Raw genomic sequence first — 55,910 nt, 5'->3', positions numbered from 1 at the left:
CGCCCTGGCCCCCGACCTGGCGGGCGCGGTGGTGGTCGAGGGGGCGCACGCCCTGCACCCGGTGCTGGCGGCCGCGGCGCTGGCCGGGCGGGCCGCCCGGGCGGGCGCCGAGATCCGCACGCACACCCCGGTCCGGGGTCTGACGACGGACGGCGACCGGGTCACCGGCGTGGTCACGGACGACGGGCCGCTGGCGGCGGGAGCAGTGGTGCTCGCGGCGGGGCCGTGGTCACGGAGCCTGGCCCAGCAGGCCGGGAGCGATGTGCCGGTCTTCGGGGCGCGCGGCTGGCTGGTGCGCACGGCACCGGTCACGGGTGCGGTGTTCCGCCACACGCTGATGCAGTCCACTTGGCACGGCCAGGCCGGTCTGAAGCGCAACGGGCCACCCTTGCTGGCTGAACTCGCCGCGCCCGCGCCGGCGACGGGCACCCAGGTCGTCTTCTCGCTGCAGCCGTTGCCGAGCGGGGAGGTCGTGCTCGGCTCCAGCAGCGGCCCGGCGCTGCAACTCGACGACGTACGGGACGGCGAGGAGGCGGTGACGCTGATCTCGGCGGCGGCTGCCCGGCACGCCCCGGTGCTGGCCGGGACACCGGTGCGGGCGGCGTGGTCGGGGGTACGCCCGATGTCCCCCGACGGCCTGCCCATCGTGGGGCCGGCGCCCGGTGCTCAAGGGCTGTGGCTGCTCACCGGGTTCGGCATCGACGGTATGCCGTTGGCACCCGGCACGGCCCGGCTGCTGGCGGAACACCTGTTGTCCGGCCGTCGCCCGGCGGACGCCGAGCCGTTCGCGCCGCAGCGGTTCGGCGGATGAAAGGCCCGTGGGAGCCGGCCGCGCGAGAGGCGGTGGGGGCCGGCGCTGCCGGTCCCCACCGCCTCTCCGTTGCGCACCCGCGAGCGGTCGGCCGACTCCGCTCGGCGGGACGGCGGGCCCGTGTCACGAGGACAGTTCCTCGATCTTCGGGTTCACCAGTTCGACGAGCCGCGCGGCCTCGATGCGCACGGTGCGGTCGGCGCGTCCGCTGCCGCAGTACACGGTGCCCATACGGGTCACCGACGCGTCGAAGACGATCACGACGTCCGGCAGGTCGCACACGGGGCTCGCGCCGCCCGGCTCCATGCCCAGCAGGCTCAGCTCACCGGGTTCGGCCTGCCGGAGCTTGGCGCGGGACACACCCGCCGCCCGGGCCAGCCGGCCGTAGTTGACGCGACCGGTGACGGGCAGGGCGGCGAGCACGAAACCGCCGTCGGCCGTCCTGAAGACCATGGTCTTCAGTAACTGCTCCGTGGCGAGGCCGAGTTTGGTCTCGGCGTCCTGTTGTCCCACGATCGGCACGTGGTCGAGGACGGTGAACGGGACCCCGGACTTGCGGAGCACCTCCTCGGGAGACAGGACACCGGTGGGCTCCACGGGCTGCGACATCTCACTCCTCGTCGGCTGGGGCCGGCCGGGAGCGGCCGGCGTCCGCCACGCTACCGTCCGACGGCCACGCGGCGTACCGGCGCAACCCGTACAGCAGCGGGGTCTGTCCGGGTCCGGTGGTGACGCTGACCCGGAGCACCCGGCCGAAGACCACGGTGTGGTCCCCGACCCGCCGCACGCCGTCGACCCGGCAGTCGCCCACGGCGTGCGCGGCGTCCCGCAGGTGGGGGCCGGCCGCCGCGGCGTCGGGCAGATGCCAGGCCGTCCGCCGGAACCGGTCCGGTGCGCCGGAGGCGAACAGCTCCGCCACGTCCCGGGCGGAGTGGTGCAGCAGGTTGACGCTGAACGCCCCGGTGTCCTCCAGCGCGTCCAGTGTGGGGCTGCCGCTGCGCACGCACACCAGGAGCGTGGGCGGGCTGAGGGAGACGCTGCACAGGGACGAGCAGGTCATGCCCCAGGGACGGCCGGTGTGGTCCATGGCCCCGAGCACCGCGACGCCGGTGGGGAACAGGGCCATCAGGGACCTGAAGTCGTCCTGGCCCGCGGTGGTCTCCTGAACGGCCGCGGCGGCCGCGTCAGGCCTCGTCATGGGACAGCTCCTCGGACGCGGGGCGGGCTGGGATGCCGGCGGCGGCGCCGGCGCCTGTGCCGGGCCCGGGGCGGGTGGCGGGGCCGGCTGGGGGATGCCGGCGGTCCACGGCCGACAGCAGCGGACCGGTGGCGGCCGTCGTCACCACCGCCATCAGCGCCAGGGCGAGGAAGAGCCCGGAGGAGAGGATCCCGGCCGACAGCCCGGCCTGCAGCACGGCGATCTCCGTCAGGCCACGGGTGTTCATCAGCACCCCGAAGCGCAGCGCCGTCCCGGTGGGCAGCCGCGCGGCGCGTGCGCCGGCGTAGCCGCCGCCCAGTTTGGCGGCCGTGGCGAGCAGCAGCACCAGGGCGAGGGTCGCCCAGGAGAAGCCGTCCGGTCCGTCCGTGGCCATCTGGAGGCCGGCCGTCACGAAGAACACCGGGACGAACAGCAGCCCGCACCGCTGCACGGTCCGTACGGTCCTGGTCCGCGGCCCCCGTTCGCCGTCCTGAGGGACGGCGAGCCCGACCAGTACCGCGCCGAAGATCGCGGTGAGCCCCGCCCGCTCCGTCGCCACGGCGGCCGCGACGGCGATCGCGCACAGCGCGACCGCTGCGGCGGCCGGCCACCGGGCGCACAGCCTGCCGACGGCCGCCCTGCCGAGCAGCCGCCGTAGCGCCAGGGCCGCCACCGCTCCGGCGGCGATCACCGCGACCGCGCGGACGAGCCGTCCGCCGCCAGTCGCGGCGACGGCCAGCGCGGCGGTCAGCACCAGCCAGGTCAGGGCGTCGATGGAGACGGCGACGAGGAGGGACAGCCGGCCCTCGGTGGTGTCCACGATGTCCCGGTCGGTGAGGATCCGCGCCAGCACCGGTACGGCCGTGACGGCGAACGCGGCGGCGAGCAGCAGCACCAGCGCCGCGGTGGGCGCCGCACCGCGCTCCCCCGGCACGTCCCGCCACACCACCCAGCCGGACACCAGCATTCCGGCGAGCAGCCCGGGCAGCAGGGAACCGGCCAGCAGCCAGCCGTACGAGCGTGGCGAGATCTCGCTGCGGCGCGGCCGCGCGCTGTGCCCGACGCCGGTCAGGTACAGCGCGAGACCTGCCAGACCGACGGTGTGCAGGTGGTCGGTGACCCCGGCGGGCAGGAGCGTGTCGGCGAGGCCGGGGCCGGCCGCCGTGGTCAGGACGGGGACGACGATCAGGCCGAGGGCGATCTCTCCGACGACGGGCGGCTGGCGTACCAGCGCCGCCGCCCGGCGGGCCGGCCGGGCCACGACGAGCACCACGGCCAGCACCGCCAGGGCGTGCAGGGCGATCGCCATCAGCGCAGCCTCGACAGGTACTCCACCTGGCTGGGCAGGGCGTCGACCAGTTTCCGCGCCTGTTCCCGGACCCGGCTCAGCTCCTGCCGGGCCGCGCGGCTGTCGATCAGGTCCAGTGCGGGCGGGTGGCGCAGCGGGATGCCGCCGAGGCCGAGGGCCATGCAGACGTAGCTGTAGGGCTCGAAGGCGTGGTAGTAGGGGTAGGTGGTGTTGTTGTCGGGGAGTTTGCTCTGCCACTGCTTCAGGCGCATCGCCATGTCGTCGGGGACCGCGCGCTTCTTCGCGTCGCGCCAGTAGTCGTTGTCCACGCGGGCGGCACCCCGGTAGTGCAGGATCAGGAACTCCCGGACACCCTCGATGGCCCGGGCCGTGCTGAGGTTGTACGTGTCGCGCAGCACCGGGTCCCGGTCCGTGCCGGGGAAGTACCTGACCAGTTGTTCGATCGCGTGCTGGATGAGGAAGATCCCGGTCGACTGCAGTGGTTCGACGAAGCCGGCGGACAGTCCGATGCCCACGCAGTTGTTGACCCAGGCCCGGTCGGAGCGGCCGATCCTCATCCGGATGTGGTTGGCCTCCTGGTCCGCGGCGGCGGGCCCGACGAAGTCGCGCAGGACCCGCTCGGCCTCCTCGGGCTCGCAGTAGTCGCTCGCGTAGACGTATCCGGTGCCGATCCTGTCGTACAGCGGGATCGTCCAGATCCATCCGGCGTCCTGGGCGGTGGCGGTGGTGCACGGCCTGATGCCCCGTACGGCGGTGTCGACGGGTACCCGCAGGGCGACCGCGCGGTCGTTGGGGAGGGCGTCCTGGAAGGAGATGAACGGCTCCTTCAGGGCGTCGCCGAGCAGTCGGCTGCGGAAGCCGGAGCAGTCGACGTAGAGGTCGGCGGTCAGGTCGCCGTGCTCGCGGGTGCGCAGGCCGTCGATCCAGCCGCGCTCGTCGACGCGCACGTCCACGACGTCGTCGATGATCCGGCGGGCGCCGCGTTCGACGGCATACCGGCACAGGAAGTCGGCGAGCAGGGAGGCGTCGAAGTGGTAGGCGTAGGGGAACTGGGTGCTCTGCTCGGCGAGCGTGGTCCGGTACAGCGGACGGTCGGGGTCCTCGTCGAAGTCCTGCTCGAAGAGCCGGTGGTCCAGGTACCTGGGGGACGCCTTCGCGTCGCAGAGCCAGGGTATGAGGAAGCAGTCCCGGTCGAAGCGGTCCGTCTCACCGGCCTTCTGCCACCAGTCGGTGAGCGGCACGCCGTCCACGACCCGCATCCGTTCGAACGGGTGGTAGAAGTACGTGCCGGGCGCCCGCCAGTTCTCCAGCCGCACCGCCAGTTTGTACGTGCCGTTGCACTCGGGCATCCAGTCGGCCTCGCTGAGGCCGAGATAGTCGAAGAAGTGGCGGACCGTGCTGAAGGTGGCCTCCCCCACCCCGATGGTGCCGATCCGCCGGGACTCCACCACGGTGACGTCGACGCTGTCCGCGAAGGCCGCCCGCAGGTAGGAGGCGGTCATCCACCCAGCCGTTCCACCGCCCAGGATCACCACGCGCTGTGTCATGCCTGGTGACCCTAGGCGTGGTCGCCGTGCGGCGTCTTCGGCAGTTCGGACGGACCGCGGCGGACCGCCGCGTCGAACGGACTAGGCCGAAGTGACCAGTTCCTCCTTATGCACTTGCCAATGAAATGTGGCGAAAAAACACGCACTCCGGCTCATAGCCGTGAGACATGATGAGGTGCTGTTCGATTCTGTCCATTGCTGCGACTCGCGGCGCAGGGGGGCTCGTGGGCAAGGCTCGATCCGGCCAGAATCCGGCATCGGAAGACCTGGTCGAAGCCGAGAAGCCGGGACTGTTGCGCGTTTTCCTCATCGACGACTCCAGTCTGGTGCATGCCGGGCTCGTCGATGTTCTGCGGGGCTACCCCGACCTCACCCTCGTCGGCAGCGCCCGCGACGGCCCGACGGCGCTCGAGGCCACTCTCGACTCCACGGTGGACGTGCTCGTGATCAACACCGCCTGCCGGTCCATCGACGTCGTGCACCTGATGCACCAGGCCGTCCACTACTCCGGTGCCGGAGTCTCGCGCATGCTGCTGCTGACCAACGACGCGAACGATCCCGTCCACGCGGAGGCGGACAAGCTGGGTGCCGGGGGCGTGGTGCTGGCCTGGGAGGAGCCGGAGTTCCTGGTGTCCGCCATCAGGCTGGTCTCCGGGGGGTACCGGATCAACGTACCCGACCGGGGGGAGCCCGACCGGGCTCCGCCCCGGAGGCAGTCCGTCCGCCATTCGGCGCTGGACCTGCTCACGCTCCGCGAGCGGCAGGTTCTCAAACTGCTGGCGCGCGGCATGAAGAACTCCGAGATCGCCGGGGAACTGGTGGTCAGCGAGAGCACCGTCAAGACGCACGTACAGAACCTGCTGGTCAAGCTCGGTTTGCGGAACCGGGCCAGCGCGGTCGCGGTGGCGTACGAGTTGGGCATCACCCGGGCCGAGCGGGCGGGTTGAGCGCAGTGGGCGGGTCGACCCGGCCGACGGGCCGGCTGGGGCGGCCGGCCGCACCGACCACGGCCGTCGCTTCGACCGTGCCGCCACCGGCCAGCGACCACCGACCACCGACCACCGACCACCGACCACCGACCACCGACATGATCCGAGACTCCGAGGAACGCATGCGCATCCTGATTCTGACCTTCTACCACGGCCTCGGTCATGTGGTGCGATGCGCCCGGGTGGGCGCCGAACTCGCGGCCGCCGGGGCCGAGGTGCTGGTCGGTACGGCCGAGCCCGCCCGGCACATCGTCGCCGCGCGCGGGCTCGACTCGTTCGCGGTGAGCGAGTTGCCTCCCTTTCCGCCCCGGCGGGCGGACGAGGAACCGCCGCCCCCGCCCCCCGACGGCCGGATCCGGCTCGCGGACCCCGGCTACCTGGCGACGGCCCTGGCCGAGGAGCGGGCCGCCATCCGGGAGTTCGGGCCTGATCTGGTGGTCGTCGACTTCCGTGTCACGGGCGCGGTGTCGGCGGCGCTGGAGGGCGTGCCGGCCGCCTGGATGGTCAACACCGGCTTCTTCTCGTTCCCCTTTCCGCACGTTGTCCGGGATGTCGTACCGGAGCTGGAGAGACTCGGTGTGCCGCCGGAGACCGCGCGGCGGATCCTCGGCGACGTCCTGTACATCCCCGACTGGTCGCGGTTCGATCCGCTGTCGGGCATCGATCCCGGCGAATCCGGCGCGGCCCTGCGGACGCTGAGCGAGATCCGGCACGTCGGTCCGGTCCTGAAGGAGTCGCCCGCCCGCATGCCCTCCCGGGCCGAGGCCCGCAAGCGGCTGGGTGTGGAGGGGGACGGCCCCCTGGTGTACGTCAGCCTGGGCGGTACGGCCCAGGGGTTCGCCACGCTCTGCGAGGTCGCCCCCCGGCTGGGCCGGCTGCCCGCCCGCACGGTGCTGGTCACCGGCCCCAACATTCCCCTGGACCGGCTGCCGGACCAGACCGCCGACCTGGCCGTCGGCTACACGGAGGACAGCATGCTCTGGACCAGGGCGGCCGACCTCGTCGTCACCCACGCCGGGCACACCTCCACGATGGAGGCACTCTGCCTGGGCACTCCGCTGCTGGCGGTCCCGGGCCACGCGGAACAGGAGTGGAACGCCTCGCGGGCGGTCGCGCTCGGCACCGGCGAGATCCTCCCGGCACACGCCGTGGCCGATGATTTCCTGCCCACCGCGGAACGCCTGCTGTCCGACCGGTCCCTCGCCGGCCGGGCGCGAGACGTCGCCACCGTACTCGGCGCCCGTGACGGCGCCACCGCCATGGCCGCCCACGCCCTGGACTTCGCCGCCCTGGCCGCGCTGGAGCGGGGGGCGAGGTGACGGGACCCTCACCCGCGAAGCCGTCCACGCCGCCGGAGAACCCGGCGGTGCCACGGAGTTCCACGGTGCCGGAGCTGTCCGTCGTCGTCATCGTCAGGGACGGCACCGCCGCCGTGCGCCGGCTCGTCGCGTCCCTCGGCAGGAGCCGGCAGGACACCGGTGCGCCGTACGAGGTCGTCGTCGTGGACGACGGATCCGCTGTCCCCGTGGCGTCCGGCGTCGACGACCTGTCCGACGACGTGCCGCTGCTCGTCGTGCGCCGGGACGGCACCGGCAACCGGGCGGCGGCCAGGTCGGCGGGGGCTGCGCGGGCCCGGGGCCGGTTCCTGGCCTTCCTCGACGCGGACCAGGAGGTGCCCGCCCATTGGGTCGCCGAGCACCTGCGCTGGCAGCACGCGTTCCCGGCCGCCGTGGTCGTCGGCCACCGGCGGCACCGCGCGGGACCGGACTCACCGCTGTGGACACCCGAGGTGCGCACGCGTGTCACGGCCGAGTTCTCCGAGAACTACAGCCGCGTCGCCGCCGCCTGGTACCTGCCCTTCAGCTGCAACCTGTCCGTCCCGGCGGCCGTGTACGACGAACTCGGCGGCTACAGCGACGAGTTCACCGGCTGGGGTTTCGAGGACCACGACTTCGGCTACCGGGCCTGGGCCGCGGGTGTGCCCGTCGTCCACCATCCTCACGCGTGGAGCTGGGACTTCCACCACGTCGTTCGCACCGACGCCGCCCGCGTCGCCGAATGGGAGGCCAACCGCCGCACGTTCCTGGCCAGGCATCCCGGACCACACGCCCAGGCCGTCGGCCTGATCGACAACTACCCCTCCGGCACCCGTTCCTCCCCCGGCCAGGAGTGGCTGGACTCCTTCCGCCGCTTCGACGGCGAACTCCGCCGGATCGACTCCCTGCCCGCCCCCGTGCCGCCCGCACGCACCCTGACCGTGCTCTCACCCGCCGACGCCGACCACGTACGGCGGCTGCTGCCGGGCGGGGAACCGCTGCGGATCGTCGACGGTCTGCGTGACTCCGGCCTCGCCCTGGAGATCCAGCGCGAGGCACTCACCCACATCGATTACCACACCGTGACCGCCTGACAGGACCGCTTCCGCTGGGCCGGAGGTCCGCCATGAGTCGTCTGCTGCGCTCGCCGTACGGCCTGTGCCTGCTGTTCGTGTCCGCCATGACCGGCCTGATCAGCGTCGGTTACCCGGTCGCCCTGGAGGCGGCCGGGTTCGCCAAGGGCGACATCGCCGTCTTCTTCGTCGTCGATTCCGTGACCGCGTTCGCGCTGGCGCTCGCGGCCTCCCGTCCCGCTCCCCTGCGGCACGCACGCCCGCTGCTGGTCGCGGCGCTCCTCGTCGGCGCGGGCGGGGTCGCCCTGGTCGGCGGCCGGCCGCTGCCCCTGGTGTGCCTGGGAGGAGCGCTGTCGATGGCGGCCGCGGTGACGATGCCGTTGGTCCTCCGCCAGATCCGGACCGCGTCGAGGACCGCCGCGCTCTCCGACCCCGTGCTCGCGGCGGGCACCCGCTGGATCGCGGTCGCCGGGTATCTGACGGGGGTCGCCGGTTTCGGCGTCTCCACTTCCCTGCCCCCGCTGTGGCCGGGCTGGACCCCGGTCCATGCGGCGGTCCCCCTGCTGCTCGCGGCCGCCGTGGCGGCCGCGGTGGGCTCCCGCTCGGACACCGTCGCCCGGACGGTCCCCGCCGGGGGCGGGCCGGAGGTGCCGGTGCCGCCGGCGCCCGGTCTTCTCCTGGCTCTCGGGGTGGCCTCGATCGTCCTGCTCAAGGCCGCCGACAGCGTACGGCTGGTCTACCTGCCGCTGTTCGTGGTCGCCTCCGGCCGGGACGAACGGCTGATCAGCGTGCTCTTCCTGGCCACCGCGGCGGTCGAGCTCCTCGTCCTGCCCCTGCTCGGCCGGCTCGGCGAGCGCCGGCCCGCGCCCCTGCTGCTCGGTGCGGCGGCCGTGGCCGGTGTCCTTTCCTTCACCGTCAGCGCGGCCTTCTCCTCGTTCGGTTCGCTGCTGACGTCACAGCTGCTGTACGCCCCGTTCACGGCCGCCCTGCAGACGCTCGGCCCGCTGCTCCTCGGCCGTCTCCTGGCGGGCGGCCTGCCGGCCGGTGCCGGGCTCTTCGCCGCGCTGATGCAACTCGGCTCCCTGACCGGCATTCTCGCCCCGCTCGCCGTTCCCGGTTACAGCCCCGGTCTGTTCTGGGTCGCGGCCGTCTTCTGCACGGTGGCGGCGGCCCTCCTGCTCCACGTGCGCTCCACGCCCTCCCCCTTCCCTCGCCCCGCAGGAGAAACAGATGACGCCAGTGCGCCGGCTCCCCTCTGACGCCCGCCGCCGTATCTCCGACGACCCTCTCCACCACGTCACCCCCGGCCGCCTGGTGCAGCCCGTGGACGTCGATCTGGCCCTCCCCGAGAACGCGCGGGCAGCGGTCGACGCGTTACCCGGCTGGTACGCCTACGGCCGCGCGGCCGCCGTCGAACGGGTGCGGGAGGGGCGCCGCCTCGGTATCGAGGAGTTCGTGGTGCGGATCAGCGACTCCCGGCCCGGCCCGTGGCAAGGCCGGCTCGACGCGCACACCGCCGCCACGGCCCTGCTCGTCCGGGAGACACCGCCCGGCACCCGGTGCACGGTCGACCCGTTCGCCCTCGCCCTGAATTCCGACGGATCGTGGGGGGTCCGCGCCGACGGCGGGGGCATCGACGTCCCGGCCACTTACTCGCTCATCCGGGACACCGCCGCGGCGGTCGCCACGGTCGGCGCTCACGGCATCGTCACCCTCGGCCGGCTGCCCCGCGAGGTCGAGCACACCCGCTCGGGCATCGCGTCGGTCGACGGCTCGACCCGTATCTACTCGTTCTCCCAGAACAGCGAGACGAGCACGGCGTACGTCTACCTGTCTCCCGAGCACCGCGACACCGGGCAGAAGATCCTCCCCGGCAACCTGCCCGAGATGACCCTCTGGGCGCTCCTCGACGTCTTCCAGGGCACCCAGGTCTCGGTGACCAAGCCGCTGGAGAACTTCCACGTCACCCTCGACCTCGTCCGCCACATCCAGCACCGGGAACTCCTCGACCGGCTCTTCCGGACCTCGCTCGGCCGTCTCGCCGGACCGGCCCGCCCGGCAGGCCCTCACCGACCGCCCGAAGACGTCCTGCAGTTGCTCGACGCTTTGCTGGCCGCCCCGGACACACTGGTGAAGCGGCTCGACCGGCTGGACCTGTACGGCTACACGGTCTCAGGCTCGACCCGCGCCCTCGCCCACCTGGCCGGTGCGGACGGTGCGGCCCTCGCCCGTGCCCGGCTGCTGGAGTCCTGGACGAACTGGCTCGCCGCCGCCGACGACCCCGGCAGCCGGATCATCGACCGCAACGTCATCCACTACCTGGCCGGCGGAATTCTGGGCGCCTGACACCGTGCCGGCGTCCCGTGTCCACGCCGGTGTGCGTCTTGGTCCGGCTCAGTCCCGTCCGCTGGCCGCCAGCCGGACGCCCAGGCCGATCATCACGACGCCCGACGCTCCGCCGAACCACGACAGCCGACGCGGCGACCTGGCGAGCCAGTTGCGGGCCGTTCCGGCGAGGAGGCCCCACGTCGCGTCGGACACCAACGCGATCAGGACACAGATCATGCCCAGCAGCAACAGCTGCATCTGGGCGTTTCCCGCCGAAGGGTCGACGAACTGCGGCAGCACCGCCCCGAAGATCAGCAGGCCCTTGGGGTTGCTCACCCCGACGATGAAGCCCTCCCGGAAGACCCGGCCCGGACGGCTCACCTCCGACGTGGTCTGCTCCTCCACCATCAGCAGCTTGCGATGCCGCCAGGCCTGAACGCCGAGGTAGACGAGGTAGAGAGCGCCGGCGAACTTCAGGATCGAGAACACCAGGAAGGACCGGGCGAGTACCTCCCCCAGCCCGAACGCCACGAGTGCCACCTGGACGAGCAGCCCGGCCTCGTTTCCCACCGCCGTCGACACGGCGGCCCGCCGGCCCAGCGCCACCCCCCGGCTCACCACGAACAGGACGCTCGGCCCCGGCACGGCGATCAGCACGGTCACCACGGTCAGGAAGACGGTCAGGCGCTCTAATCCGATCACCAGCACAGAATACGCACCCCGATTCCCGCGCCCCGCCATTTCGCCGAACTCGGTGAACCGTGCCGGAACCGCTCAGCCCTTGCCGGTCCGTTCGGGTCCGTTCCGGTCCGTCGCGCTCGGCACCACGCCCTTCGGCAACGCGTCCGCGAACCCGTCGGGCTGTTCCGCGCGGCCTCCCGCCGGCGAGGGGATCGACGTCTTGGTCCGTTTCGCGGCGCGAACCTCGTTCCGGCAGTCCGGCTGAGCGGCAGGCTATCCGGCGACTTCACCTGCACGCTCAAGCGCTGCACCCTCCCCGGGGCCTCGGGCCGGTCCGGTGTGATCCGCCGGACAGGCCCGGGACGGCCGCGGCGGCCACGGAGGTGCGCACAGCGTCGAGATCCACGTCGGCGACGCTGTCGGCACAACGACTGGTTGTGCCTTCCCGGCGGACCGGTTGTTTGATCTCCTCGTCCGCCGCTCGCTTTGATGCCGGGGGTCAGCGTGTGGTTGTCCGGACCGGCGAGGGGTGCATGGGGCATGGCGGGTAGGCGCGCACTGGGGCGGCGGTTCGGGTGGCTGTGGGCGGCGTTCGCGGTCAGCTCGTACGGCACAGGGCTCGGGTTCGGCGCGTTCCCCCTGATCGCGGTCCTGGTGCTGGACGCCGGGGCGGCCCAGGTGGCGGCGCTGGCCGCCGCGGGGCGAGCGGTGGGGGCCGTGCTGGCGGTGCCGCTCGGCCCGTGGGTGGAGTTCCGCCGTAAACGGCCGGTCATGGTGGCGATGGACCTGACCCGGTTCACGGCGCTGATGAGCGTGCCCGCCGCGTTCGCGCTCGGCCGGCTCGGCTTCGCCCAGCTCCTCGTCGTCTCCGTCGTCGTCGCCGCGGCCGACATCGCCTTCAGGGCGGCCGGCGGCGCGTACCTGAAGACCCTCCTGCGGCCGGCGGACCTGCTCGTCGCCAACAGCCGGTTCGAGGCCACGACATGGACCGCGACCATGGTCGGACCACCCCTCGGCGGCGCCGCGATCGGGCTGTTCGGCCCGGTGTCGACCGTGGCGGCCAACGCGGTCAGCCACCTGCTCTCCGCACTGGGCATCCGCGCCATCGGCGGAAGCGAGCCCTCCCCCGCGCGGGCCGGTGCGCCGCGGCTGCGCGCAGGCGATCTGCTCGCAGGCTGGCGTCACATCCTCACCCATCCCGCGCTGCGTCCGCTGTTCCTCAACACGATCGTGGTCAACGGTCTGATCATGGCCTCCGAGCCGCTGCTCGCCGTCCTCCTGCTGGACCGTCTCGGGTTCGCTCCCTGGCAGTACGGTCTCGTGTTCGCGGCCCCTTGCGTCGGTGGTCTCGTCGGCTCACGCCTCGCGCGCCGGCTCGTGGCGCGGTTCGGGCAGCACAGGGTGATCCTCACCGCCGGGACGCTGCGTGCGTGCTGGCCTCTCGGACTGGCGTTCGCCCAGCCCGGCGTCCCCGGGATCGTCCTCGTCGTCACCGTCCAACTCGGTCTGGTGACCTGCTGCGGCGTGTTCAATCCGGTGCTGGCCACCCACCGGCTCGACCACGTCGGCTCCGACCGGGTCGCCCGTACCCTGGCCGCCTGGTCGATCAGCGGCAACGTCGCCATCGCGGCCCTGACCGCCGTGTGGGGTCTGCTGGCCGCCGTCACCGGCCCCCGCACCGCGATCGCGGTCGCCGGCGTCCTCCTCCTGGCCACCCCGCTACTGCTGCCGCGCCGCGGGCACAAGGTCGCGGCGGTGTTGGCGCGAGGACAGTGAAGATCTTCACCAGGGGCGGGCGGTGGGCGGGTGCGGGGCACGGATCCGGATACGGTGAGGACGGCTTACGGACCGCGGGCCTCGGCGAGGCGGGCGGGCGCCGCCGGGAAGGCGCGGCGGGGCCGGGAACGGTGCCGTTGCCCGAACGGCCGATGCCGGAGCGTGTGATCGGTTCGCTTGGGGACAAAGGGGTGGAGTGTCGATCAGTCCTGCGGAACTCGTCTCCCAGGTGCGGCGCGTTTTGAGACTGGCCGGTTTTCATCTGGTGGGTGAAGCGAGCGACGGGACGCCGGGCATGCGGGTGAACGAGATCCCTTCGGGCGCTCTGGTGAGCTGGACGCCGTTGGGCGGCCTCGGGGCACTGGCCGGCGCTCGTCCAGGTCCGGGTGGACCCGCGGGGTCGGTCGTGCGGGCTGCCGTGCAGGCCGTGCTCCTGCAGCACGGTTACGTGATCCTGACGGGCTCGGCGGGTGATGACCTCGTGGTCCTGCCCCCGGCTCGGGTCCGCTCGTCACCGGGCCCGGGTGAGCCGCCGAGCGGGTGGGAGGCCGCGGACGCCGACGAGGCGGACGGCACCGCCGAGGACGCGCAGCGGGGCACGGCCGGAGTCGCGGGTGTCGTCGAAGGCGGGCACCGGCTCGATGCCGGGACCGAAGCCGTGACGGATGAGGTCCGGGACGTGACGGATGAAGTCCGGGACGTGACGGATGAAGTCCGGGACGGTGCGGACGATGCCGGCCTCTAGGCCTGTCGTCGAACTCCCGTCGTCCGCCCGGAGGGCGGGCCCCGCGGCGTCGGATGCGTGCTCCCGGCGTGCCGGGCGCCGGCCCTCGTACGGGATGTATCCGGGTCCGCGCCCGGTGCGGCGAGAGGGCGTGCAGGGCGTCGCGGGGCAGGCGGGAGTTCGACGGCAGACCTAGGCGTGCTGCCCCGCCGGCCTCGGACGTGAGGTGCCCGCACGCCGGCCGGCGTCCCTCCCCCCGGCCGCCGCCCCGGTCGCCTCGCATGCCGGTCGGATCAGTCGATGAGCCGCCGATGGGGCCGCGCGTGTGATATCCGGCCGTATTCGCAACCAGCACGAACCCGGTGCGGCTCTCATGGGGCAGATCCGCAAGCCGCCGGTGAGGAGACCGAAGTGACCGCCACTGCCTTCGAGTACAGCTCGTCCCCCGCCTTCGTCGACCCCTACGCCGTCGACGGGGGCAACGGCGAGTGGCCGGCTGCGGCCGGGCACCAGGAGGACACGGACCACCTCCTGCCACCGCCCGATCCCGCGCAGCGCATCAGCTACCGTCTCGATCCCCGCGACCGGCAACGCCTCGCGCTGCACGCGGCCCTCACCGCGGCCGGCATCCCGCCCCTGCCCGAGGACCGCGACGCCATCGACCAGCTCAGTGCCCTGCCCGCGGACATCAACAACGCCCTTTGCCGCTGGCTGCGCCACACCACATGAGTCCCGGCCCCGTCCGCCCGCACCACGGCCACCGGCCGCAGGCAGGCCCGCCGGCGCCGGCACGCCACCGCCCAGCCCCCACCGCCCGGACCGTCCCGGTCGGCGGGGGCCGCTGCTGTGCCGCCCTCGGGTGTTCAAGCTCCGGTACCGGGCGGGGGAGGTCGCGCCCGCGACAGGAGGACGTGCCGTGCGCGGCGTCGGCCGGGGGCACCGCGCCGCGCCCCGGGCCCCGGGCACCGCCTCCTCGCCGGCTTGCGTCTATGCCCCGGCGCGCTGTGCGGGGTCCCGTCCGGCGGTGTCGCCGCCCGGGTCGTCCGGCAACAGGATGCGGGCGGTGATGCGTTTGCCGGCCGGCTCCCGCTGGACGGAGAGGTCCTCGGTCACGGCCTTGACGATCTCCAGGCCGTGCTGGCCGATGCGTCCCGGGTCGGCGGCCCGGGCGGTGGGGAGGGTGGGGTCGCTGTCCCACACGACCACGTCCACGCTGTCGGTGGTGATGCGCAGTTCCATCAGGACCGGGCCGGGGGCGTACTTGCGGGCGTTGGTGACCAGCTCGCTGACCACCAGCTGGGTCAGGTCCACGGCGCGCGCCGACACCGGCAGGCCGTAATCGCCGCGGGCCCGCTCGAGGAAGGAGGCGGCGTGATGGCGGGCCTCGGCGATGCAGCCCTCGCCCCCGCCCACCGCGTAACCGGCACGCATCAGGTGTCCGCCGGGCCGCGTACAGCCGTCGTCGGCGTGGGATCCCATCGGCATCACCCTCATTCGCCCTTCACACGAGCGCGGGTATCCCGCCGTGCCGCCACATATGCCGTGGGCGTGTTGTCCGGCACAGCCGATCGGGTGCATCCGGCCACGCCGGTGGGACGGAATCCTTGCTCGCACACCCCGGCCCGGGGCAGGTTCGAGCGCAGTCGAGGAGACCGTGACCGACATCCCGAAAGCAGACCGGACGGACCGGTTCTCCATCGAGCACCGCGTGGTCGGCGGCATCCGTGTCGTGACCGTGCGGGGCGAGATCGACGACGACGTCGAGGAGGCCCTCGGCCAGGCGCTGCTCGCCCGGGACGGCGGCGCGACGCCGCCGCGGACCGTGGTGGACCTCAGCGGCGTTACCTTCCTGGACTCCAGCGGCATCAACGTCTTCATAGCCGCCCACCGCGCCGTCGGCGACGCCCGGGGGTGGCTGCGTATCGCCGGCGCACGGGAACCCGTCCTGCGCGTCCTGCGGATCGTCGGCATCGACGGCTTGGTTCCCTGCCACCCCACCGTCGAGCAGGCCCTGACCGCCTGACCGGCCCGGCCCGTACGGGCGGGGCACCGCCGGCGCGGTTTCAGGTGGCGTGCGGCCAGGTCCGCAGGAGGGCGGCGATGCCCGCGGCAGTGCAGGCGGGATCACGCAGCAGGTCGCGCAGGGCGACGGCATCCTGGCGGGTGGGTTTGACCGGGATGCCGGAAGCCTCCAGGTACATCACGCCCGTCGCCGCGGCCACGGCCATGTTGGAACGCTCCAGCCAGCGGCAGCGGCCGAGGACGTGCACCAGGGCGGCGGCCCGGGCGTAGGGGCCGTCGTAGACGGGCTGGTCCAGGATTTCGGCCCGGTGGCGGGCGACCGCCGCCACCGGCACCCCGTAGTCGTCGGGCGCGGGGTCACTCGCGCCGGCGAGCTCGGCGACCTGCAGGATCCAGGGGACGTCGATGTAGAGCTCCATCAGGCGGCGTGCGCCCCCGGCGAACGCGGCGGTGCGGGTTCGGCCTCGTCGAAGAGGGCCTGGTGCTCGTCGAGGAAGCGCCGCGCGGCGTCCAGACCGCGCCGGCGCATGCCGTCGGCGTCGTCCCGCACGAGAGAGGCGATGTAGTCGCCCAGACTCAGACCGCGGTCCTTGGCGCGGGCCCTGGCCAGTTCCGCGATCTCGTCATCGACGCGCGCACCCAGCTGTGTCTTTCCCATCCCTCGATGGTAACAGGCGTTACCACCCCGGGTGGCCCTGTCCGGACGTCTCCGGCGCGCCGGTGCCGGACGAGGGCTTCGCCGGCGCCGCCTGCGGGGCCTACTCGTGCGGGCGGCCGCGAGGATGCGGGGCGGACAGGTACGAGTCCCAGTCGGCGCGGCCGCCGGCGCCCAGGACTCCGACGTCGGCCGCGAGTTCCGCCCTGGACCGGGTCCGCAGTTCACGCCGGGCGACCCGGGCGACCAGGGCCGGGAAGAGCGGCCTCAAGGGCTGGCACCAGCGAAGCCACGGCGGTGCGTAGACCTGGTGGGCGCGGTGCGTGATGCCGGCGGTGAGCCAGTCGGCCACCTGTGCGGGGGTGTGGACCCGGCGTGCGAACCAGGGCTGGTTCTCGCGCAGGGCCCGCAGCACGGGGTGGTCGTCGATGCCGCTGACCATGTCGGTGCCGGTCCAGTGGAGGTAGGCGATGCCGACGGTGACGCCGTCGGGTTCGACCTCGCCGCGCAGTGCTCGGGCGAAGGATTCCGCGCCCGCCTTGGAGGCGCAGTACGCGCTCATCATGGGCGCGGAGCCGAAGGCGGCGGTCGAGGCGATCTGGAGGAAGTAGCCGCGGGTGCGGGTGAGCTGCGGCAGGAAGGCCCTGGCGGTGTTGGCGGCTCCGACCAGGTTGACGTCGATGACCCGTTGCCACAGGTCGGCCGCGGTCCGGCCGAAGGGTCCGCCGACGGCGATGCCCGCGTTGGCCACGACCACGTCGGCGGGGCCGAGCCGTTCGCCCACCTGCCGTGCGGCACGGTCGAGCGCGGCGCGGTCGGTGACGTCCGCCTCGATGCAGACGTTCGGGGAGGGCAGGGAGGCCGCCGCCCGGCACAGGGTCTTCTCCTCGCGGCCGAGCAGCGCGACCCGCATTCCGGCGTCGGACAGGCGTCTGGCGAGGGCTTCCCCTACTCCGCGGGCGGCTCCGGTCACGACAGCGACACGTCCCCGTAGCGGGGTGTCGCGATCGGGGGTGTGCACGTCGGTGCCGGTGATGCCGCGCATTCGGTCCTCGTCTCCCTCGGCCATCGGCGATGGCACCCTTTACCGGAATACCCCAATTCGGGGGTTTTGACCGGCTCGGATCGGTGTCCACAGCCGGCCGTAGGTCCGCGGAAGCCTCCGGGGGCCCGGCCCCGGACGCGCGTACCGGGCGTCGCGTCCTTTCGAAGGGAACCCCCGCGCGGTGCCGCCGCGCCGGGGTACGTCCCCCGGCCGGACGGGCCGGCCCGGGCTCCCGGTTCTCCGTGCCGGCGGTGACGGCGCCGGGGCGGTGAGTCCCGCACCGCCGGCGGGCGTTCAGTCCCCGAACGGAGGTGACCGGCGGCGACCGCCCGGGCGGGTGGCCGGGATACGACCCGCCGCACTCGCCCCACCAGCGCTTTTCCCCGGCCTACCCGGCAATGTGTGTCCGAGGGCTTGCCCACCGATTGCCTCACCACTTAAATCAAAGCGTGAACTAAGCGGCTGTGTCGCCGTACTGCTCCCCCGGCATGCCCTCACGCAGAGCGGACCGCGTCGCCGCAGCACCATCGCGCGCGGGCCGCTCGCCCTGCGCGCGGCGGGCTCACCCGCACCCCACATCGCACCCGCAGAAAGCTGACGCATGAGACACATGACTCATCTGAGACGCCTGAGACGCCGATCGCTGGGTGTCGCGCTGATCGCCACCGCAGCGCTCGTCACCCTTCCCGGCCAACTGCCCGCCACGGCGGCCGAAACTCCCCTGTCCCAGGGCAGGACGGTCACCTCGTCGTCGGACGAGAACGCCGGAACGCCCGCGAGGAACGCCGTGGACGGCGACCGGGGCACCAGGTGGTCCTCGGCCGCGAGCGACGCCCAGTGGCTGCAGGTGGACCTGGGCGTCACGGCCTCCGTCACCCGTGTCGTCCTCGACTGGGAAGCCGCCTACGGCAAGGACTACAAGATCCAGCTCTCGCAGGACGGCACCGGCTGGCGCGACGCCGGGACCGTGACGGGCGGCGACGGAGGCGTCGACACCGTGGACGTCTCGGGCCAGGCCCGCTACGTGCGGATGCAGGGACTCCACCGGGCCACGTCGTGGGGCTACTCCCTGTGGGAGTTCCAGGTCTTCGGGACCGCCGGCGACACCCCGCCCGCTTCCTGCGACACCGCCGACGCCGCCCGCGGCAGGCCGGCCTCCGCCTCCTCCGTCGAGAACGCGGGCACTCCGGCCTCGGCCGCGTTCGACGGGAACACCGGCACCCGCTGGTCGAGCCAGGCCTCCGACCCGCAGTGGATCCAGGTCGACCTGGGATCGGTGCGCGACCTGTGCAAGGTGGACCTGAACTGGGAGGCCGCCCACGCCAAGGACTTCAAGATCCAGGCGTCCGGCAACGGGCAGGACTGGAACACCCTGAGGGAGGTCACCGGCGCGACCGGCGGCCAGGCCTCCTACACGGTGAGCGGCTCGGGCCGCTACCTGCGCATCCTCGGCACGGCCCGCGCGACCGGCTACGGCTATTCCCTGTGGGAGGTGGCCGTGCACACCGCGTCCGGCGGCACGGGACCGATCCAGGGCGGCGGTGACCTCGGCCCGAACGTCATCGTCGTCGACCCGTCCACGCCGAACCTGCAGCAGAAGTTCGACCAGGTCTTCGAGCAGCAGGAGGAGAGCCAGTTCGGCGGCGGCCGCTACCAGTTCCTGCTGAAGCCGGGGACCTACAACGGCATCAACGCCCAACTGGGCTTCTACACCTCGGTCTCCGGGCTCGGCCTCAACCCCGACGACGTCCAGCTCAACGGCGACATCACCGTGGACGCGGGCTGGTTCAACGGCAACGCCACCCAGAACTTCTGGCGTTCGGCCGAGAACCTGGCCATCAACCCGGTCAACGGCACCAACCGGTGGGCGGTCGCCCAGGCCGCGCCGTTCCGGCGGATCCACGTCAAGGGCGGCCTCAACCTCGCCCCGAACGGCTACGGCTGGGCCTCCGGCGGCTACATCGCCGACTCGAAGATCGACGGCACCGTCGGCCCCTACTCGCAGCAGCAGTGGTACACGCGCGACAGTTCGGTCGGCGGCTGGACCAACGGCGTGTGGAACATGACGTTCACCGGCGTCGAGGGCGCACCCGCGACCAACTTCGCCACCGGTCCGTACACCACGTTCGACACCACCCCGATCTCCCGGGAGAAGCCGTTCCTCTACCTGGACGGCAGCGCGTACAAGGTCTTCGTGCCGGCCAAGCGCACCAACGCGCGCGGCGTGTCCTGGCCGGCGAACGCGGGAGGCACGTCCCTGCCGCTGGACCGGTTCTACGTGGTCAAGCCCGGCGCGACGGCCGCGACCATCAACGCCGCGCTCGACCAGGGCCTCAACCTGCTGTTCACACCGGGCGTTTACCACATCGACCAGACCATCAAGGTGAACCGCGCCGACACCGTGGTCCTCGGTCTCGGGCTGGCCACGATCGTCCCCGACGGGGGCATCGACGCCCTGCACGTGGCGGACGTGGACGGCGTCCGGCTCGCCGGCTTCCTGATCGACGCCGGCCCGGTCAACTCGGACACGCTGCTGCGGATCGGCCCGCCCGGCGCGTCCGCCGACCACTCCGCCAACCCCACCACCGTGCAGGACGTGTTCGTCCGCATCGGCGGCGCGGGGCCGGGTCTCGCGACCAACTCCGTCGTGGTCAACAGCGACGACGTGCTCATCGACCACACCTGGATCTGGCGCGCCGACCACGGTGAGGGCGTCGGCTGGGAGACCAACCGCGCCGACTACGGGCTGCGCGTCAACGGCGACGACGTGCTCACCACCGGCCTGTTCGTGGAGCACTTCAACAAGTACGACGTGCTCTGGAGCGGAGAGCGCGGACGCACGATCTTCTTCCAGAACGAGAAGGCGTACGACGCTCCGAACGAGGCCGCCATCACCCACGACGGCATCGTCGGCTACGCGGCCTACAAGGTCGCCGACACGGTGAACGAGCACGAGGCCTGGGCGCTCGGCAGCTACTGCAACTACACCAGCGACGACACCATCGTCCAGCACCACGGCTTCCAGGTGCCGGTCAAGCCGGGCATCAGGATGCGTCACCTGATGGTCATCTCGCTGGGCGGCAAGGGCCAGTACCGCCACGTGATCAACGACACGGGAGCCGGCACGTCGGGAACGGACACCATCCCCTCCAAGATCGTGCAGTTCCCCTGACCCGTCCTGACCGGCCCACGGCCTGAAGGCCACCGGGGGCGCATCCACCCGCCCCCGGTGGCCTTCCCGTCACGACTTGCCCGGGGGCGGCCGTCAGGGGCGGCGCCCACACCACCGGCTCGTCCCCGCGCCGCCGGCTCGCCCTCGCGCCGCCGGTGATCGCGGTAGCGCGGGGGCGTGCTGTGCGGTGCCGGTCAGCCGCCCGCCGTCGACCGGCGGACGACGACCGACGTCGGCAGCACGGCGAACGGACCGGGAAGCGCCTGGCCCGCCAGGAGGGCGAGGAGCATGCGCGCCGCCGTCTCCCCCATCTCCCGCATCGGCTGCCGGACCGTCGTGAGCGGAGGCTGGGTCAGGCGCGCCATCGGGATGTCGTCGAAGCCGATGACGGCGACGTCCTCCGGCACCCGCAGCCCCGCCGCACGCAGGGCGGCCATCGCGCCCACGGCCGCGAGGTCGTTGTGGGCGAAGACCGCGTCGAAGCCTCCTCCCCCGGCGAGCAGCCGGCGCACCGCCTCGCGCCCGTCCGCCTCGGTGAAGTCGCTCTCGACGACCAGCGCGGGATCGAGCGGGTGGCCGCTCTCGGCGTAGACGGTGCGGAAGCCGTCGAGGCGGTCGCGTACGCAGCCGAAGCGCAGGGGCCCGGCGAGCACCAGCGGCCTGCGCCGTCCCACGGCCAGCAGATGGCGTGCCGCCGAGGCGCCCCCCTCGCGGTTCGCGGCGGTCACGTACGGGAACTCGGGATGGCGGCCGCGGTCGTCGACCAGTACGACCGGGAGCCCTCTGCGGTGCAGCGCCGTCAGCATGGCCAGGGTGTTCTCCGGCTCCACGACGAGCAGTCCGTCGAAGGCGCCCGCGGAGACCTGGCTGGTGAACCGCTCGACCGAATCGGCGCCCCGGTTGCAGGTGAACAGCAGCAGCCCGAACTCGGCCGCCTCCACCGTGTCGACGACTCCCTGGACGACCTCACCCATCCACGGCCAGGTCAGTGACGGCACCAGCATGCCGACGGTGCGGCTCCGCCCCCGGGCCAGCCCCACCGCGCCCGAACTGGGCACGTATCCCAGCCGGTCGATGACCTCCCGGACCCGGGCGGCGGTCGAACGGTCCACCTCGTCACGGGTGTTGAGCACCCGGGAGACGGTCGTCTTGCTCACGCCGGCCATTCGGGCCACGTCCGCGATGGTGACACGCATCGCACCCCTCCGCTGTACGGGACCGCGAGACCGGCCGCCGCGACCGGTACCGGGAACCCTCCCGGCGCGACGCCCGAGTGAAACAGCGGCATCCCGACGACGTCAACACCCTCCGGTGCGGCCCCGGTGCCGTAGGGCCTGTCGTCGAACTCCCGCCCGCCCCGCGACGCCCTGCACGCACTCTCGCCGCACCGGGCGCAGACCCGAGTACATCCCGTACGAGGGCCCGCGCCCGGCACGCCGAGAGCACGCACCCGACGCCGCGGGGCCCGCCCTCCGGGCGGACGACGGGAGTTCGACGACAGGCCCTAGCCGGCGGCCACCGCGGGCGGCCTGCCCGTCCGGCGTCCGCGGCACGCCGGGCGCCGGGCGCCGGGACCGCGAACCGTCGAAGGCGCCGGGACCCCGGAACGTACCGATCACCACGCAAAGTATTGACGGCTACATGACACGTAGCTTTCATTCACGCCAAGGCCGGAACCGGTTCCGGAACCGGTTCCGGGAAGAGCAGCCCCCACCACTTCCCTAGGAGGAGTGCTGTGTTGAGCAGTTCCCCCCGCCCGCCCACAGGCCATCCCCGCAGGCGACGTCCCTGGTCGACCGCGCTGGCAGCGCTGGGCCTGTTGCTCGCCACCCTGTACACCGGCTCGGCCTCCGCGGGCTCCGAACCGAAGACCACTGACATCGACGCCTCTCCCCAGGGCGCCCAGGTGGTCCGTGTCGCGGAGTTCCTCGCCGAGTGCCCGTACAGCCACCGGCTCCCGGACGACCCGATCGTGTTCCCCGGCCTGCCCGGCGCGTCCCACATGCACAGCTTCTTCGGCAGCCGTGTGACGAACGCGCACACCGACGTCACCGACCTGCTGGGGTCGTCCTCCACCTGCAGCCCGGCCGTCGACACGTCGTCGTACTGGGTCCCGACGATGTACAGCAACGACCGGCCCGTCGAGCCCACCGGCACCACCTTCTACTACCTCGGCGAGGGCGTGCGGGACGACGTCATCCAGCGCATCCGCCCGTTCCCGCAGGGGCTGCGGATCGTGGCCGGCAACGCCAAGGCCACGGGCGTCAACGATCCCACCTCGGTGGCCCGCTGGTCCTGTCTGCACCACGGCGAAGTCAATCCCTCGAAGGACTTCGTCACCTGCCCGGCCGGTTCGATGCTGGAGTCCTACCTGGACTTCCCGCAGTGCTGGAACGGCAGGGACCTGGACTCCGCCGACCACAAGAGCCACATGTCCTACCCGGTGAACGGCACGTGCCCGGCCAGCCACCCCGTGCCCGTGCCGAAGCTCCGCCAGGTCCTGCGCTATCCCGTCTCGGGCAGCACCCAGGGCCTGCGGCTGGCGTCGGGACCCGGCTACACCATGCACGGCGACTTCTTCAACGCCTGGCCGGAGAACGAGCTCGCCCGCAGGGTCACCAACTGCATCAACGTCATCGTCAAGTGCGGAGCGGACGGCAACCCGTCCTGATCACCGGCCCGCCGCACGCGGGACACCCCGGCACGGCGACGAAGCGAAGGAGCGGAAATGGCGGACACCGCGGCCTGCAGGCCGAAGAAGGCCCTCCTTGCCGCCGCTCTGCTGTGCGCGCTGGCCGTGCCGGGGTGCGCCGGTCCGCCGCGACCGGCGGATCCGGCCGCGAGGACGGCGGCCACCTCCGGAGCGCACACCCCCGCCCACGGCGCCGGGGAGAGCCGGAGGAGCACCACCGCCTCGAACGGCCGCCTCAACGCCACCGACATCGGCTGGATCCAGCTGATGATCGCCATGGACGACCAGGCCCGCCACATCCTCCGTCTGGCACCGGGCCGGACCGGTGACACGGGGATCGAGGGCTGGGCGGCCGCCACCGCCGAGGGCCACCGTCGCGAACTCGCCACCCTGCGCTCCCTGCTGGCCGACGCGGGCGTACCCGACGACAACCCCCACGAGGGCCACGACATGCCGGGCATGGCCGGCACCCGGGAACTCCGGGCCCTGGAGACGGCGCGCGGCCCGCGCTTCGACCGCCTCCTGCGCTCCGCGCTGCGTGAACACCTCACCCAGAAGCGGAAGCTGGCGACAGCCGTACGGAAGGCCGACGCCGATCCGCGGGTGAAGAGAGCCGCGCTCGCGGTGGGCACGTCCGCAGCCGGCGCCCAGCGCCGCATGCCGGCCGCCTGACCCGGTTCCCGGCCCCGCCCCTCGGCCGCCCCGCGACGGGGCGCCCGCCGACCGTACGGCCCGGAAGTGGATCCGTCCTCACGGATGCGGCCCGCGCCATCCCCCCCACCTCGCGATGATCGGCGCCCAGGGCGCTGGACGCATCCCCCCGGCCGGGCGGCCTCGGGGCGGCCGGCTTGATAGGCAAGTCACCACTTGCCTATGGTGGTGGTCATGGCGGAGGATGTCTTCAAGGCACTGGCCGACCCCACTCGTCGGCGCATCCTCGACGAGCTGGTGGAACGGGACGGCCAGACCTTGTTCGAGATATGCACACGGCTGATGGTCAAACACGGTCTGGGGCTGTCCCGCCAGGCCGTCAGCCAGCATCTGGCCGTGCTGGAAGCCGCAGGTCTGGTCCTCTCACGGCGCCAGGGCCGCTACAAGTTCCACGACCTGAACACCGAACCCCTCGAGCACATCGTGACCCGATGGCTCAGGCCCGGCCCACCGGAGAGCACCCCATGAGAATCCACCTGTCCAGCGTCTTCGTCGACGACCAGGAAAAGGCCCTGCGCTTCTACACCGACGTGCTGGGCTTTGTGAAGAAGCACGACGTCCCGATGGGTGCGGACCGGTGGCTGACCGTGGTCTCGCCGGAGGACCCCGACGGCACCGAACTGCTGCTGGAGCCCTCCGGGCATCCCGCGGTGCAGCCGTACAGGACGGCACTGGTCCAGGACGGCATCCCGGCCGCCTCCTTCGCCGTGGACGACGTGCACGCGGAGTTCGGTCGGCTGCGTGCGCTCGGGGTGCACTTCACCCAGGAGCCGCTGGAGATGGGCCCGGTCACCACCGCGGTCTTCGACGACACCTGCGGCAACCTGATCCAGATCGCGCACAGCGCGTAAGGACCCGGCCCGAGCGCCCGCGGATCCCCTGTCCGCGGCCAGGTGGCGTCGGGGCCCGCGGGGCGTCCGCCCTGCCGGTGCCGGCGCAAGGCGTCCGGCATCGCGGCGCGGGCCCGGTCGCCGACGCGGGAGGCGGCGTCGTTCCCCGCCGCCTCGCCGTCGTCGACCGCCCCCGTCAGCCGTCAGCCGTCAGCCGTCAGCCGTCAGCCGTCAGATCACGGTCACCGGATGCCGCACCACCGCGTCGAACAGGTAGCCCTGTGCGTTGGGCACGGCGACGTCCGGCTGGGTGCGGCCCCTCGTGTCGGTGGCGCGGGCCAGGAGGGTGGTGGCGCCGGGGGTGCCGGGCTTCCAGGTGACGGACCACCGGGTCCAGGTACCGGCCCGGCTCCGGTCGTGCAGCCGGGCCCGCCGCCAGCTCGTCCCGCCGTCGGTGCTGACGTCGACCCGCGCGATGGCTCCCGCGCCCGACCAGGACCGGCCGTGCAGCACCTGGCCCTCCCCCGCCGGGAACGTGGCGCCGCTCGCCAGCTCGAAGGCGCTCTTGATCGTCTGCCGCGTCAGCGGCGCACTGCCCTCCTCCGGGTACGCGGGGCCGAACAGCCGGTAGAAGGTGGTGTTCCACGGCGAGAACAGCGGCTGCGCGGACACCTCGATGTCGCCGACCCACTTGATCGACGAGATCCCCACCCACGAGGGCACCAGCACCCGCACCGGATACCCGTGGTCGTGGGGCAGCGGCTCGCCGTTCATCTCGTAGGCGAGCAGGACGTCGTCCAGCGCCTTGGCCAGCGGCAGCGGACGGCGTACCCGGCCGAGGTTCTCACCGCCGCTGACGTACTCGGCGTCCAGGCCGCGTGGCTGGACGTCCACGGCGTGGGAGGACAGCCCCGCCCGGCGCAGTACGTCGGCCAGGGGCACCCCACGCCAGCGGGCGACGCCGATCGCGCCCAGCGTCCACGCGGTGCCGGTGACCGCTTCGCCCTGCTGGGTCGTGTAGTGGCTACGGCCGTTTCCGGCGCACTCGACGAACGCGGTCCGGGTGACGGCGGGCAGGGCGCGCAGATCGTCGTACCCGAACTCCACCGGCTTGTCCTCGCCGGGCGCGCCCCGCAGCCCGCTGCCCCACAGCCGCAGCCGCCACTCGTGTGCCTCCAGGACGGGGGTGGCGGTGTGGTTGCGCACGAAGAACAGCTCGTTGGGGGTGTGGTGGCCGGTGCCGCGCAGGGCGTCCCAGCGGGTCTCGGCGTTGGTGCCGCGCCGGATGAACCACTCGGGCGGCAGCGGTTTGACGATCGGGGTGTCGGCGGCGCGGGCCGGGCGCGGCGCGGGGAGCGCGGTCGCGGCGGCCGTCGCGGCGAGCAGGGTGAGCAGACGGCGGCGGGTGACCCCGTCCGCTCTGGCGTCCCCGGCGAGCCACTGGCGCAGTCTGCGACGGTCGTAGGCGGCTTCGTCGAGGCCGCTCGCGGGACGGGGCGGGGGCACGGCGGATGCGGGCATGACGGCTCCTCGTCGTCGGTGTGGAGGCCGGGGGGAGGGGAGGGAGCGGGACATCCGCCGGCCGGGCTGTCGCGGTCAACAGGACCATGGGGGTGCGGCTGTCGGAGGTGGGAGCCGCAGGACGCGGGATCAGCCGGGGAACCGGCACAGCGCGGCGGCCGCACGGACGAGGTGCACGGTGCGGCGGCGCGTCACAGGCTCCGGCGGCGGCATGGCGTGATGCAAGCACGCGGCGCGTGAGGGTGTCAACGAAACGGGCGCGCGGCAGTGCTCCCGCCGGCCGTACGGAAAGGGGGCGCACAGCAGCGCTCCCTCCGCCCCTCCACGTGCTCCACCCCACCCGGAAACGGCGAGGAACCTCACGACGCGGCCCGCTCGCCGCGTACGTCGTCCGGGTGGGCGAGGCCCAGGTGGTCGCGCAGGGTCGGGCCCTCGTACTCCGTGCGGAAGACGCCCCGTTCCTGGAGCAGGGGGACGACCTTGTCGGCGAAGGCGTCGAGGCCGCCGGGGGTGATGTGCGGGACGAGGATGAAGCCGTCGGCGGCGTCGGCCTGGACGAAGTCGTTGATGGTCCTGGCGACGGTGGCCGGGGAGCCGACGAAGTTCTGCCGGTTGCCGGTCTCGATGACGAGGTCGCGGATGGACCAGTTGTTGGCGGCGGCGAGTTCGCGCCACTCGCGGGCGACGGCCGACGGATCGCGGTACATGCGTACCTGGGCACGGCCGCGGGCGACGGTGTGTTCGCCGGGCAGCGGGTCGACGTCCGGGAGCGGTCCGTCCGGGTCGTACGCGGACAGGTCCCGGTTCCAGACCCACTCCAGGTGCTTGATGGCGGTCGCCCCGCTGACCTGCCGGCGGCGCACCTCCTTGGCGATCTCCTCGGCCTCTTCGTCGGTGTCGCCGAGGACGAACGTCGCGGCGGGCAGGATCAGCAGCTCCCCGGGGAGGCGGCCGTACCTGGCCAGGCGGTTCTTGACGTCCGTGTAGAAGGCGCGGCCCGCTTCGAGGGTGGCGTGCCGGCTGAAGATCGCGTCGGCGTCGGACGCGGCGAACTCCCGGCCCTCGTCGGAGTCGCCGGCCTGGAAGACGACCGGCCGCCCCTGCGGCGAACGCGGGACGTTGAACCGCCCGTGGATGTCGAAGTGCCGCCCGGTGTGGACGAAGGACCCGGCCTTCGCGTCGCGCAGGAAGGTGCCGGACGCCTGGTCGGCGAGGATCTCGTCGCCGTGCCAGGAGTCGAAGAGTTCGTTCGCGGTGGCCAGGAACTCCTTGGCGCGCGAGTAGCGCTCCTCCTGCGGGAGGAAGCCGCCGCGGCGGAAGTTCTCGCCGGTGAAGGCGTCCCAGGAGGTGACGACGTTCCAGGCGGAGCGGCCGCCGGAGAGGTGGTCGAGGCTGGCGAACTGCCGGGCGACCTCGTAGGGCTCGTTGAAGGTGGAGTTGATGGTGCCGGTCAGGCCCAGGTGCTCGGTGACGGCGGCGAGCGCGGCGAGGACGGTGAAGGTGTCGGGGCGGCCGACGACGTCCAGGTCGTAGATGCGGCCGCCCTGTTCGCGGAGCCTGAGTCCCTCGGCGAGGAACAGGAAGTCGAACTTGGCGCGTTCGGCGGTCCGTGCGAAGTGGACGAACGAGGCGAACTCGATGTGGCTGCCGGCCTCGGGATCGCTCCACACGGTCGTGTTGTTGACGCCGGGGAAGTGGGCGGCCAGATGGATCTGCTTCAGCGGCTTGCTCATGGTCGTACGGTCCCTCCGGCTCAGGCGGTGGCGGTGGCGTAGCGGTTCGCGGGGCGGGGCAGGCCCAGCAGTCCGCGCAGGGTGCCGGCCTCGTAGGCACGGCGGAAGACGCCCCGGCGCTGGAGTTCGGGGACCAGCCCCCGGGTGATCGCCGGGAGGTCGTGGCCGAGGACGGCGGGACGCAACCGGAAGCCGCTCAGCCCGGCGGACTGCAACTCCTGCAAAAGGTCGGCGAGTTGGGCGGGGGTTCCGGTGAAGACGCGGGCGTCGCCGGTGTACGGCTCGCCCGCGAGGGCATCGAGGCGCTCGCGGCGGGCCGCCGCGGCGGCCGGGTCGTCGTCCAGGAAGACCACCAGGTCGGCGAAGACGTGCAGGGGCAGGCCGGCACGGCCGGCGGCTTCCTGCTCGCCGCGGATCTCCGCGACGATCGCGCGCGCCTGGCCGGCGTCGCGCGGGGTGACGTAGCCGACGTCGGCCGCGCGGGCGACCAGCCGGTAGGGGACGGTCTGGTGGGCGAGGGCGCTGACGACGGGCTGGCCCTGCGGCGGGCGGGGGGTGATCGAGGGGCCCTTGACGCTGAAGTGCCTGCCCTCGAAGTCGATGTAGTGCAGCTTGTCGCGGTCGATGAAACGACCGGTGGCGACGTCCCGGATCTCCGCGTCGTCCTCCCAGCTGTCCCACAGCCGGCGCACGACCTCGACGTAGTCGGCGGCCTCGTCGAAGAGGTCGGTCACCACCTCCCGCGCGGCCGGGCTGTCGTAGGCGTCGATGCGGGGGATGGTGCGACGGCCGAAGTGCGCGGCCTCGTTCGGGCGGGCGGTGATCTGCACCCTGAGGCCCGCTCGGCCGGTGCTGACGTAGTCGAGGGTGGCGATGGCCTTGGAGAGGTGGAAGGGCTCGGTGTGGGTGACCACCACGGTCGGGACCAGACCTATGTGCCGGGTGAGGGGGGCGATGCGGGCGGCGACCAGGACGGCGTCCAGACGGCCGCGGACCTGGTCGGTGCGGTCGTCGGGGTCGGGGAAGTGGGAGGACTGCGGGCCGAGACCGTCCTCGATGGTCACGAAGTCGAGCAGGCCGCGCTCGGCCTCCGCGACCAGATCGGCCCAATATCCGGCGGTGAACAGGTCCCGGGGACGGGCCACCGGCTCGCGCCAGGAGGCGGGATGCCAGCCCGTGCCGTCCAGGGCGACGGCGAGATGCAGCGCGGAAGGGGGTGCTGAGGACACGAGGGATGCCTTCCTGGAGGTCCTACGGGATCGCCGGCCCCCGCGCGGGGGTGGGCGCGGCGGTGCGAGCGCGGCGGGACGGGAATCCCCGGCCGAAGGCCGGGCGAGGTCAGGGGCGACAGAGCGCGCCGGCCGCGCGCTGCGGGCCGGTGTGCGGCCGGCGGCGGAGGCGGTCGGCGCGCGCCGGTTCCACGTACGGCCTGCGGTGCAGCACTGAGGGGGTCACCCCACCATGTCTAGCAGTCGGTCGGGGGAGGGATCGTTGCAGCTGCATGAAATTCCGTCCGGGCCCTAGGCGGCAACCGCCCGCCCAGCAGCACCGCGCAGGCCCCGACGGTCAGCAGCCCGCCGAGCAGGAAGGCTCCCCGCACGCCGGCCAGCGGCAGGACCAGTCCCCCGAGCGCGGCGCCCGCCGCGATACCGGCGTTGTAGGAACCGGAGTTCGCCGCGAGTGCGATGTCCGTGCGGCCCGGGGCGCAGCGCAGCATCTCGTTCTGGGTGACCATGAACACCGGCCCGAGCGCACCGCCCGTCAGCACCAGGAACACCACCGCCGCCACCGGGTCGGTGCCGGCCGCGTACAGGCCGAGCAGGCCCACCGCCTGCGTGGCCACCGCGGTGCCCGGCGCGGAACGCGGGAAGCGGTCCAGTAGAGCCCCGGTGACGCTCACCCCCGCCAGGCACGCGGCGCCGAAGGCCACGAACAGGGCGCCGACCGCGTCCGGGGCGAACCCGCTGACGTCGCCCAGGAACTTCACGACGTAGGTGTATCCCGCGAACGCCCCGGTGGCGGACAGGGTCCCGGCCGCCAGCACGATCCCGAACCGGCGGGTGTCGGGACGGGTCCCGCGGGCGGCGGGCTCCTCCTCCGGACGCGAGGTCGGCAGCAGAACGGCGATCGTCACCAGACAGACGAGTCCCAGCGCCGCCGGCACGGCGACCGGCGGCCGCCAGCCGCTCTGCCGGCCCAGCCAGGTCACGGCGGGAACACCGAGCACGAGGGCGAGCGAACCGGCGACGGACAGCGCCCCGACCACACGCCCGCGGACCTCGGGCGCGAACAGGCCCACCGCGACCGGCCCCGCCACGGCCCAGAAGAGCGCCTGGGCGAGCGCGGTGACCAGCCGTGCCACCAGGAGCAGCGGGTACGAGGTGGCCAGCGCCGCGACCAGGCTGGACACCACCAGCGCGGCCAGCAGCCCCGTGAGCACATGGCGCCGGGGCACGGCTCGCACGACGTGGGTGAGCGGCAGGGACGCGACGGCCACCGTCAGGCCGTAGCCGGTGACCAGGAGACCGACCGCCGGCACCGGCGCCCGCAGGCCGTCGGAGATGAGCTCCAGCAGGCCGATCGGCAGGTTCTCCGCGGTGTTGAAGGTGAAGGCGGCCAGCATCAGGGCCACGAGCACCGCCGGCCTGTGCCAGGGAGCCGGCCGCCTCGTGATCGCACGGCCCCGTCCCGGCCCGGCCCGTCGCGCCCGCTTTGCGGCCTCGTCCATGGAGGTACCTCACCGGGCCCGCCGGTCCCGCCGCAACCGAATTCAGCCGCAGCGCCGGGGGCGCCTGGGCGGGAGCGGCTGCACGCGGCCGGGAAGGGCCGGCGCTTCCCGCCCGCCGCGCCGCGCCCCGCGCCCGCCCGGCGGAGCGGCCCGCCCCGCCGGTGCCTCTTCCCGCGGCCGGTGCACGGGGAAGGGTCCGCCTCCGCCGGTCCGCTGTGCCCGCCGCCTGCCCGCCCCGCGAAGGACACGGCCCGTCCGTCGCCGGCCCGTCCGCCTCACCGGGGCGCGCGAGGGCATCAGGTCGCGCGGCAGGAGAAGCACCCCGAGTCCGGGAACGACACTCGGCGCATGCGCCCTTCGCACCACCTGTGCTCCCGTTCCACACGATGGGTGCGCATAGTAATCATTCGTATCGCCCTGTCCGTCTTGTCCCTCAATAATCGAGCCGCGGCGTTCGGCGCACCGGTCCGGCGTGCCGCACGCGTGAGCGCCCGTCGCTCAGGTCGAGCGAGGAGCAGGAAGGAGGGGCGGATGCATCTGACTCCCCATGAGCAGGAGCGGCTGCTGGTCCATGTGGCGGCAGACGTCGCCCGGCGGCGTCGTGAGCGGGGTCTGCTTCTGAACTACCCGGAAGTCATGGCTCTGTTGACGGTCCATGTGTACGAGGAGGCCCGGGCCGGCGCGACGGTCGACTCGGTCATGGAGTCCGGCCGCCGGGTGCTGACGCGCGACGAGGTCATGGAGGGCGTCCCGGAAATGATCTCCCACGTCCAGGTCGAGGCGACGTTCCCGGACGGGACGAAGCTCGTGACGATCCACGATCCGTTCGACGAGGCGGCCGAGGAGGTGAGCGTCCATCCGGGCAGACAGGAACTCCTGCCGGACGACGAGGAGCACCGGATCGCGTTCAACGAGGGCCAGGAGTACGTGGAACTGTCCGTGAGCAACCCCTCGGACCGGCCGGTCCAGGTCGGCTCCCACTTCCACTTCGCCGAGGTCAACGAAGAACTGGTCTTCGCCCGCGAGTCCGCGCACGGCATGCGGTTGCACATCGCCTCCGGCACGTCCGAGCGGTTCGAGCCCGGCGACGAGCGCGTCGTCCGCCTGGTTCCCCTCGCGGGTGAACGCGTCGTCCGTGGTCTGCAGGCCGGCAAGTCCGAGAAGGAGCAGAACCTCGATGCGCGAAGCTGAACGCCCCTTCGATCCCCTGACCCGGTCGCGGTACGCCGACCTCTACGGCCCCACGACCGGTGACCGGGTACGGCTCGCCGACACCGGTCTCGTCCTGAGGATCGACGCGGACTGGGGCGGAGGCCCCGGCCGCAGCGGGAACGAGATGATCTTCGGTGGCGGCAAGGTGATCCGCGAGTCGATGGGGCAGTCGCACATCCCGCGGGACGATCCGCGCAGGCCGGTGGACACCGTCATCACGGGCGCGCTGATCCTGGACCACTGGGGTGTGGTCAAGGCCGACGTCGGTCTGCGCGGCGGGCGGATCCAGGCGATCGGCAAGGCGTACAACCCCGAGACGATGACGCCCGAGCCCCATGACGACGCACGGGCCTCGCACTTCGTCGTCGGCCCCGAGACCGAGGTGATCTCCGGCAACGGCCGCATCCTGACCGCGGGCGGTGTCGACACGCATGTGCACTTCCTGTGCCCCGGGCAGATCCACGAAGCGCTCGCCTCGGGCGTGACCACGCTCATCGGGGGCGGCACCGGTCCCGCCGAGGGCAGCACGGCCACCACCGTGACGCCCGGCAAGTGGCACATCCAGCGCACGTTCGAGGCGCTCGACTCCTATCCGGTCAACGTCGGCCTGCTGGCCAAGGGCAGCACGGTGTCGCACAAGGCGCTGACGGACCAGGTGGACGCCGGCGCTCTCGGTTTCAAGATCCACGAGGACTGGGGCGCCACGCCGGCGGTGATCGACGCCGCGCTGCGGGTCTGCGACGAGACGGGTGTCCAGGTCGCCCTGCACGCCGACTCGCTGAACGAGTCCGGGTTCGTGCGCCACACGCTCGCCGCGACGAGGAAGAAGGGCAGGACCAAGGACGCCAGGTACCGCAGTCTGCACATCTTCCACGTCGAAGGAGCCGGTGGCGGTCACGCACCCGACATGATCAGCCTGGTCGGGGAGCCCAGCGTCCTGCCCGCCTCCACGAATCCGACCCGGCCCCTGACGGTCAACACCGTCAGGGAACACGTCGACATGATGATCGTCTGCCACCACCTCAACCCCGAGGTCGAGGCGGACATGGCGTTCGCCGACTCTCGCATCCGGCCCTCCACCATGGCGGCCGAGGACCTGCTGCACGACATGGGCGCCATCTCCATGATGTCCTCCGACGCCCAGGCCATGGGACGCATCGGCGAGATGATCATGCGTACCTGGCAGACCGCGCACGTCATGAAGTCCCGATACGGCCACCTCGGCGAGGACGACGCGCACGCGGACAACTTCCGGGCCCGGCGCTACATCGCCAAGTACACGATCAATCCGGCCATCACCCACGGCATCGACCACGAGGTCGGCTCCGTCGAGACGGGCAAACTCGCGGACCTGGTGCTGTGGGAGCCGAAGTTCTTCGGCGTGAAGCCGCACATGGTCATCAAGGGCGGCCAGATCGCGTACGCGCAGATCGGGGACGCCAACGCGTCGATCCCGACCCCGCAGCCGTTCCTGCCCCGCCCGGTGTGGGGCTTCAGCGGCCGGGCCCCGGGCGGCAACTCCTTCAACTTCGTCGCGGAACAGGCGGTCGGCGGCGAGCTGTCGCGCATCGGTCTGCTCAAGCCCCTGCGCGCCATCAGGTCCACCCGCGGGGTGACCAAGGCCGACATGGTGCACAACAACGGCCTGCCGGACATCGTCGTCGACCCCGACACCTTCGACGTCACCATCGGTGGCGCCACGACCTCCGACGTCCGCACCACGGTGAACGGGCAGCAGGTCGCGCGGCACTACGCCACAGAACTTCCCATGGCCCAGCGCTACTTCCTCTTCTGAGGCCCCGCCCGCCCCGCCCGGGCCGGGCGGGCCGTCCCGAGAAAGGCGGACCGCCGTCCTCATGAGCCGTGCTGCCCTGCTCGTCCTCGCCGACGGCCGCTTCCCCGCCGGCGGGCACGCCCACTCCGGCGGCGTGGAGGCCGCGATCGCCTCCAGAGGCGTCCACGACGCCGCAAGCCTGGAGGCGTTCTGCCGGGGGCGCCTGCACACCGCGGGCCTGACCGCGGCAGGCCTCGCCGCCGCCGCGGCCACCGGCCACGACGCCACCGTCCTGGACGAGGCCGCCGACGCCCGCACCCCCGTGCCCGCGCTGCGCCACGTCTCCCGCAGGCTGGGCCGGCAGTTGCTGCGGGCGGCCCGCGCCACGTGGCCCTCACCCGAACTCGACCGCCTCGCCCGTCTGAAGCCGCACGGAGCGCACCAGCCGGTCGTCCTCGGCGTCACGGCCCGCTCCGCCGGTCTGACCTCGTTCGACGCCGCCCAGTGCGCCGCGTACGAGAGCGTCGGAGGGCCGGCGACCGCGGCGGTACGGCTGCTCGGCCTCGACCCGTTCGAGGCGACCGCGCTCCTGGCACGGCTCGCCGATGAACTCGACGGCGCCGCCCGGAGCGCGGCCGACGCGGCGGACCGTGTCGCCGACGAGGGCGTCAGCGTCCTCCCCGCCGCCTCCTCCCCGCTGCTGGACATCACCGGCGAGCAACACGCCGCCTGGAACGTCCGCCTCTTCGCGTCCTGATCCGATCCGCGTCCATGGGAGCCACCGTGCACCTCGACCATTCGCCGACCACACCCCACCGCCACACGCACAGCGCCGACGCGCTGCGGCCCGACGGCGAACGCCGCGCACTGCGGATCGGCCTCGGCGGGCCCGTGGGCTCGGGCAAGACCGCGACCGTCGCCGCCCTGTGCCGCGCCCTGCGGGACCGGTGGTCCATCGCCGTGGTCACCAACGACATCTACACCCGCGAGGACGCCGAGTTCCTGCGCCGCGAGGCCGTGCTGCCGCCCGAGCGGATCACCGCCGTGGAGACCGGCGCCTGCCCGCACACCGCGATCCGCGACGACATCTCCGCCAACCTCGAGGCGGTCGAACAACTGGAGGAGGCCCTGCGTCCACTGGACCTGATCCTCATCGAATCCGGAGGGGACAACCTCACCGCCACCTTCTCACGGGGGCTCGTCGACACCCAGGTGTTCGTGATCGACGTCGCCAGCGGGGACGACATCCCCCGCAAGGGCGGACCCGGCATCACCACCGCCGACCTCCTCGTGATCAACAAGACGGATCTCGCGCCCCACGTCGGAGCGGACCTGAACACCATGGCGTCCGACGCGAAGGCCCAGCGTGGCGCCCTGCCCGTCGCCTTCACCAGCCTCGCCTCCCCCGACGGGATCGTCCCGGTCCGCGACTGGGTCACCGAGCGCCTCACCGCATGGCGTGCCGAGGCGGCCGGGTGACCGGCACCGCGCCACCGGCGGCCGGGCCCGAGCGGCGGGCCGGAGCGGCCGGGGCGGGCACCGGGCGGGCGGAGGCGTCGCCGTCCGCTCCGTCGCGCACGGCCGGCACCCGCCGCGTCCCGCCCGACCGCCCGCTCGAGACCTGTGCCGGTGTGCTGGCCACCGCCCGCATCCGCGCCGCCCACAACGGCCGCACCACGACCCTCCCGCTCCTGCACAGCGACGGCCCCTTCCACCTGCGCCGGCTGCGCAGCCGCCACGGGCCGGCACGGGTCGGCGTGATCGGAGCCATGAGCGCACCGCTGGGCGGAGACCGCCTCGCACTGGACGTCGTGCTCGGGGCACGGGCCGAACTGGAGGTGACGACGGGGGCCGCCACCATCGCCCTGCGCGGGCCCTCCGCCGGCCCCGCCACCTACGACGTCCGCGTCACGGTCGGTGAGCACGCGTCACTCCACTGGCTGCCGCACCCCCTGATCAGCACCCGCGGCAGCACCCTCCACCAGTCCCACCGCGTGGATCTCGCCCCCACCTCCCGGCTGCTGTGGCGGGAGGAGCAACTCCTCGGCCGCACGGCGGAGCCTCCCGGCCACCTCTCGACCCGTCTGACGGTCCGGCGCGACGGCCGCCCGCTCCTCGACCAGCACACGGCCTACGGTGACCCGGCACCGGCGTGGGACGGTCCCGCGGGCCTCGGGCCCCACCGAGCCGTGGGACAACTCCTCGTCGTCGACCCGCTCCTGTCCCCGGAGCACGAACCGCTCCTCGTCGGTGACGATCCGGCAGCCGACTGCGCCGTCCTGGCCCCGCTCGCCGACGGACCGGCGCTGCTGGCCACCGCGGTGGCCGGCACACCCGCCCGTCTGCGCGCTCTCCTCGACCTCTGCCTGGCACGGGCCGGCCGGACGTGACCCGGCGGGGCAGGGTCTGCCACCGGACGGGTACACCTGTCGTGGCCGTACGGCCGTACTCGTCGCGCTGGTCCTCACCGGCATCGCCATGGCGGGTACGGGCCTGCCGGTCACCCAGTACCCGCGGAGCGCCCCGAGTTGGTCGCCGGCCGCCGCGCCGGTGCTGTTCGCCCCATGGGCCCGGGCGTGGCGCTCGGCACCATGGCCGCGCCGGCGCCGGCCCGGCGGACGGAGCGGATGACCGCGACCGCCGTCAGGGGCACGCCCGCCGTCGCGGAGATCCGCGGGCCTCTCACCTTTCCCGTGCCGGGGCCGGCAGGTGGCCGGCGACCGCTTCGCCGGGGGCGCGCGAGGCCGGGTGGCGGGCGCCGTGTCCTCCTTCGGAGTCCCAGACCGCCTCCTGGACCGAGGCCAAGCCGGCCGCTTCCGCCGCCGTGTTCTCCTGCGCCGTGGTCCGGAAGTGTTCGGCCTCGTGGATGAGCCCGCTCGCCGTGAGGGTCCACGACGGGTCGGAGGCCGTGGCCATCAGCCGGGCCGCGGTGGCCGGTTCCGCCTCCGGCGGGATCACCAGCAGGTCCCAGCGGCCGATGGTGTAGGACAGCAGCAACAACTTGTGCGGGTCCTGCTCGGCCTTGAACCAGCCGACGTGCACCTCGTGCCCGGGGACGGGTACCTTCCGCGGGACGACCGGCCAGAACGTGGGGTTCACCGTCACCCGGGTGATCCGCCCCCACAGCGGGTCGAGTGCCTCGACGAGCGCCGGGAGCTCCGCCGTCAGATCGCGGGACCGGGGCCACCAGGCACCGTCGATCAGTGCCGGAGCGGTGTCGGCGGATGCCAGGGCGAGGCGGAGCGGCGAAGAGGAGAGGGCCCGGTCTTCGGCCGTCGGCGTCAACAGATCGGTCGCGGTCATGATGCGGACCCAACTCCGGGCCGGTCGTGGCCGGCCCGGTTGTCGTGAATCGCCGAGAACGACGTCAGCGTGGAAGCTGGTGTACGGAGTGCTCTCGGTAATCATCAGTGTACTCCTCGTCAGGGCCCGGCGGGCCGATGCGGGGCCGCCACGGGCCCGGCCGCACCGCTGACGCCGGATCGGCGTGCTGCCCGGAGACCGCTTCGGAGTATGGGGGTGCCGGAGGTTCGCGAGGTCGTCGCCCGCGGCACTCACGGCGTGCCGTGCCGTGCGGCGACACGGGTCACCGTGACCGCGACGGTGACCGGCTCGGCGGCGCCGTGGGCGGCGAGGTGGGAGACGACGGCGGTCAGCACCCGGTCGTGGACGTTCCGGGCGGTGTCCAGCGCCCTGTGCCCCTCGGCCAGGACGCAGCGCACCTCGATGTGCCATCCCGGACCGTCCGGCGCCCGGTCGGCGCGGATGCCCGCCTCGGACGGGGCGCGGCGCGGCGCGGTGTCCGCCCGGGCGGGTGCGGCGGCGGCCGCGAGGCGGTGGGCGAGACGGGGCTGCAGCCCGGCCACGCCGGGAACCGCGCGGGCCGCCTCGGCCGCGACGCCGGGGAGCGTGGCCGTGCCGGCGGCGGTCATCACGCGCCACCGCCCGTGGGGTGGCCGGAGCCCGCGGGGCCGAGGGGCGGCCACGGCTCCAGGACGTCGACCACGGTGATGTCGACGGCCGCGACGGCGAGTCCCAGGTCCTGCCCGGCCGAGTGGAGGACCGATCGGCGTACCTGCCGGACCCGCTCGGGCAAGGGGCGGTCGAGGGCGGCGGCCAGGGTCATGGTCACCCGCACGTCGGCGCCCTCGCCCGCGGGTGCGAGCCGGCAGGTGGCGGCCCGCGCGCCGGGGACCGTGTCCGCTGCCTGCCGCAGCACCTTCGCCGCGGCGCTCTCGGCGATCCGCAGGTCCCGGTCCGGGTCGGCCAGGGGCAGCAGCCGCCCGAGCCGCACCTCCGCCCCGACGACGGCCATGACGCGGCCGGCGAGCGCGGGCAGGCCGGGAGGGTCCTCGGCGCGCAGCGCCCGGGCGGCCGCGTTCACCGTGAGCAGTCCCTCGACGGCTTCGCGGCAGTGCGGACAGGACACCGTGTGCGGGTCCGCGGCCGGCGCCGCGTCCTGGGCCTGTTCCCAGACCCGGCTGAGCAGGCGGCCGCAGGGCAGCACCTCGTCGCCCGCGGGCGGGGACGTGCCGGCGGCGGCCGGGCCGGTGCGGGGCGCGTCGGCTCCGGGCGGTCCGGAAGGCCGCTCGTGCGGGTCGTCTAGCGCCATGGCCCCATCGCCTCCTGGAGGGATCGGCGTGCCCTGAAGAGTCTGCCGCGCACCGTCTGCTCGCCGGTGTGCGTCACGTGGGCGATCTCCTTGTACGACAGGCCCTGCAGTTCCCGCAGGACCCAGCAGACCCGCTGCCCGGCGTCCAGCTCGGCGAGCGCGCGGGACAGGGCGGCCGTGACCGCCTCCTGCTCGGCGCACCCGGCCGGCTGGCTCCACGCGTCGCCCGCCGCGGGTTCGGCGACGGCGTCCAGGGGGAGGGGTGGCGGCCGGCGCCGTCGCATGGTCAGGCAGCGGTTGACGGTGATCCGGTACATCCAGGTACGGAACTCCGCGCTGTGACGGTACTCCGGCAGTCGCCGCCAGGCACTGACGAAGGCGTCCTGGACGGCGTCCTCGGCGTCCTGGGCGTTGCCGAGCAGGGAGCGGGCCAGAGCCAGGAGGGAGCGGCTGTGCCGCTGGACGAGAACGGCGAAGGAGTCCTCGTCCCCCTCGGCCGCCCGTACTGCCAGCAGCCGGTCCGGCACGTCGCATACCGGCCGTGGGGAAGCAAGGCGTTCGATCATGACGCTCCCGCGCGAGAGGCTCGGAACGAGCTGAGTACCCCACCCTCACCATGTGACGCACGTCACAGTCCGTACGCGTGAGAAGAGGACCGCCAGGTGTGTCCAACCTTTCGACCGGCATCACACAGGTGTCCGACCGACCGATCGAGGCGACCGCCATGACGGAGAACAGCACCAGCATCGGCCTGGGCCACCGGTCCGAGGGGGGCGTGAGCGCTCTGAAAGGCCGTCCCGGGGCCGGGACTCCGGCGGAGACACGGGGGAAGACCACCATCGCGGACGGCGTGGTGGCGAAGATCGCGGGCATGGCCGCCCGCGAGGTGCCCGGCATCCACAACCTCGGAGCGGGAATGGCCCGTGCCTTCGGTGCCATGCGGGAACGCGTCCCCGGTGGGGGCGGAGGCGTCACGCGCGGGGTGAAGGTCGAGGTCGGCGAGCGCCAGGCCGCGGTGGACCTGGACGTCGTCGTCGAGTACGGCGTCTCCATCGTCGAGGTCGCCGCCGGTGCGCGCACCAACGTGATCAGCGCCGTGGAGCGGATGACGGGCCTGGACGTCGTCGAGGTGAACGTCTCCGTCGACGACGTCCACCTCCCCGACGAGGAGGAGGAGTCCGAACCGGAAGAGGGCCGCGTGAGGTGACCCGCCGCGACCACCGCCGTGCCTTCGGGCACGGGCGGACGACCGCACGGACGACCACGCTCGTGAGACGGGTGAGTGCATGATGAACACAGCGACGACGGGCCTCGCGGCCGGGATGGCCCTGGCTTTCGCCGGTTACTTCGGCGGCTTCTGGGCGTTCCTGCTGGTTCTGGTCCTGGGCGCGGCGGGGCTGGTCGTCGGCCTCGCCCTGCAGGGGGACCTCGACTTCGGTGGGCGGAGGCAGCGATGAGCACCCGGCCCGGTTCCCCGCCGCCCGGCGAGGAGCCCGGCCCGCCGGCGCGGACCGCCGGCCTGCCGCCCCCGGCCGAGCGGGGCGCCACCGTCATCCCGGACAGAGTGGTCGCCCGCATCGCCGTCCAGGCCGCACGCACGGCCCGTCACCGGCGCGCCGCCCTGCCGCCCGGCCCGGACGGACCGGCGGCGCCCAGCGCCTCCGCGGCCACCCGTACCGGATCGGTGCGCCTGCACCTGACCATGGACCTGCCCTATCCCACCGACATCCCCCACGTCTGCGAGGGGATACGGCACGACGTCGCCGAGCGGGTGGCGCAGCTGACCGGCTTGGAGGTGGGCGAGATCACCCTCACCGTCGGGCGGCTGGTGACCGCCGCCGGCGCGCACCGGGGACGGGTCCGGTGAATCGCCGCGCGGCCCGGACCGCCGGGCACACCACGCACGAAGGAGGACCGGGATGACCCCCGACCCAGACCCTCCCGCCCGGGACTCCGCGCCGTCCGCGGGCCGTGCCGCCGTGCCGCTGACGAAGGAGCCCGAGGAGCCGGCGGAGTCCGGTCCGCCCGAACGCGACGCGTCCGCGGCGGACGAGCAGGACGGGGGGCGCCGGACCCGCCGCCCGTGGTCCGCGCGACGCCTTCCGGCCGCGCTGGTCGCCTCGGTGATCCTCGTGGCGGCGGGTGTGGCGCTGTTCGACGTCGTCGCCGTACGGGCGGGACGCCCCGCGGCGGCCTGGCGAAGGCGCCTGGCCGACGAACTGGCCACCCGCCCCGTGGACGACGTGTGGATGCTCACGGGGGCCGCCGTGGCCGCCGCCGTCGGCGTCTGGCTCATCGTCCTGGCCCTCACCCCCGGCCTGCGCCACCGGCTTCCCGTGCGCTCCCCCGCCGGCTCGCCCCGGCTGCGGGCCTCCCTGGACCGCGACGGCGCCGCCGATCTGCTGCGCGACGCCGCCCTGCGGGTCCCCGGGGTCGGCGCGGCTCGCGTCCGGGTGCGCCGCCACCGCGTCAAAGCCCGCGCGGACGTCCGCTTCCGCGACCCCCGGCAGGTGAAGGACGACCTCACCGCCGCCCTCGACGAGGAACGCGACCGGCTCGCCCTCTCCCGTCCTCCCCGCATCGTCGTACGGGTGCGGCAACGTACCCGCTGACCGAAGACCCCGGCACCCCGGCCGAAGGCTTTCGCACCCCGACCGAAGACCCCCCAGCACCGGAGCCCGCACCATGACGCCGCGATCCGTACTCAACCGCAGCCTGCTGGCCCTCGCCGGGCTGGTGCTGCTCGGCGGCGGTCTGCTGATCCTCTTCGCCGGGTTCGACGTCTTCCGGCGACGTGATCTGCTCCCGCCCGCCGGCTGGCCCCTGACCACCCCGGACGACGTGCTGCTCGGTTCCGCCGACCGGGCCCGCTGGAGCAGTCCGGGCTGGTGGTGGCCCGTGGCCATCGCCGTCCTCGCCCTCGTCGTCCTGCTCGCCCTGTGGTGGCTGCTCGCCCAGGTGCGCCGACACCACCCCGGGGCGCTGCCCGTGGGCGGCACGCCTCCGCAGGAGGGTGTCGAACTGCGCGACCGTGCACTCGGCGACGCGATCGCCGCCGACGCCGGTGCCCTGCCGGAGGTCGAGCAGGCGGCCGTGCGCATCACCGGCCGGTCCGCCCGCCCCCGCACCCGCGTCAGGCTGACCCTCACCCCTCAGGGGGCACCCGGCGCCGTCCTCCGCTCCCTGTGCGAAGGCCCACTGCGAACCGCCCGTCGGTCCACCGGCTCCCCTCCCATGCCCACCGAGGTCCGCCTGCGGGTCGCCCGCCACAAACCGCACCGCGCGCAGTGAGCGGGAGAGCGGCCGCTCCCCTGCCCTCTTCAGGGCTTTCGCAACTCCCGGTCGCCGGACGAGATCCTGCCGGTGACCGGTCCCGCGCGACCGGCCGGCACCGGTCCCGGCGCCTCGTCCTCCCGGGCGCACCGCGCTCACGTCCGGTTCCCACCCGCCGTCCCGCCGGCCGTTCCGCCGCGCGGCGCGCGCGGCGGAACGGCCGCCTCCACCGGAGGGCGGGTGCCGTGGCCGGCCGACGCCGGCCTCCGGTGTCCGTCCCGCCCTTCCGACACACCCCTGCCACCATGGGACACGGCCTGCCGCAGGGGCGCCGGTGCCGGAAGATGTTCATGGCTGGAGGAGCGGCGTGTGGAGGGTGCGGTGGCCGGCAGGGAGGACGAGGGGCGGGCGTCGGGGGCCGAGCCGGGTCTCTGGCGGCGGGTCGTCGAGCAACTGGGCACGGCCCTGATCGTGCTGGACCCGGCCGGACGGATCCTCGCCGTCAACCCGGCGGCCGAGCGGCTGCTGGGCCGCTCGGCCGCGGCGATGCGCGGCGAGGACGCCCATGACCTGCTGCACCGGGACGCGGACGGCGGCAGGCGGCCACGGGATCAGTGCCCGCTGCTCAGGGCACTGGCAGAGGGGAGCACGGCGCGCGCGGAGGGCGACAGCTGCCTGAGGGGAGACGGCCGCCCGGTCGCGGTCTCCTGGTCCGCCTCCCCCCTGACGGACGACGGTGGCGTCACGGGCCTGGCCGTGCTGCTCACCGACGCCACGAGCGATCACGGCGCGCATCGCAGACGCGCGGCCTACACGCGTGCCCTGGAGGACCTCACCGAGCGGCTGACGCTGGTCGCGGAGATCACCGACGTACTCGGCCAGACCCTGGAGACCGACGAGGCCCTCGCCCGGCTGGGCCGCCTGCTGGTCCCCCGCCTCGCCGACTGGGCGGCGGTGGACCTGCGGACCGCTTCCGGGCAGGTCCACCGGGTGGCGGTGACCGGCCCCGAGGGCCGGGACACCGGACAGGAGGGCGGGCGCGAACGCCTGCCCGAGACCGGGGAGGCGTCCCGCTCGCCACTGGTCCGGGTGCTGAACGGCGGTGATCCCGTCCTTCAGGTCCGGGTGGAGGAGGCTACACCTCCCGGCGCTCCCCTGGCCGCCGTGCACAGCGGCTTCCTGCGGGCGGTGGGCGCGACGTCCGCCCTCACGGTGCCGTTGGGCTCCCGGCAACGGGTCACCGGCGCCCTGACGGTGGTGCGCACCGACCCGGCGCACCCCTTCGACACCGGCGACCTGGAGGTAGTGAGCGACATCGGCCGCCGGGTCGGCCTGGTCATCGACAACGCCCGCCGGTTCGGCCGCCAGCGCGCCGTCGCCGAGGCCATGCAGCGCAACCTGCTCGCCCCGCTCCCCCAGCCCGGCCGCATGCGGCTGGCCGCCCGCTACCAGCCGGCCCCGGCCGGCTCCCAGGTCGGTGGTGACTGGTACGACGCGTTCGAGCTGAAGGACGGCACGATCGCGCTGGTCATCGGCGACGTCGTGGGGCACGACCTGACCGCGGCGGCCGGCATGGCGCAGCTGCACGGCATCCTGCGTTCACTGGCCTGGGACCACACGGGACCGCCCGGCGCCGTCGTCGACCGTCTGGACGACGCCATGCCCGTCATCACCACCGTCCCCATGGCCACCCTCGTCCTCGCCCGGGTCGAGGGCCATCCGCGCACCGGCCCGTGGACGCTGCAGTGGACCAGCGCCGGGCACCCGCCTCCCCTGCTGCTCACCCGGGACGGACAGGGGCAGTACCTCGAAGCCGGGCAGGGGCTCCTCCTCGGTACCGGTCCGGGTACCGCCGGGAGCCGGCCGAACGCCACCCACCCCCTGCCGCCGGGCTCCACCCTGCTGCTCTACACCGACGGACTGATCGAGATCCCCGGCAGCGACCTCGGCACCGGCCTGAGCCGTCTGCGCCGGCACGCCCTCGCGCTCGCCCGGGAACCGCTGGACACGCTGTGCGACCGGCTGCTCGCCGGCATGCCTCCCGGCAGCGCCGACGACGTGGCCCTCCTCGCCCTGCGCCTTCCGGAACTGTGACGGCCGTGGCGCGGGGCGCGGCGCTCAGGTCCCGAGGACCAGCACACGGAACGGGCCGAGCGGGGCCGTGCGAGGGGTGTCGCCTTCGATGTACCGCCACCCCCAGGACCGCAGCGTCTCGACGGTCCTGGGGTCGGAGCGGTTCACCAGGGTGACGCCGAGGGCGGCACCGTGGTCGGCGAGCAGCCGCCCCTGCAGGCGCCGGGCGAGGTTCCAGGCACGGTCCTGGTACTGCCTGCGCACCCGGGGCGGCACGAGGATCCCGGAGACCACGAAGAGGCGTCCGGTGGCGGCCAGGCGGAGCAGCCTCCCAGGGAGGTGCCCGTCGAACCCCTCCCACCAGGGACCGTCGCCGCGCACCGGGAAACCGTGGGCGCATCCGGTCAGCGCGGTGGTCTCCGCGATCAGCAGCTCGAATCCCGGTCGCCGTACGTCGGCCGCCAGCCGTTGCAGGAAGGCGTCGCGGGCCTCGTTCCACGCCCACGGGCCGCCGCCGGAGGTCTCCGCGTACAGGTCGCCCAGTTCCTGCAGGTGGTCCTCGATCTGACGCCGGGTCAGCGGACGGACGCGTTCCCCCTCGCGGGGCGAGGAGCCTCGTTCCGTCCCCGGCGGGCGGGGCTTTCGCGCACCGCGCCGGTCCGGGAGGCCGGCATGCGGGGCCGGGGGGTCTGCGGTCGCCGGACGAACCGGCAGGTTCACGGTCATGAGGCAAGCCCTGCCCGGGCCGGATCCGGCCCGGTGTCGTCGGTCGCCGGGAGCGGCACAGGCGCCGGAGCCGGTGCGCGACGTGCCCTCGGTGTCTCCACCGTACTCCCGGCCGCCCTCCCCGCGGGCCGACGGCGGCCGGGGACGCCGGGGTGGGGACGGCGGCGCCGTCCGCTTCCCACCGGACGGGGTCGTACCTGGAGTACGGTGGACGTACCGAGGGCATGTCGCACACCGGCTCCCGCGCCGGTCTCGTCCTCGGTGGGACACCTCACCGGAAGACCCGCGCAGCCGCGGCGGCTTCAGGGACAGGTCGGCACGACGGCCCCGGTCCCTGGCACGTCTCCCGCTCTTGCACAGCGCCGGACGGCGCCCGTGCCCTCCCGCCCGCGCCCGCTCCGGGAAACCGGCGGCGCCCAAGACCTCCCGGCCGCCGGCGTGCGGCCGGAACCCGACCCGTGCCGGGCCGTACCGCCGCTCCTCACCGCCGGCGCCACGAAACCGTGGGACGGCGGGGCGGCGTCTCCCCGGCAGCCGACCGTCAGGCCGTGACCGCCATGAACACCGCTCTCACCATCGCCGCGTTCCTCCTGCTCGTCGCCGGCGGGGCGTATGTGATCCACCGGCTCAACTCCGCGCACGACGAGAGGATCGCCGCGCACACCTACAGCCGCTTCGCGTCCGGCCGCCGCGCCGACGACGACCGGGCCGACGGCACGGCCGCGCCGCCCCCGTCGCACGCCGTCCCGGCCGCCGCGCGCGACCTTCGCGACGGCGGCCGGGGACGCTTCCGGCCGCACCGCCGCAAGGGCCGGGCCGCTCCCGACGAGCCGACCGCCACGGGGCGTTGAGGCGAGCCGCCCGGCACATGGACACCGGGCGTCCCGCGAGCACCGGCGGACCGGCTCCTGACCGGCGACCGGCCACGTCCGTTCCTCCGGGACCGTTCCCGCACCGGCACCCGCCCGAGGGGCGGGACCCATGCACACCACATGTGTGTATCGCGAAATTTGGGACATTCTGTGGCGGAATAAGAGTTTTGTTCCACCCGGGACGGTGAACCGGGGAGGGGTAAATAGGGCATATCCCGATAGAAGGAATCAAATCAATGATCACTCAAGAGCAGATTCCGACCGTACTGGACCACCCGGTCTACGATGCCGACGGCAACAAGATCGGTGAGGCCAAGCACGTCTTCTTCGACGACGCGACCGGCCGGCCCGAGTGGATCAGCGTCAAGACCGGCCTGTTCGGCACCAGCGAGTCCTTCGTGCCCATCCGGGACGCCTCCGTGGTCGAGGACCACCTGGAGGTGCCGTTCGCCAAGGCCAAGGTCAAGGACGCGCCCAACGTGGACGTCGACGCGGGCGGACACCTCTCCGAGGACGAGGAGCACCGCCTGTACGACTACTACGGCATGGCCTGGGACGACGCCTGGCAGCAGGCCAACGAGCCCGGTGAGGGCGGCTGGGCCCACGGCGGCACCGACGACAGGACCGACACCGCCGGCAGCCGCACCACCACGGGTACCGGCAGGTCCGCGGCGGCCGGCACCGGGACGGGCGACGACGCGATGACGCGCTCCGAGGAGCGCATGCGCGTCGGCACCGAGCGTCGTGAGGCCGGGCGGGCCCGGCTGCGCAAGTACGTCGTGACCGAAGAGGTCCAGCAGACCGTTCCCGTGCGGCGGGAAGAGGTCCGCGTCGAGCGGGAGCCCATCACGGACGCCAACCGGGACGCCGCCATGTCGGGCCCCGACATCAGCGAAGCCGAACACGAGGTCGTCCTGCACGAGGAGCGGCCCGTGGTGGAGACCGAAACGGTACCGGTGGAGCGGGTGCGGCTGTCGGCCGAGGAACGCACCGAGGAAGAGACGGTGCGCGGACAGGTCCGCAAGGAAGAACTCGACACCGAGGGCGTCGACGACGACCGGCGCGACAGGTAGCGCCCGGCTTCGTCTTCTTCGTGCGGCGGCCCGCCGGCCCGGAACCCGTTCGGGCGGGCGGGCCGCCACCGCGACGCCCCCTGACAGCTCCGTACGGGTCGCCCGCCTTGCGCCGGCTCGTCCGGCCCGGCGCTCCGATTCCGCCGCCGCCCGCGCAAACGGCACCGGCCCGGCCGACCGGGCGTCCGGCGCCGCACGGTGCTCCGGGCTCCGGGCTCCGGGCTCCGGGCTCCAGCGGATCGGGGAACGGCCTTCCGGGGCGCGGCACTTGACGCAACGGTGCCACGGGTGCCGCACCGGCCGGCACACCCGGGGCACACCACGTGCCGCGACCGTCCGCAGGCCGCCTGGTCCCGGGCCCTGGCTCCCGGTGTGCGACGAGCCCGACAGTCGGCCGGGCGTGTGAAGACCTGGTGGGGACATCGCCGGACCGGTGCGCATCGGCCGGGGACGGGGCAGGTGTTGCAGCAGTACTTCCCCGCAGCCTTCGCAGGCCGACGCCACTCCAGGGAGCGGCACCGCGTGCTCGCCGCTCCGGCCGGTCCTGCGAAGGCGACAGTCCGCCGCGGCCCCGGGGGAGGAGCGGGAAGGACCCCGCCTTCGCCGGGCGCCTACGGGCAGGACACCGGCGCCGGACCGTCACAGCACCGGCCGCACGCCTCCCGGGGCCGGCCCCTCACGCCGGGTGCGGGCGGTCGCGTCACAGCCGAGGGCGTCGGACAGCGCGATGCGGGCGGTGATGCGTTTGCCGGCCGGCTCCCGCTGGACGGAGAGGTCCTCGGTCACGGCCTTGACGATCTCCAGGCCGTGCTGGCCGATGCGACCCGGGTCGGCGGCCCGGGCGGTGGGGAGGGTGGGGTCGCTGTCCCACACGACCACGTCCACGCTGTCGGTGGTGATGCGCAGTTCCATCAGGACCGGGCCGGGGGCGTACTTGCGGGCGTTGGTGACCAGCTCGCTGACCACCAGCTGGGTCAGGTCCACGGCGCGCGCCGACACCGGCAGGCCGTAATCGCCGCGGGCCCGCTCGAGGAAGGAGGCGGCATGATGGCGGGCCTCGGCGATGCAGCCCTCGCCCCCGCCCACCGCATAACCGGCACGCATCAGGTGCTCCTCCGACGCGGTGCCGTCCTCGCCCAAGGGCACTGATTCCATCCCGGCCGCCTCCGCTACCCCGTTCACGCCTGCGCGCGTACCCACGCCCGCGCGGTACACGCTCCACGCCCCTCCGCCGGTTCCCCTCCCGGCACACGGGCATCACCCGCATCGTGCAGGGCAGCACTCCCGGGCGAAGGCCTTGGTGTGCAAGTATCACCGGCATGCCTGAGGAGCAGGAGCGAACGACGGACACCGGACACGCCGAACAGCCTGGCGGACTGTCGGTCGTGGCCACCACCACCGACGGCATTCGGGTCGTGACCTTGCGCGGCGAGATCGACCACGACGTCAAGGACGCGCTCGGCAGGGCTCTGCTGTCCGCCGGCGGCGCGGCGCCGCCGCGGACCGTGGTGGACCTCAGCGGCGTGACCTTCCTGGACTCCAGCGGCATCAACGTCTTCGTCGCCGCCCACCGCGCCGTCAGCGACGCCCGGGGGTGGCTGCGTATCGCCGGCGCCCGGGAACCGGTGCTGCGGGTCCTCCGGCTCGTCGGCCTGGACGACGTGATCCCCTGCCACCCCACCGTCGAGCAGGCCCTGACCGCCTGACCCGCTTCGCGCCCCCCTTGTGCGGGGCCGCGCGTTCCCCGTTCCGGGCGGGCGAGCCGGCGTCACGCGTGCCGCCGGGCACGAGTCTCCGCGCGCGGGGCGTCATGAAGCGGGCTCCCTGCGAGGGCGGGGCTGCCAGGCTCCTGGCGAGTGCCGCCGTGCCCGCGCCGCCCGCCGCCCGGCCGGCCCGCCCGGTTCACGCCGCGGTCGCGGCCCGGCCGGTCCAGGCCCGCGCGGACCGGACGGCCGACCGGGCGACAAAGGCGCAGACGGGCTGTCCGCCATGCGCCGTCTTCCACCCGTTCGGCGAGACGCGCCGCACCACTTAACGGACATAACGCTATAAAGCGTGTGTTATATGATCATGCACACACCTCAGCGGCGTACCTTGCTCAGTGCCTCGATCGCGGCCGTCGGCGCGGGAGTCCTGGGAGCCTGTTCCGGATCCGGCTCCCCCTCCCCTCCCGGCTCGCCGTCCGCCTCCACCCCGCGTTCGGGTTCCGCGCCGGGCTCCGGAGGTACCGGTCACCACGACGTCTTCGTCCCCGAGGGTCCCAAGGGGTACGTCAACCCCTCGGATCCCGAGGTCCTCGCCACCGAGCGGGAACGCGGATCCGGCCCCCTGCGCAGATTCAGGCTCACCGCCACCGAGACGGTGCTCGACCTGGGCGGGCGGCAGGTCAGGTCATGGGCGTACGGCGACGTGATCCCGGGCAAGGCGGTACGCGTCACCGCGGGCGACGTCCTCCAGCTCACGCTGGCCAACCGCCTGCCCGAGGCGACGACGCTGCACTCGCACGGCGTGCGCCTGCGCTGCGACATGGACGGCGTGCCGGGCCTGACCCAGAACCCCATCATGCCGGGCACGGATTTCACCTACCGGTTCGCCGTGTCCCACCCGGGGACGTATCTGCTGCACTCGCACTCGGGCATGCAGCCCGACCGCGGCTTGTACGTCCCGCTGATCGTGGAGGACCCCAAGGAGCGGCTGTCCTACGACAAGGAGTGGGTCGTCGTACTGGACGACTGGCTGGACGGCGTGGCCGGCTCCACCCCCGACGGCGTGCTCGCTCAGCTGCGGGGCGGCCGGGAAGCGCCGATGAACATGGGCATGGGGCCGGAGGCCGCGGCCGAGGGCGCCGGCCGTCGCGCGCCCGCCCGCCCGCACACCTCGGCCTCCGCTTCCGCCGACGGCCCCTCCCGCATCCTGCGGCACTCCCGCAGCAGCATGCTGCACAGCGAGGGCGGCCACGTCGCCTACCCGCACTACCTGGTCAACGGGCGGCTTCCGCACGCCCCCTCGGTCTTCCGGGCCCGCCCCGGGGACCGGATCCGGCTGCGGATCATCAACGCGGGGGCCGACACGGCCTTCCGGGTGGCGCTGGGCGGCCACAAGATGACGGTGACGCACACGGACGGCTACCCGGTCGAACACCAGACGACGGACGCGCTGCTGATCGGGATGGCCGAGCGCTACGACGTGCTGGTCACCGCCAAGGACGGGGTGTTCCCCCTGGTCGCCCTCGCCGAGGGCAAGGAGGCCCGGGCGCTGGCGGTCCTGCGCACCGGCGGGACAGGAGCCCTTCCCCCGTCCTCCGCGCATCCGGAGGAGCTGGACGGGCGGACCGTGCCGGCCAGACGCCTGGTGCCGGCGGAGTCCGTGGCCCTGCGGGACGAGAAGCCGGACCGTGAGATGCGCATCAAGCTGACCGGGGGCATGAAGAAGTTCGACTGGGGCTTCGACCACCGGCCCTACTCCGTCGAGCAGCGCTACCCGGTCCGTCAGGGCGAACGGGTCCGGCTGAGCCTCATCAACGCCACGGACATGTGGCACCCCGTGCATCTGCACGGCCACACCTTCGCCCTGACCGGCATCGACGCGGCGGGAACCCGCAAGGACACCGCCATCGTCCTGCCCCACCGCAAGCTGGTGATCGACTTCTACGCCGACAATCCGGGCCTGTGGATGCTCCACTGCCACAACCAGTACCACTCCGAATCCGGCATGATGACCATCCTCGGCTACCGGAAGTGACGAAGCGTCGGCAGGAAGTCCCCGGGCGGCCGGCTGCGCCGTCCGGGCCGCGTGCGCCGGCGTCGTCCGAGGGCCCGTACGGCACGCCCGCCGCACGGGCCCGACGCTGTCCTGCCCTTCCGGGACGCCGCCCGGAGCGCCGCCCGGATCGGCGGCGGGATCGGCGGCCGCGATGCGTGGCGTCGCGTGGCCGGTGACGCCACGGGTGCGGGTACGCGCCGGGGGTACGGGCCGAGGCGGCGGGGGACTCCGGAGCGGGTCGAGCCGGCTCCCGGTGCTTCGAGCCCGTCTCCCCGTTCCCGGGGCCCGGTGTCCCGGGGCCGTGCGGGTGACTCATGGCGGCCCGTCGGCAGGTGAGCCGTCAGGCCGAGCCTGACCGGGAAGCCTGCTCGCTTCCCCGTCCCGGCCGCCGCGCTCCGGGTGTCCGCTCCCGCCGCTCAGGCCGGTTCGAGCCCTGCGTCCACGACGGGTGAGGCAGCCCGTGACGTCCGGGGCGGACGGCCGCGCGGCCGTCCGGGCGGGCGGCACCGCCCCGCCCTCGCCGTGTGCCCTCCACACGCCCGGAACCCGGATCGGGACGCCTGGTCACGGGCCTCTGCCGAAACGCTTCAGGGCCAGGTCAGGGCCGGTTCGAGCGGTCTCCTTGTTCAGGGTCTGTTTGTTCGGCCCCTCCGGCCCGACACCGAACAACGATGACCGCTATACCCCTTGGTCAGCGGGCACCGACCGGGCCCGGACCTGAAAAAGGGGGCGAGCCGTTCGTGGCAAGGCGGAGGGTCAGGCGCGGAGTTCTCCTCGTGGTGGCGGCCGGTTGTGCGGCCGCCGGCGTCGCAGGCGTCGCGGGCGTCGCGGCGGAACAACGGCCGCGGGCGGCCGAGCGGGCCGCCGGCCCCGCGGTGCGGGCCCTGACCGCCCGGGAGGAGGACCGGCTGCACCGGGCGGAACAGCTCCTGCTGCGCGCCTGCATGCGCGCCCAGGGCTTCGAGTACCGTCCTGTTCCGCGCAACCCCGTACCGGAGGCCCGGGAGTTCCCCTACGTACTGGACGACGTCGCCTGGGCCCGGGAACACGGCTACGGCACCGACATCCGGCGCGAGGCGGCCGAGGCCCGCGAGAAGGACGTCAACCAGCGGTACTTCCGCTCCCTGCCCCCGGCCCGCCGGGCGCAGGCGCTGCGGGCGGCCAACGGACCCGATCCGAACGGCATCACGGCCCGTACGCCCGACGGCATGGTCCTGCGGCGCAGCACCGAAGGCTGCCACGCGCAGGCCGAGCGCACCCTGTACGGCGACCTGGCGGCCTGGTTCCAGGCCGAGGTGACCCTGGACTCCCTCTCCCCGATGCGGCACACCCGTGTGCCGGCCGACCCGGCCTTCGCCCGGGCCGTCGAACCGTGGGCGCGTTGCATGCGGGCCGCCGGCCACCCCTACGCCAGTCCCGCACACCTGCGGCGGGATGCGCTGCCGGGCCCGGGCGAACCCGCGCTCCCGAGGGGGCAGGAGATCCGCCTCGCCGTCGCCGAGGCCCGTTGTGCCACCACCACCGGTCTGGCCCGCACGGCGCGCGAGCTGGATCGGACCCACGCGCTCCGGCTGCGCCACCAGTACCGCTCCGAGCTGAACGTCGCGCAGCGGCTCCGGCTGGGAGCTCTTCCCCGTGCCGGCGAGGTCATCGGCGGTACGCGCTGACCCGCCGGGACACGGCGGCGGGGAGACACCCCGTCCGCGCAGGAACCGACACCGGCGGCTCGTCGCCGGACACGTCACCACCCACGGAAGGAATCGTCATGCATATGTCACGCACACTCGTCCTCGGAACGGTCCTCGCCGCCCTGGGCACCGGGCTCCTCCCGGCCCTGACCGCCCAGGCGGCCCCGGGAACCGGCCGGACCGCGTCCGCGCCGGCCGCCCCCGCACTGCCCCCGGGCGTCCAGGCCGACGGCAACCTCCACCTGTACCGCGACCCCAACTTCGCCAACTACTGCAGGGGTTACGTCGGCGACTCCGCCGACTGGGGCACCTGCCGCAACCAGGTCTCCTCCCTGTGGAACAACGGCTACCCCGGCAACCTGGACGACGTCTGGGTCTACTGGGGCACGAACTACTCGGGCGCGCGCCGGGGCGTCCACAACGGTGTCTCCATCTCCGACCTCTCGCCCTACACGTTCGACGCCGGAACGGGCACCGGCGCGGGGCAGTCGATCAACAACAACATCGCCTCCCACAGGTGGACGAACCTGTAGCCGAGGGACGCGACGAGTTCCGCGGGCCGCCGCGCGCCACGCGCGGCGGCCCGCGGTGCCTCACCCGCACGGCGGCCGGTAGGGCGTTCCGGGAAGGTGCTGGCGCCACTGGCCACGGGTGACGGGCGGCCGCGCGGTCCGGCACACGCGGGCGGAGACCCGCTCGGGATCGGGATCCCACAGCCGTACCGTGCGGTCGTTGGAGGCGGTGGCCAGAGCGCGCCCGTCGGGGGTGAAGGCGACCGCGTTGACGTCTCCCGTGTGACCGGTCAGCGTCGCGAGCTCCTCGGGGGCCCGCCGCCCCGCCGGCACCCGCCACAGCCGCACCCTGTCGTCGTTGCCGGCGGTCGCCAGGGTGCGGCCGTCGGGACCGAAGCCGACCGCGTGCAGGGGCTCGGCGTGGCCGGTGAGGACGGTGGGCCGGCCCCCGGGCCGGCCGCGGACCAGGGGCCACAGCCGTGCCGTGCGGTCGTCGCCGGCGGAGGCCAGCAGCCGGCCGTCGGGACGGAAGGAGAGGGATTTGACGACCTGCGTGTGGCCCTGGAGCGTGCCCAGGCCGCGCGGGGCAAGGGGCGAGGCGAGCGTCCACAGCCGGATGGTGCCGTCGGCACCCCCGGTGGCCAGGGTGCGGCCGTCCGGCGCGAAGGCCAGCGACTCCGCCGTGCCGGGCAGCAGAGCCGTCCGGCGCGGGCGGTGCGGGTCGGTGATGTCCCACAGCCGGGCGCCCTCGTCGTCGGCCGTGACCGCCGTGCGGCCGTCGGGGCTGACGGCGACCGCGTCGACCGCGCCGTGCGCCGTGAGGGTGCCCAGGGGGCGGGGACGGCGCGGATCGGTCACGGACCACAGGCGGGCGGTGCCGTCCAGGCTGCCCGAGATCAGCGTCTCGCCGTCGGAGGTGAAGGCGAGCGCGTTGACCGCGGCGGTGTGGCCGGCGGGGGAGGCCAGTTCGCGGACGGCGTGCGGCTCCTTCGCCGACCACAGGCGGACGGTGCCGTCATAGCTGGCCGATGCCAGCAGCCGGCCCCGGGGGGCGGCCGCCACCGCGTAGACCGAACTGCTGTGGGCGGTGAGGGTGTCGGTGGCCAGGTCCCACAGCCGCGCGGTGCCGTCCCGGCTGCCGGAGACCAGCGTGGAGCCGTCCGGGGCGAACGCCACGGCGGACACCGCGTCGTTGTGCCCGGTCAGGTGCGCCGCCTGGTAGGGGCGGCCGGCACCGTGCAGCGTCCACAGGCGTACGCCTTCCACACCGCCCGAGGCGAGACTGCGGCCGTCGGGACCGAAGGCGACGTGGTGGACCTTGTCCGTGTGACCGGTCAGGGTGACCGCCCGGGGGACGTTCCCGCGGCCGGTGACGGCCCACAGGCGTACGGTGTGGTCCCAGCCGCCGGTCGCCAGGGTGCGGCCGTCCGGGCTGAACGCCACGGACGCGACGGCGCCGCGGTGCCCCCGCAGGGCCGGCAACGGCCGCGGGCGCCGGGGACGGGAGGTGTCCCACCGGCGGACGGTGCGGTCGGTGCTCCCCGCGACCAGGGTGCGGCCGTCCGGGCCGAAGGCGACGGAGGTCAGACGGCCGGTGCCCGTCGCGGGGCCCGGGGGCAGGCTGGTCAGCGGACGCAGGCCGTGGCGGCGCGAGGGGGACCACAGGCGCAGGGCACCGTCCTGCCCGACGGTCGCCAGGGTGCGGCCGTCCGGGCTGAAGGCCGCCGAGACGGGAAGGGGAGTGCGCCGGACCGGCAGGGGCCGGGGGCGCCGGGGGTCGGTGATGTCCCAGAGGCGCAACGCGCCGGGCCGGTCCTCGTGCTTCCGGTCACCGGGCGGGTCGCCGGTGAGGAGGAGACGGCCGTCCGGGCTGAAGGCCGTGGCCCGGACGGCCTCCGAGGGAGCCGTGTCCCCGGGGGCCGCGGGCAGCGTTGCGACGGCGCGCGGCCGGCGCGGGTCGGTGGCGTCCCACAGCCGCACTCCGGCGGCGCAGCCGGTGGCCAGGAGACGGCCGTCGGGGCTGAACAGCACGGGCAGCTCGCCCCGGTGGCCCGCCAGTTCGGTGGCGTACGGGGTGGTGAAGGCGCTGAGCAGGCTGCCGCGGGCCTCGACCGTGGGAGACAGCCGGTAGGCGGCCAGCGACAGTTGCAGGGACAGGGCGGGGTCGGCCGACCGCAGCACGCGCACGTGCTCGGCGACCCGTTGGGAGGTGGCGATGTCGCGTTGCTGGTCGGCTTTGTGCTGGGCCCGGACGGCGGCGACCGTGGCGATGCTCGCGACGGTGAGCAGAACGCTGAGCAGCGCGATGAGGTGGCGCATGCGCCGCACCCGCCGGCGGGCGGCGGACTGCTCGGCGGCTTCGGCCGCGCGGCTGGCGTCGAGGAACGCGCGTTCCAGAGCGTTCGTGGGCCGCGCCGCCCCGGCGGACCACTCGTTGACCAGGGCCAGGCGCGACCCGCGGAGCAGGGCCTCGGGGTCCCGGCCGGCCGCCGCCCAGGCCTGGGCGGCCTCGGTGAGCAGGCGGTGGACGCGCACGCTGTCGCGGTCCTGGGTGAGCCAGTCGTGCAGGCGGGGCCAGCACCGGATCAGCGCCTCGTGGCTGATCTCGACGCTGTCGTGGTCCAGGGTCAGCAGCCGCGCCGCGGCCAGCCGCTCCAGGACCACGGCGGTGTCCGGGCCGCTTCCGTCCACCTCGTCGCGCGCGATGCGGCGCTTCGTGTCCTCGGTCCCCTCCCCCAGCGCGCACAGGCGCAGGAACACCTCCTTGGCGGCCCGCCGCCCGGACGCGGACAGGCCGGTGTAGACGCTCTCGGCCGTACGGGCCAAGGCGCCCTCGATACCGCCTGCCGCCTGGAACCCCGTCAGCGTCAGCGTGTTGCCCCGCCTGCGCCGCCAGGTCTCCAGCAGGGCGTGGGACAGCAGGGGCAGGACGCCCACCTGGCCGTGCGCGTGGACCACCAGCTCCGCGAGCAGGGCCCCCTCCAGCGTGCACCCGGCGCGGACGGCGGGCCCGGTGATCGCGCGGCGCAGCTCGTCGGTCGTCAGGGGGCCCACGGCGACCTGGGCGCCCCCGCACGCCTCCAGCAGTTCCCGGTGGCGGGTGCAGTGCGGGTAGAAGTCGGCGCGTACGCCCAGCACCACCCGGCAACGGCTGCCCTCCGCCCGCGCGGCCGTGACCAGCGCCTGGATGAAGCGGGCCCGCTCGCCCCCGTCCCGGCACAGGGTGAAGACCTCCTCGAACTGGTCCACGACCAGCAGCAGTTCCGCGTTCTCGCCCTGGCCGGCCAGCGCTTGCCGCACCACCCGGTGCAGGGCCTGGTCGTCGGCGGCGAGCCCGGCGCGCGTCTCCTCCACCGAGCCGGTGGTCAACGGGGCCAGGCGGGCCGCGCCCGCCCGCAACGGGTGCGGACCGGGTACGAACACCACCGTCCGCCGCTCCGCGTGTGCCGCCTGCCAACGCGGCACGACACCC

53 protein-coding genes (2 of these 53 cut by a window edge) are annotated in these 55,910 nt (G+C 73.8%); 32 read left to right on the top strand and 21 right to left on the bottom strand.

Annotation, left to right across the window (positions count from 1 at the left end; genetic code table 11):
* Positions 1-811, top strand: the 3' portion of a protein-coding gene (locus AB0L29_RS22630; RefSeq protein WP_365829523.1) for an FAD-dependent oxidoreductase. Its footprint begins 374 nt before the window's first position; the window shows 811 of its 1,185 coding nt (coding positions 375-1,185); its start codon lies beyond the left edge, outside the window; the stop codon is at positions 809-811.
* Positions 812-934: 123 nt separating this feature from the next.
* Here the strand turns inward: AB0L29_RS22630 and AB0L29_RS22625 are convergent, their stop codons facing one another.
* Genes AB0L29_RS22625 through AB0L29_RS22610 form a run of 4 tightly spaced genes read right to left on the bottom strand, consistent with a single transcriptional unit; the run spans position 935 to position 4,865 of the window.
* Positions 935-1,420, bottom strand: a complete 486-nt coding sequence (locus AB0L29_RS22625) for a YbaK/EbsC family protein (protein ID WP_365829522.1) — start codon at positions 1,418-1,420, stop codon at positions 935-937.
* 1 nt (position 1,421) lies between these two features.
* On the bottom strand, positions 1,422-2,009 hold the full coding sequence (locus AB0L29_RS22620) for a flavin reductase family protein (protein ID WP_365829521.1): 588 nt from the start codon (positions 2,007-2,009) through the stop codon (positions 1,422-1,424).
* A complete protein-coding gene (locus tag AB0L29_RS22615) occupies positions 1,996-3,318 on the bottom strand; it encodes a cation:proton antiporter (protein ID WP_365829520.1) in 1,323 nt (440 codons plus the stop codon). The genes AB0L29_RS22620 and AB0L29_RS22615 overlap by 14 nt, the downstream gene beginning before the upstream one ends.
* Positions 3,318-4,865, bottom strand: coding sequence for a tryptophan halogenase family protein (locus AB0L29_RS22610; protein WP_365829519.1), 1,548 nt, complete (start codon positions 4,863-4,865; stop codon positions 3,318-3,320). Before AB0L29_RS22610 ends, AB0L29_RS22615 begins: the two co-directional genes overlap by 1 nt.
* A gap of 293 nt (positions 4,866-5,158) precedes the next feature.
* Between AB0L29_RS22610 and AB0L29_RS22605 the strand changes: the two genes are divergently transcribed.
* From AB0L29_RS22605 to AB0L29_RS22585, 5 genes are all read left to right on the top strand, one after another.
* Positions 5,159-5,812, top strand: a complete 654-nt coding sequence (locus tag AB0L29_RS22605; RefSeq protein ID WP_365829518.1) for a response regulator transcription factor — start codon at positions 5,159-5,161, stop codon at positions 5,810-5,812.
* 164 nt (positions 5,813-5,976) lie between these two features.
* Positions 5,977-7,173, top strand: a complete 1,197-nt coding sequence (locus tag AB0L29_RS22600) for a glycosyltransferase (RefSeq protein ID WP_365829517.1) — start codon at positions 5,977-5,979, stop codon at positions 7,171-7,173.
* A 65-nt stretch (positions 7,174-7,238) separates the two neighbouring features.
* Positions 7,239-8,264, top strand: a complete 1,026-nt coding sequence (locus AB0L29_RS22595) for a glycosyltransferase (protein ID WP_365829516.1) — start codon at positions 7,239-7,241, stop codon at positions 8,262-8,264.
* A gap of 32 nt (positions 8,265-8,296) precedes the next feature.
* Complete coding sequence (locus AB0L29_RS22590) at positions 8,297-9,502, top strand: hypothetical protein (protein ID WP_365829515.1); 1,206 nt, start codon at positions 8,297-8,299, stop codon at positions 9,500-9,502.
* Positions 9,474-10,589 (top strand): hypothetical protein, encoded by a 1,116-nt coding sequence (locus AB0L29_RS22585; RefSeq protein ID WP_365829514.1) that lies wholly within the window; start codon positions 9,474-9,476, stop codon positions 10,587-10,589. The genes AB0L29_RS22590 and AB0L29_RS22585 overlap by 29 nt, the downstream gene beginning before the upstream one ends.
* A 48-nt stretch (positions 10,590-10,637) precedes the next feature.
* Here AB0L29_RS22585 and AB0L29_RS22580 read toward each other — a convergent pair whose 3' ends face one another.
* A complete protein-coding gene (locus tag AB0L29_RS22580; protein WP_365829551.1) occupies positions 10,638-11,237 on the bottom strand; it encodes a LysE family translocator in 600 nt (199 codons plus the stop codon).
* 555 nt (positions 11,238-11,792) lie between these two features.
* Between AB0L29_RS22580 and AB0L29_RS22575 the strand changes: the two genes are divergently transcribed.
* The 3 genes from AB0L29_RS22575 (at position 11,793) to AB0L29_RS22565 (ending at position 14,481) form a co-directional block, all read left to right on the top strand.
* Positions 11,793-13,028: an MFS transporter gene (locus AB0L29_RS22575; protein WP_365829513.1), complete on the top strand. Its 1,236-nt coding sequence runs from the start codon at positions 11,793-11,795 to the stop codon at positions 13,026-13,028.
* A 241-nt stretch (positions 13,029-13,269) separates the two neighbouring features.
* The gene (locus AB0L29_RS22570) at positions 13,270-13,773 is read left to right on the top strand and encodes a hypothetical protein (RefSeq protein WP_365829512.1); all 504 of its coding nucleotides are present in this window, start codon (positions 13,270-13,272) and stop codon (positions 13,771-13,773) included.
* Positions 13,774-14,163: 390 nt separating this feature from the next.
* On the top strand, positions 14,164-14,481 hold the full coding sequence (locus tag AB0L29_RS22565) for a hypothetical protein (RefSeq protein WP_365829511.1): 318 nt from the start codon (positions 14,164-14,166) through the stop codon (positions 14,479-14,481).
* 258 nt (positions 14,482-14,739) lie between these two features.
* On the opposite strand, the gene AB0L29_RS22560 is transcribed toward AB0L29_RS22565, so the two are convergent.
* Positions 14,740-15,231 (bottom strand): ATP-binding protein, encoded by a 492-nt coding sequence (locus AB0L29_RS22560; protein ID WP_365829510.1) that lies wholly within the window; start codon positions 15,229-15,231, stop codon positions 14,740-14,742.
* A gap of 175 nt (positions 15,232-15,406) precedes the next feature.
* Between AB0L29_RS22560 and AB0L29_RS22555 the strand changes: the two genes are divergently transcribed.
* Positions 15,407-15,775: an STAS domain-containing protein gene (locus AB0L29_RS22555; RefSeq protein WP_365829509.1), complete on the top strand. Its 369-nt coding sequence runs from the start codon at positions 15,407-15,409 to the stop codon at positions 15,773-15,775.
* A gap of 40 nt (positions 15,776-15,815) precedes the next feature.
* Here the strand turns inward: AB0L29_RS22555 and AB0L29_RS22550 are convergent, their stop codons facing one another.
* From AB0L29_RS22550 to AB0L29_RS22540, 3 genes are all read right to left on the bottom strand, one after another.
* Positions 15,816-16,193 (bottom strand): fic family toxin-antitoxin system, toxin component, encoded by a 378-nt coding sequence (locus AB0L29_RS22550; protein ID WP_365829508.1) that lies wholly within the window; start codon positions 16,191-16,193, stop codon positions 15,816-15,818.
* Complete coding sequence (locus tag AB0L29_RS22545) at positions 16,193-16,432, bottom strand: hypothetical protein (protein WP_365829507.1); 240 nt, start codon at positions 16,430-16,432, stop codon at positions 16,193-16,195. The genes AB0L29_RS22550 and AB0L29_RS22545 overlap by 1 nt, the downstream gene beginning before the upstream one ends.
* Positions 16,433-16,532: 100 nt before the next feature.
* On the bottom strand, positions 16,533-17,474 hold the full coding sequence (locus tag AB0L29_RS22540) for an SDR family oxidoreductase (RefSeq protein ID WP_365829550.1): 942 nt from the start codon (positions 17,472-17,474) through the stop codon (positions 16,533-16,535).
* Between the two features lie 628 nt (positions 17,475-18,102).
* Here AB0L29_RS22540 and AB0L29_RS22535 point away from each other — a divergent pair.
* On the top strand, positions 18,103-20,646 hold the full coding sequence (locus AB0L29_RS22535) for a discoidin domain-containing protein (protein WP_365829549.1): 2,544 nt from the start codon (positions 18,103-18,105) through the stop codon (positions 20,644-20,646).
* Positions 20,647-20,840: 194 nt separating this feature from the next.
* Here the strand turns inward: AB0L29_RS22535 and AB0L29_RS22530 are convergent, their stop codons facing one another.
* Positions 20,841-21,842, bottom strand: a complete 1,002-nt coding sequence (locus AB0L29_RS22530) for a LacI family DNA-binding transcriptional regulator (RefSeq protein WP_365829505.1) — start codon at positions 21,840-21,842, stop codon at positions 20,841-20,843.
* Positions 21,843-22,447: 605 nt separating this feature from the next.
* Here AB0L29_RS22530 and AB0L29_RS22525 point away from each other — a divergent pair.
* The 4 genes from AB0L29_RS22525 (at position 22,448) to AB0L29_RS22510 (ending at position 24,900) form a co-directional block, all read left to right on the top strand.
* Positions 22,448-23,317 carry a DUF1996 domain-containing protein gene (locus AB0L29_RS22525; RefSeq protein WP_365829548.1) on the top strand — a complete coding sequence of 290 codons (870 nt, stop codon included), beginning with the start codon at positions 22,448-22,450 and terminating at the stop codon, positions 23,315-23,317.
* A 57-nt stretch (positions 23,318-23,374) separates the two neighbouring features.
* Positions 23,375-24,010, top strand: coding sequence for a DUF305 domain-containing protein (locus AB0L29_RS22520; RefSeq protein ID WP_365829504.1), 636 nt, complete (start codon positions 23,375-23,377; stop codon positions 24,008-24,010).
* Positions 24,011-24,223: 213 nt separating this feature from the next.
* Entirely contained in the window at positions 24,224-24,517 is a 294-nt protein-coding gene (locus tag AB0L29_RS22515) for a metalloregulator ArsR/SmtB family transcription factor (RefSeq protein ID WP_365829503.1), read from the top strand.
* Positions 24,514-24,900, top strand: a complete 387-nt coding sequence (locus AB0L29_RS22510) for a VOC family protein (protein ID WP_365829502.1) — start codon at positions 24,514-24,516, stop codon at positions 24,898-24,900. The genes AB0L29_RS22515 and AB0L29_RS22510 overlap by 4 nt, the downstream gene beginning before the upstream one ends.
* A 210-nt stretch (positions 24,901-25,110) precedes the next feature.
* On the opposite strand, the gene AB0L29_RS22505 is transcribed toward AB0L29_RS22510, so the two are convergent.
* The 4 genes from AB0L29_RS22505 to AB0L29_RS22490 form a co-directional block, all read right to left on the bottom strand.
* On the bottom strand, positions 25,111-26,400 hold the full coding sequence (locus tag AB0L29_RS22505; RefSeq protein ID WP_365829501.1) for a sulfite oxidase: 1,290 nt from the start codon (positions 26,398-26,400) through the stop codon (positions 25,111-25,113).
* A 359-nt stretch (positions 26,401-26,759) separates the two neighbouring features.
* Positions 26,760-28,133: an NtaA/DmoA family FMN-dependent monooxygenase gene (locus AB0L29_RS22500; protein WP_365829500.1), complete on the bottom strand. Its 1,374-nt coding sequence runs from the start codon at positions 28,131-28,133 to the stop codon at positions 26,760-26,762.
* 20 nt (positions 28,134-28,153) lie between these two features.
* A complete protein-coding gene (locus tag AB0L29_RS22495) occupies positions 28,154-29,362 on the bottom strand; it encodes an LLM class flavin-dependent oxidoreductase (RefSeq protein WP_365829499.1) in 1,209 nt (402 codons plus the stop codon).
* 236 nt (positions 29,363-29,598) lie between these two features.
* Positions 29,599-30,756 carry an MFS transporter gene (locus AB0L29_RS22490; RefSeq protein WP_365829547.1) on the bottom strand — a complete coding sequence of 386 codons (1,158 nt, stop codon included), beginning with the start codon at positions 30,754-30,756 and terminating at the stop codon, positions 29,599-29,601.
* 636 nt (positions 30,757-31,392) lie between these two features.
* On the opposite strand from AB0L29_RS22490, the gene AB0L29_RS22485 reads away from it, so the two are divergent.
* From AB0L29_RS22485 to AB0L29_RS22465, 5 genes are all read left to right on the top strand, one after another.
* Positions 31,393-32,052, top strand: a complete 660-nt coding sequence (locus AB0L29_RS22485; protein WP_365829498.1) for an urease subunit gamma — start codon at positions 31,393-31,395, stop codon at positions 32,050-32,052.
* Positions 32,039-33,868 (top strand): urease subunit alpha, encoded by a 1,830-nt coding sequence (locus AB0L29_RS22480; protein WP_365829497.1) that lies wholly within the window; start codon positions 32,039-32,041, stop codon positions 33,866-33,868. The genes AB0L29_RS22485 and AB0L29_RS22480 overlap by 14 nt, the downstream gene beginning before the upstream one ends.
* A 61-nt stretch (positions 33,869-33,929) precedes the next feature.
* Positions 33,930-34,604: an urease accessory UreF family protein gene (locus tag AB0L29_RS22475; protein ID WP_365829496.1), complete on the top strand. Its 675-nt coding sequence runs from the start codon at positions 33,930-33,932 to the stop codon at positions 34,602-34,604.
* Between the two features lie 26 nt (positions 34,605-34,630).
* On the top strand, positions 34,631-35,326 hold the full coding sequence (gene ureG, locus AB0L29_RS22470; protein WP_365829546.1) for an urease accessory protein UreG: 696 nt from the start codon (positions 34,631-34,633) through the stop codon (positions 35,324-35,326).
* 152 nt (positions 35,327-35,478) lie between these two features.
* Complete coding sequence (locus AB0L29_RS22465; protein WP_365829545.1) at positions 35,479-36,237, top strand: urease accessory protein UreD; 759 nt, start codon at positions 35,479-35,481, stop codon at positions 36,235-36,237.
* Positions 36,238-36,529: 292 nt separating this feature from the next.
* Here the strand turns inward: AB0L29_RS22465 and AB0L29_RS22460 are convergent, their stop codons facing one another.
* From AB0L29_RS22460 to AB0L29_RS22445, 4 genes are all read right to left on the bottom strand, one after another.
* Positions 36,530-37,150 (bottom strand): DUF5994 family protein, encoded by a 621-nt coding sequence (locus AB0L29_RS22460; protein WP_365829495.1) that lies wholly within the window; start codon positions 37,148-37,150, stop codon positions 36,530-36,532.
* Between the two features lie 251 nt (positions 37,151-37,401).
* Positions 37,402-37,779, bottom strand: coding sequence for a hypothetical protein (locus tag AB0L29_RS22455; protein WP_365829494.1), 378 nt, complete (start codon positions 37,777-37,779; stop codon positions 37,402-37,404).
* A complete protein-coding gene (locus tag AB0L29_RS22450) occupies positions 37,779-38,459 on the bottom strand; it encodes a hypothetical protein (protein ID WP_365829493.1) in 681 nt (226 codons plus the stop codon). The genes AB0L29_RS22455 and AB0L29_RS22450 overlap by 1 nt, the downstream gene beginning before the upstream one ends.
* Positions 38,450-39,025: an RNA polymerase sigma factor gene (locus AB0L29_RS22445; RefSeq protein ID WP_365829492.1), complete on the bottom strand. Its 576-nt coding sequence runs from the start codon at positions 39,023-39,025 to the stop codon at positions 38,450-38,452. Before AB0L29_RS22445 ends, AB0L29_RS22450 begins: the two co-directional genes overlap by 10 nt.
* 158 nt (positions 39,026-39,183) lie before the next feature.
* Here AB0L29_RS22445 and AB0L29_RS22440 point away from each other — a divergent pair, with 158 nt between their 5' ends.
* From AB0L29_RS22440 to AB0L29_RS22415, 6 genes are all read left to right on the top strand, one after another.
* On the top strand, positions 39,184-39,666 hold the full coding sequence (locus AB0L29_RS22440; protein ID WP_365829491.1) for an Asp23/Gls24 family envelope stress response protein: 483 nt from the start codon (positions 39,184-39,186) through the stop codon (positions 39,664-39,666).
* A gap of 79 nt (positions 39,667-39,745) precedes the next feature.
* Positions 39,746-39,916: a hypothetical protein gene (locus tag AB0L29_RS22435; RefSeq protein ID WP_365829553.1), complete on the top strand. Its 171-nt coding sequence runs from the start codon at positions 39,746-39,748 to the stop codon at positions 39,914-39,916.
* The gene (locus tag AB0L29_RS22430) at positions 39,913-40,326 is read left to right on the top strand and encodes an Asp23/Gls24 family envelope stress response protein (protein ID WP_365829490.1); all 414 of its coding nucleotides are present in this window, start codon (positions 39,913-39,915) and stop codon (positions 40,324-40,326) included. The genes AB0L29_RS22435 and AB0L29_RS22430 overlap by 4 nt, the downstream gene beginning before the upstream one ends.
* A gap of 52 nt (positions 40,327-40,378) precedes the next feature.
* Entirely contained in the window at positions 40,379-41,071 is a 693-nt protein-coding gene (locus tag AB0L29_RS22425) for a DUF6286 domain-containing protein (RefSeq protein WP_365829489.1), read from the top strand.
* Between the two features lie 73 nt (positions 41,072-41,144).
* Entirely contained in the window at positions 41,145-41,750 is a 606-nt protein-coding gene (locus AB0L29_RS22420) for an alkaline shock response membrane anchor protein AmaP (RefSeq protein WP_365829488.1), read from the top strand.
* Between the two features lie 351 nt (positions 41,751-42,101).
* Positions 42,102-43,826 carry a SpoIIE family protein phosphatase gene (locus AB0L29_RS22415; protein WP_365829487.1) on the top strand — a complete coding sequence of 575 codons (1,725 nt, stop codon included), beginning with the start codon at positions 42,102-42,104 and terminating at the stop codon, positions 43,824-43,826.
* 24 nt (positions 43,827-43,850) lie between these two features.
* Here AB0L29_RS22415 and AB0L29_RS22410 read toward each other — a convergent pair whose 3' ends face one another.
* Positions 43,851-44,531 (bottom strand): hypothetical protein, encoded by a 681-nt coding sequence (locus tag AB0L29_RS22410; protein WP_365829486.1) that lies wholly within the window; start codon positions 44,529-44,531, stop codon positions 43,851-43,853.
* 557 nt (positions 44,532-45,088) lie between these two features.
* Here AB0L29_RS22410 and AB0L29_RS22405 point away from each other — a divergent pair.
* Together AB0L29_RS22405 and AB0L29_RS22400 are read left to right on the top strand one after the other, a co-directional pair.
* Positions 45,089-45,382, top strand: a complete 294-nt coding sequence (locus AB0L29_RS22405; protein ID WP_365829544.1) for a hypothetical protein — start codon at positions 45,089-45,091, stop codon at positions 45,380-45,382.
* A 257-nt stretch (positions 45,383-45,639) separates the two neighbouring features.
* Positions 45,640-46,476, top strand: a complete 837-nt coding sequence (locus AB0L29_RS22400) for a PRC and DUF2382 domain-containing protein (RefSeq protein WP_365829485.1) — start codon at positions 45,640-45,642, stop codon at positions 46,474-46,476.
* 639 nt (positions 46,477-47,115) lie between these two features.
* Here AB0L29_RS22400 and AB0L29_RS22395 read toward each other — a convergent pair.
* Entirely contained in the window at positions 47,116-47,631 is a 516-nt protein-coding gene (locus AB0L29_RS22395) for an ATP-binding protein (protein WP_365829484.1), read from the bottom strand.
* 164 nt (positions 47,632-47,795) lie between these two features.
* Here AB0L29_RS22395 and AB0L29_RS22390 point away from each other — a divergent pair, with 164 nt between their 5' ends.
* The 4 genes from AB0L29_RS22390 to AB0L29_RS22375 all read left to right on the top strand — a co-directional run bounded on the left by AB0L29_RS22390 (position 47,796) and on the right by AB0L29_RS22375 (position 52,459).
* A complete protein-coding gene (locus AB0L29_RS22390) occupies positions 47,796-48,182 on the top strand; it encodes an STAS domain-containing protein (RefSeq protein ID WP_365829483.1) in 387 nt (128 codons plus the stop codon).
* 364 nt (positions 48,183-48,546) lie between these two features.
* Complete coding sequence (locus AB0L29_RS22385) at positions 48,547-50,217, top strand: multicopper oxidase family protein (protein ID WP_365829482.1); 1,671 nt, start codon at positions 48,547-48,549, stop codon at positions 50,215-50,217.
* A 761-nt stretch (positions 50,218-50,978) separates the two neighbouring features.
* Positions 50,979-51,905 (top strand): hypothetical protein, encoded by a 927-nt coding sequence (locus tag AB0L29_RS22380; RefSeq protein WP_365829481.1) that lies wholly within the window; start codon positions 50,979-50,981, stop codon positions 51,903-51,905.
* 104 nt (positions 51,906-52,009) lie between these two features.
* Positions 52,010-52,459 carry a hypothetical protein gene (locus tag AB0L29_RS22375; RefSeq protein WP_365829480.1) on the top strand — a complete coding sequence of 150 codons (450 nt, stop codon included), beginning with the start codon at positions 52,010-52,012 and terminating at the stop codon, positions 52,457-52,459.
* 60 nt (positions 52,460-52,519) lie between these two features.
* On the opposite strand, the gene AB0L29_RS22370 is transcribed toward AB0L29_RS22375, so the two are convergent.
* Positions 52,520-55,910: the 3' portion of an XRE family transcriptional regulator gene (locus AB0L29_RS22370; RefSeq protein WP_365829479.1), read on the bottom strand. The gene runs 497 nt beyond the window's last position; 3,391 of the gene's 3,888 nt are visible here — the last part of the coding sequence; the start codon falls outside the window, past its right edge; the stop codon is at positions 52,520-52,522.

The sequence above is a fragment of the Streptomyces sp. NPDC052701 genome (genome assembly GCF_040678355.1).
Taxonomy (GTDB): Bacteria; Actinomycetota; Actinomycetes; order Streptomycetales; family Streptomycetaceae; genus Streptomyces.
Note: the sequence above shows the minus strand (reverse complement) of the source record. Positions and strands in the feature narration are given on the sequence as shown.

Bases quoted from the DNA above. Each gene is read 5' to 3' on its own strand.
- AB0L29_RS22410 (WP_365829486.1), bottom strand. From the start codon at position 44,531: ATGACCGTGAACCTGCCGGTTCGTCCGGCGACCGCAGACCCCCCGGCC.
- AB0L29_RS22445 (WP_365829492.1), bottom strand. From the start codon at position 39,025: ATGATCGAACGCCTTGCTTCCCCACGGCCGGTATGCGACGTGCCGGAC.
- AB0L29_RS22400 (WP_365829485.1), top strand. From the start codon at position 45,640: ATGATCACTCAAGAGCAGATTCCGACCGTACTGGACCACCCGGTCTAC.
- AB0L29_RS22615 (WP_365829520.1), bottom strand. From the start codon at position 3,318: ATGGCGATCGCCCTGCACGCCCTGGCGGTGCTGGCCGTGGTGCTCGTC.
- AB0L29_RS22425 (WP_365829489.1), top strand. From the start codon at position 40,379: ATGACCCCCGACCCAGACCCTCCCGCCCGGGACTCCGCGCCGTCCGCG.
- AB0L29_RS22435 (WP_365829553.1), top strand. From the start codon at position 39,746: ATGATGAACACAGCGACGACGGGCCTCGCGGCCGGGATGGCCCTGGCT.
- AB0L29_RS22480 (WP_365829497.1), top strand. From the start codon at position 32,039: ATGCGCGAAGCTGAACGCCCCTTCGATCCCCTGACCCGGTCGCGGTAC.
- AB0L29_RS22500 (WP_365829500.1), bottom strand. From the start codon at position 28,133: ATGAGCAAGCCGCTGAAGCAGATCCATCTGGCCGCCCACTTCCCCGGC.
- AB0L29_RS22460 (WP_365829495.1), bottom strand. From the start codon at position 37,150: ATGACCGCGACCGATCTGTTGACGCCGACGGCCGAAGACCGGGCCCTC.
- AB0L29_RS22420 (WP_365829488.1), top strand. From the start codon at position 41,145: ATGACGCCGCGATCCGTACTCAACCGCAGCCTGCTGGCCCTCGCCGGG.
- AB0L29_RS22575 (WP_365829513.1), top strand. From the start codon at position 11,793: ATGGCGGGTAGGCGCGCACTGGGGCGGCGGTTCGGGTGGCTGTGGGCG.
- AB0L29_RS22620 (WP_365829521.1), bottom strand. From the start codon at position 2,009: ATGACGAGGCCTGACGCGGCCGCCGCGGCCGTTCAGGAGACCACCGCG.
- AB0L29_RS22530 (WP_365829505.1), bottom strand. From the start codon at position 21,842: ATGCGTGTCACCATCGCGGACGTGGCCCGAATGGCCGGCGTGAGCAAG.
- AB0L29_RS22490 (WP_365829547.1), bottom strand. From the start codon at position 30,756: ATGCTGGCCGCCTTCACCTTCAACACCGCGGAGAACCTGCCGATCGGC.
- AB0L29_RS22600 (WP_365829517.1), top strand. From the start codon at position 5,977: ATGCGCATCCTGATTCTGACCTTCTACCACGGCCTCGGTCATGTGGTG.
- AB0L29_RS22520 (WP_365829504.1), top strand. From the start codon at position 23,375: ATGGCGGACACCGCGGCCTGCAGGCCGAAGAAGGCCCTCCTTGCCGCC.
- AB0L29_RS22505 (WP_365829501.1), bottom strand. From the start codon at position 26,400: ATGCCCGCATCCGCCGTGCCCCCGCCCCGTCCCGCGAGCGGCCTCGAC.
- AB0L29_RS22395 (WP_365829484.1), bottom strand. From the start codon at position 47,631: ATGGAATCAGTGCCCTTGGGCGAGGACGGCACCGCGTCGGAGGAGCAC.
- AB0L29_RS22540 (WP_365829550.1), bottom strand. From the start codon at position 17,474: ATGCGCGGCATCACCGGCACCGACGTGCACACCCCCGATCGCGACACC.
- AB0L29_RS22475 (WP_365829496.1), top strand. From the start codon at position 33,930: ATGAGCCGTGCTGCCCTGCTCGTCCTCGCCGACGGCCGCTTCCCCGCC.
- AB0L29_RS22560 (WP_365829510.1), bottom strand. From the start codon at position 15,231: ATGGGATCCCACGCCGACGACGGCTGTACGCGGCCCGGCGGACACCTG.
- AB0L29_RS22405 (WP_365829544.1), top strand. From the start codon at position 45,089: ATGAACACCGCTCTCACCATCGCCGCGTTCCTCCTGCTCGTCGCCGGC.
- AB0L29_RS22385 (WP_365829482.1), top strand. From the start codon at position 48,547: ATGCACACACCTCAGCGGCGTACCTTGCTCAGTGCCTCGATCGCGGCC.
- AB0L29_RS22545 (WP_365829507.1), bottom strand. From the start codon at position 16,432: ATGGGAAAGACACAGCTGGGTGCGCGCGTCGATGACGAGATCGCGGAA.
- AB0L29_RS22375 (WP_365829480.1), top strand. From the start codon at position 52,010: ATGTCACGCACACTCGTCCTCGGAACGGTCCTCGCCGCCCTGGGCACC.
- AB0L29_RS22440 (WP_365829491.1), top strand. From the start codon at position 39,184: ATGACGGAGAACAGCACCAGCATCGGCCTGGGCCACCGGTCCGAGGGG.
- AB0L29_RS22585 (WP_365829514.1), top strand. From the start codon at position 9,474: ATGACGCCAGTGCGCCGGCTCCCCTCTGACGCCCGCCGCCGTATCTCC.
- AB0L29_RS22485 (WP_365829498.1), top strand. From the start codon at position 31,393: ATGCATCTGACTCCCCATGAGCAGGAGCGGCTGCTGGTCCATGTGGCG.
- AB0L29_RS22550 (WP_365829508.1), bottom strand. From the start codon at position 16,193: ATGGAGCTCTACATCGACGTCCCCTGGATCCTGCAGGTCGCCGAGCTC.
- AB0L29_RS22390 (WP_365829483.1), top strand. From the start codon at position 47,796: ATGCCTGAGGAGCAGGAGCGAACGACGGACACCGGACACGCCGAACAG.
- AB0L29_RS22430 (WP_365829490.1), top strand. From the start codon at position 39,913: ATGAGCACCCGGCCCGGTTCCCCGCCGCCCGGCGAGGAGCCCGGCCCG.
- AB0L29_RS22590 (WP_365829515.1), top strand. From the start codon at position 8,297: ATGAGTCGTCTGCTGCGCTCGCCGTACGGCCTGTGCCTGCTGTTCGTG.
- AB0L29_RS22610 (WP_365829519.1), bottom strand. From the start codon at position 4,865: ATGACACAGCGCGTGGTGATCCTGGGCGGTGGAACGGCTGGGTGGATG.
- AB0L29_RS22625 (WP_365829522.1), bottom strand. From the start codon at position 1,420: ATGTCGCAGCCCGTGGAGCCCACCGGTGTCCTGTCTCCCGAGGAGGTG.
- AB0L29_RS22450 (WP_365829493.1), bottom strand. From the start codon at position 38,459: ATGGCGCTAGACGACCCGCACGAGCGGCCTTCCGGACCGCCCGGAGCC.
- AB0L29_RS22455 (WP_365829494.1), bottom strand. From the start codon at position 37,779: ATGACCGCCGCCGGCACGGCCACGCTCCCCGGCGTCGCGGCCGAGGCG.
- AB0L29_RS22510 (WP_365829502.1), top strand. From the start codon at position 24,514: ATGAGAATCCACCTGTCCAGCGTCTTCGTCGACGACCAGGAAAAGGCC.
- AB0L29_RS22515 (WP_365829503.1), top strand. From the start codon at position 24,224: ATGGCGGAGGATGTCTTCAAGGCACTGGCCGACCCCACTCGTCGGCGC.